Source organism: Allofournierella sp., assembly GCF_048388525.1.
Classification (GTDB): domain Bacteria; phylum Bacillota; class Clostridia; order Oscillospirales; family Ruminococcaceae; genus BQOK01.
Genome location: NZ_DBGCTQ010000095.1, coordinates 1 through 42,957 on the forward strand (window position 1 = coordinate 1; position 42,957 = coordinate 42,957).

At 66.8% G+C, this 42,957-nt stretch carries 19 protein-coding genes and 1 pseudogene; 14 read left to right on the top strand and 6 right to left on the bottom strand.

Features of this window, described 5'->3' with window-relative positions; genetic code table 11:
- Both ACMLHZ_RS11385 and ACMLHZ_RS11390 read right to left on the bottom strand, forming a co-directional pair.
- Positions 1-964, bottom strand: a 964-nt coding sequence (locus ACMLHZ_RS11385; protein ID WP_418667815.1) for an isochorismatase family protein, incomplete at its 3' end; no start/stop codon positions are given.
- A 97-nt stretch (positions 965-1,061) separates the two neighbouring features.
- Entirely contained in the window at positions 1,062-1,805 is a 744-nt protein-coding gene (locus tag ACMLHZ_RS11390) for a ZIP family metal transporter (protein WP_418667832.1), read from the bottom strand.
- Between the two features lie 199 nt (positions 1,806-2,004).
- Here ACMLHZ_RS11390 and ACMLHZ_RS11395 point away from each other — a divergent pair, with 199 nt between their 5' ends.
- The 4 genes from ACMLHZ_RS11395 to ACMLHZ_RS11410 are packed head-to-tail and all read left to right on the top strand — an operon-like array spanning position 2,005 to position 3,134.
- Positions 2,005-2,208, top strand: a complete 204-nt coding sequence (locus ACMLHZ_RS11395) for a helix-turn-helix transcriptional regulator (RefSeq protein ID WP_177562853.1) — start codon at positions 2,005-2,007, stop codon at positions 2,206-2,208.
- A 3-nt stretch (positions 2,209-2,211) separates the two neighbouring features.
- Positions 2,212-2,703: a hypothetical protein gene (locus ACMLHZ_RS11400; protein WP_418667816.1), complete on the top strand. Its 492-nt coding sequence runs from the start codon at positions 2,212-2,214 to the stop codon at positions 2,701-2,703.
- A 46-nt stretch (positions 2,704-2,749) separates the two neighbouring features.
- Positions 2,750-2,956 carry a hypothetical protein gene (locus ACMLHZ_RS11405; RefSeq protein WP_418667817.1) on the top strand — a complete coding sequence of 69 codons (207 nt, stop codon included), beginning with the start codon at positions 2,750-2,752 and terminating at the stop codon, positions 2,954-2,956.
- A complete protein-coding gene (locus ACMLHZ_RS11410; RefSeq protein WP_418667818.1) occupies positions 2,940-3,134 on the top strand; it encodes a hypothetical protein in 195 nt (64 codons plus the stop codon). The genes ACMLHZ_RS11405 and ACMLHZ_RS11410 overlap by 17 nt, the downstream gene beginning before the upstream one ends.
- 167 nt (positions 3,135-3,301) lie before the next feature.
- Here ACMLHZ_RS11410 and ACMLHZ_RS11415 read toward each other — a convergent pair whose 3' ends face one another.
- Positions 3,302-3,793: a hypothetical protein gene (locus tag ACMLHZ_RS11415; RefSeq protein ID WP_418667819.1), complete on the bottom strand. Its 492-nt coding sequence runs from the start codon at positions 3,791-3,793 to the stop codon at positions 3,302-3,304.
- A 136-nt stretch (positions 3,794-3,929) separates the two neighbouring features.
- Between ACMLHZ_RS11415 and ACMLHZ_RS11420 the strand changes: the two genes are divergently transcribed.
- From ACMLHZ_RS11420 to ACMLHZ_RS11435, 4 genes are all read left to right on the top strand, one after another.
- The gene (locus ACMLHZ_RS11420) at positions 3,930-5,159 is read left to right on the top strand and encodes a class I SAM-dependent rRNA methyltransferase (protein WP_418667820.1); all 1,230 of its coding nucleotides are present in this window, start codon (positions 3,930-3,932) and stop codon (positions 5,157-5,159) included.
- A 193-nt stretch (positions 5,160-5,352) separates the two neighbouring features.
- On the top strand, positions 5,353-7,449 hold the full coding sequence (locus ACMLHZ_RS11425; RefSeq protein WP_418667821.1) for a glutamine synthetase III: 2,097 nt from the start codon (positions 5,353-5,355) through the stop codon (positions 7,447-7,449).
- A gap of 168 nt (positions 7,450-7,617) precedes the next feature.
- Positions 7,618-10,053 carry an HAD-IC family P-type ATPase gene (locus tag ACMLHZ_RS11430; RefSeq protein ID WP_418667822.1) on the top strand — a complete coding sequence of 812 codons (2,436 nt, stop codon included), beginning with the start codon at positions 7,618-7,620 and terminating at the stop codon, positions 10,051-10,053.
- Positions 10,054-10,247: 194 nt separating this feature from the next.
- Positions 10,248-11,321, top strand: coding sequence for a helix-turn-helix transcriptional regulator (locus ACMLHZ_RS11435; RefSeq protein WP_418667823.1), 1,074 nt, complete (start codon positions 10,248-10,250; stop codon positions 11,319-11,321).
- A gap of 137 nt (positions 11,322-11,458) precedes the next feature.
- On the opposite strand, the gene ACMLHZ_RS11440 is transcribed toward ACMLHZ_RS11435, so the two are convergent.
- A complete protein-coding gene (locus ACMLHZ_RS11440; protein WP_418667824.1) occupies positions 11,459-34,603 on the bottom strand; it encodes a tandem-95 repeat protein in 23,145 nt (7,714 codons plus the stop codon).
- A gap of 208 nt (positions 34,604-34,811) precedes the next feature.
- Here ACMLHZ_RS11440 and ACMLHZ_RS11445 point away from each other — a divergent pair, with 208 nt between their 5' ends.
- Both ACMLHZ_RS11445 and ACMLHZ_RS11450 read left to right on the top strand, forming a co-directional pair.
- Positions 34,812-35,522 carry a LytR/AlgR family response regulator transcription factor gene (locus ACMLHZ_RS11445; RefSeq protein ID WP_418667825.1) on the top strand — a complete coding sequence of 237 codons (711 nt, stop codon included), beginning with the start codon at positions 34,812-34,814 and terminating at the stop codon, positions 35,520-35,522.
- Between the two features lie 22 nt (positions 35,523-35,544).
- Complete coding sequence (locus ACMLHZ_RS11450) at positions 35,545-36,861, top strand: sensor histidine kinase (RefSeq protein WP_418667826.1); 1,317 nt, start codon at positions 35,545-35,547, stop codon at positions 36,859-36,861.
- Positions 36,862-36,920: 59 nt separating this feature from the next.
- Here ACMLHZ_RS11450 and ACMLHZ_RS11455 read toward each other — a convergent pair whose 3' ends face one another.
- Positions 36,921-38,108 carry a diguanylate cyclase domain-containing protein gene (locus tag ACMLHZ_RS11455; protein ID WP_418667827.1) on the bottom strand — a complete coding sequence of 396 codons (1,188 nt, stop codon included), beginning with the start codon at positions 38,106-38,108 and terminating at the stop codon, positions 36,921-36,923.
- Positions 38,109-38,693: 585 nt separating this feature from the next.
- A complete protein-coding gene (locus ACMLHZ_RS11460; protein ID WP_418667828.1) occupies positions 38,694-39,590 on the bottom strand; it encodes a LysR family transcriptional regulator in 897 nt (298 codons plus the stop codon).
- 208 nt (positions 39,591-39,798) lie between these two features.
- On the opposite strand from ACMLHZ_RS11460, the gene ACMLHZ_RS11465 reads away from it, so the two are divergent.
- The 4 genes and pseudogenes from ACMLHZ_RS11465 to ACMLHZ_RS11480 all read left to right on the top strand — a co-directional run.
- Positions 39,799-41,253, top strand: a complete 1,455-nt coding sequence (locus tag ACMLHZ_RS11465; protein ID WP_418667829.1) for an amidohydrolase — start codon at positions 39,799-39,801, stop codon at positions 41,251-41,253.
- A gap of 13 nt (positions 41,254-41,266) precedes the next feature.
- Positions 41,267-41,980 (top strand): DUF5058 family protein, encoded by a 714-nt coding sequence (locus ACMLHZ_RS11470; protein WP_418667830.1) that lies wholly within the window; start codon positions 41,267-41,269, stop codon positions 41,978-41,980.
- 22 nt (positions 41,981-42,002) lie between these two features.
- Positions 42,003-42,734: a hypothetical protein gene (locus ACMLHZ_RS11475; RefSeq protein ID WP_418667831.1), complete on the top strand. Its 732-nt coding sequence runs from the start codon at positions 42,003-42,005 to the stop codon at positions 42,732-42,734.
- 65 nt (positions 42,735-42,799) lie between these two features.
- Positions 42,800-42,957 (top strand): annotated as a pseudogene (locus ACMLHZ_RS11480) (L-serine ammonia-lyase, iron-sulfur-dependent, subunit beta); the annotation flags it as partial.

Consider the following 42,957-nt stretch of genomic DNA (forward strand, 5'->3'; position numbering starts at 1 on the left):
TGTGCACCGGGATGTTGAACTCGTATACCTTCTCCCGCAGCCCGGGCTGGATGGGGTGCCCCGCGGTCACGATGGTCACGTTGGGGCCGATCATGGTGCAGTCGCCCACGTAAATGTCCGCGTCGTCCACCAGTGTCAGGTTGTAATTTGCGTACACGCCCTTGCCAAAGTGCACATGCCGGCCGCCCCAGTTCGCCTGGAAGGGCGCCAGCACAAAGCAGTTTTCGCCCACCTCGGCAAACATCTCTTTCAGCATCGCCGCCCGCTTTTCCACCTCGGAAGGGCGGGTGGCGTTGTAATCGTACAGCTTTTCCAGGCAGGAAAGCTGAAACTCCACCAGCGCGGGGTTGTTGCAGTCGTACAGCTCGCCGCTGAGCATCTTGTTATAATCTTCCAGGCAGGCGGCCGGCACCTGCGCCCGTTCCAGGCCCGCCCCGCCGATCTGCTCCAGCACCTGGGCCAGCGGCAGCACCCGGGCATAGCGCCCGTTCCAGATATCCCGCTCAAAGTAGGCCGCCGTCTCGGCCGCGGCAAAGCGGCCGCCCTCCAGCGTGGTGGTGCAGCCCTCGGGCACCAGCACCGAGTAGCCCCGCTCAAAGGCCGCCTTGCAGGTGGCGTCGATGCAGAATTCGCTCTGCATTCCCGCCAGGATCAGGGTTTTCACCCCCTCCTTTTTCAGGTATTTGTCCAGCCCGGTCTCGTAAAACGCGCTGTTGCGGCGCTTTTCAAACACAGGCTCGCCCTCCCGCGGCGCAATCGCCGCGGCGATCTGCCAGCCTGTGCCGCCGTGTTCCAGCGCGTCGCCGGGGCCGCCGTCGTGCTGCACATAGACCACCGGCAGCCCGGCCCGGCGCGCGCAGGCCAAAAGGCGCCGCAGCCCGGCGCACATCTCTTCCCAGCGGTATGGGCCCTGCTGCACCAGCCCCTCCTGCACGTCCACGATCAAAAGCGCGGTGTGTTCCATTTCGTTTCCCGTCCTTTTCTGCGGCCTTTAGGGGCCGCGTTTTCTTCCATTCCTGCGGCTATTTTACCATGGAGCGCCCCCCTGCACAAGCGCCCTTTTACCCCAGCGCCACGTCCAGCGCCATCATGATGGCAAACCCCAGCACCACACAAAAAATACCCGCCTTGCCGTCCTCCGCCGCCTGGGGGATCAGCTCCTGCGCGCTCACGCACACCATGGTGCCCGCTGCCAGGCTCAGCAGCCAGGGCATCGCCCCCAAAAGGCTGCCCGCCAGCGCGCCGCCCAGCGCCGCCCCCACCGGCTCCACAAGCCCGCTGGCCGTGCCCACCGCAAACGCCTTCAGCCGGCTGGCCCCATTCTGCCGCACGGGAAAGGCCACAGCCACCCCTTCCGGGATGTTCTGCAGCCCAATGCCCACGCTCAGCGCCACAGCGCCCGCCACCGTGTTGGCGTCGCCCGTCAGGGCAAGCGCCCCGGTCAGGCCCACCGCCATGCCCTGGGGCAGGTTGTGCAGCGCAATGGCAAAGATCACCCTTCCGCTGTGGCCTTTCCCCCCCGCCAGCAGCCTGCCCGCCCACTGCTCCATCAGCAGAAGCCCCGCAGCGCCCAGCACCAGCCCGGCGCTGGCCGCCAGCCACGCACTCTCCCCCTGTGCGCTGGCCTGCTCGATGGCCGGCTGCAGCAGGCTGAACATGCTGGCGGCCAGCATCACCCCCGCCGCCAGCCCCAGCATGCTTCGCCGCGCCTCCGGTGTGTCCTTGTTGCCCACAAAAAAAACGAAACCTGCCCCCAGCGCCGTGCAGATGGTGGGGAACAGGTCCATCAAAATTGCCGCGATCACCTGGTTCAATTCCCTCTACCCCCTTTTCATCACTTTATCCACGCGGGGCAAAAAGGGTGCGCTTTTGAACTGGCAAAATCTTGTTTTAATTTTTTTGCAAAGTAAGCTTGACATTCTGTGCAAAGCAAGCTATACTAATTTTGCAAAGGACGCTTTGCATCATCTGCGCAGAATAACAAGACAGGAGTTGTGGTGCGGTTTGGATACAAGAATCCCGGAGCTGCGCAAGGCCCGCAGGCTCAGCCAGCAGGAGCTGGCCGACGCGGTGGGCGTAACGCGGCAGACCATCACCAGCCTCGAGGTTGGAAAATACACCGCCAGCCTGGTGCTGGCCTACAAGCTCGCCCGGTATTTCGGGCTTCCCATCGAACAAGTGTTCGATTTCAGCGAAGTGGAGGAATAACTTATGTTGATCAAATTGTTCAGCTGCCCTGCAAAGAACGCCACTTTGGAGGAATACAAAGTGGCCCTGCGCCGCCGTGTCCTGCTGTTTTGCGGCCTCTCGGTTCTGGGCGTGCTCACCCTGGCCGTCACCCTGCTGCTGATGGGCGGCCAGATCGCCGAGGCTCACGACACCGCCCACCTGGAGGGGATCTGGTGCGGCATCGGCGTCGGGCTCACGCTGGCGGGGGCGGTGTTGGCCGCACGCACCCGCGCCCTTCTGAAAAATGAGGAAAAGCTGCGCCGCACCCGCCTGGAAGAGCAGGACGAGCGCAATCAGGCCGTGTTCGCCCGGGCGCTGAATCTCACGGCCTTCACCCTGCTGTTCGGGCTGTATGTCGCCATGCTGGTGTCCAGCTTTTTCAATATGACCGTGTTCTACACCCTGTTCTACTGCGCGGTGAGCGGGTTCGCGCTGCTGTTCATATTCCGGGCTCTGTGCTCCCGCAGCATGTAAGCGCCCCGCAGCGCAAGCCCTGCAACAACTTAAGAGGTGGATTAAAATGAAATTGACAAGACGCATCAGTGCCGTGATCGGGGCCTTCGGGGTCGTCGTGCTGCTCTCCCGCTGGCTGGCTGTCCCCATGGCCGATTGGGCAGTCCGCACCGCAGGGGTGCTTACCCTGGCAGCCCTGTTTGTTCTGGCCTTCACCACCGCCAGAATGCGCAGCCAGCAAAAACCGGAGGAAAAGGATGAGAACAGAACTTAAGCTCGGCCTTTTGGTATACGCGGCGGCCTTCGGCCTCAACTGCTTTATGCCGCTGCCCGAGCCGGTCCTGGGCGCGACCTCGGCGCTCGCCCTCTGCCTGGATGTGATCGGCATCCTGCCCCAGCCGCTCTACCAAAGCCTCAAGCGCGCAAAAAAGGCCCTGCGGCGGGCCGGATAAAAGCGGCTGCCGCAACATAGCCCGGCAAAAAACAGCACATAAAGAAAACGCCCTAAAACAGCTGAGAAAGCTTGTTAAGGCGTTTTCTTTGCGTTTTGGAACTGGCTCTTTGCGCAATTTGCCATCGCAAATTCATTTTGCAGCAGCCCGTTATCTCTCCGCGCTCATTATTCCCCGCCACGGGTGCGGGCCCAGTAGGCCGCCATGCTCTGGCCCGGCTTCGCGGTCACCTCGTCAAACAGATAGGCCGCCAGCTCGCCCGGCTTCCAGGCGCGGGCCGCCGCCTCGGTGGCAAATTCCACCTCCGCATACCAAAATTCTTCCGCTCCCCCCGGGTCCACATGGTTCACTTCCAGCTCCAGCCCGTCCGGCAGGGCGTACCGCCGCTGCTCCTTTTCGATCAGGGGTTTTCCGATCAGCGCCTCCAGCCGCCCGAACAGCCGGGGGGCGATTTCGGTCTCAATTTCCTCCCGGGAAAGCCCGTCTTTTTCCGCTGGGCCCTTGAAACACAACACCCACGCGGTGCCGCTCTCCTGCTTTTCCTCCCGGATGCGCACGGTCGGCCGCAGGCTGATGTACCCCTGCCGCATGTGCAGCACCCGCGCCGCGCCCAGCCGCTCGGGCCAGCCGTGCACCAGCCATTTGCGCTCGATCTCCATACAAAACACACCTTTCTGTAAAATCCATTATAGCATGCCCCGCCGCCCCGTGCTATAATAACCACATTGTGTTCGTCATCGTTCTTTTTACAGCGCGCTGTAACAGACCTTAAAAAACGAAAAGGGAGCTTTGCCCATGAAGACCGTCCGCCCCTACCCTGCCTGTACCGTCACCAAAAAGGCCGAGGCCGCCATTCTAGGCGGCCACCCCTGGGTCTATGCCGACGAGATCACCGCTCCCCCGCTCCCCGCGCCCGCCAACGGCGCCCTGGTGGATGTACTCAGCGCCAAAGGCCGCTATCTCGGCACCGGCTTTTTAAGCGAGGCCAGCAAGATCCGGGTGCGGCTTTTATCCCGCAGCCCCAACGACCGGTTCGACGCGGCCTTCTGGCGCCGCCGGGCAGAGTACGCCTGGGCCTACCGCAAAACCGTGTTGGCCCCCGGGGACCTCTGTGCCTGCCGGGTGATCTTCGGCGAGGCCGACCAGTTCCCCGGCCTCACGGTGGACCGCTTCGGCGATATCCTGGTCACCCAGACTCTCTCCTACGGCATGGAGCAGCGCAAGGGGCTCATTTTTCCCCTGCTGGCTGAGGTGCTTCGGGCCGACGGGCAGGCCATCCGCGGCATTTACGAGCGCAACGACGCGCCCCTGCGCGAGCGCGAGGGCCTTGCCCAGGGCAAGGGCTGGTTCGCCCTCGCCGGCGAGGCCGCGCCCGCCTGCACCCGCACCCTCATCACCGAGAACGGCGTGCAGTACGAGGTGGATTTTGAGAACGGCCAGAAGACCGGCTTTTTCCTGGACCAAAAATACAACCGCCTCCGGGTGGCGGCCCTCGCCCGGGGCAAGCACGTGCTGGACTGCTTCACCCACACCGGCAGCTTTGCGCTGAACGCCGCCAAGGGCGGCGCCGCCCACGTGACCGCGGTGGACGTAAGCGAAGCGGCGGTGGAGCTGGCCCGGGCCAACGCGGTGCGCAACGGCCTTGCGGGGGTCATGGACTTTGTCTGCGCCGACGTGTTCGACCTTTTGCCCTCGCTCGAGGGCAAAAGCGGCTACGATTTCATCATCCTCGACCCTCCCGCTTTCACCAAGGCCCGCCGCACCGCCGAAAACGCCATGCGCGGCTATAAAGAGATCAATTACCGGGCCATGAAGCTACTGCCCCGGGGCGGGTATCTGGCCACCGGCAGCTGCAGCCACTTTGCCACCGAGGCCATGTTTGTGAAGATGCTCCAAAGCGCCGCGGCGGACGCGCACCGCCAGCTGCGCCAGATCGAGGTGCGCCAGCAGGCGCCGGACCACCCCATCCTGTGGGGCGTGGACGAAACAAATTACCTCAAATTTTTCCTGTTTCAGGTCATCTGACCGCCGCAAAACGCCTCGTTTGCCCTGCCCCGGGCCCCTGGAACCCGGGCGCGCGCAAAAAACGGCGTTTTTTACAAACAGGCACTCCAAATTTTGTTGACACCGCCCACTGTGCAACCGTATAATCTGCTTATGGACAAACGCCGGCTCCACGGCCCCCTAAGGCCGCGCATCTAAGGGAGGAAGAGAACCAATGGCACCTGCCAACACAAAAGAGATCTACGGCTCGCTGGTGTTCAACGAGCACGTGATGAAAGAGCGCCTGCCCGCTGCCACCTACCGCAGCCTCAAGGCCACGGTGCAGAAGGGCCGCCCGCTGGACATCGAGCTGGCCAACGTGGTGGCCAGCGTCATGCGGGACTGGGCCATGGAAAAGGGCGCCACCCACTACACCCACTGGTTCCAGCCCCTCACCGGCATCACCAGCGAAAAGCACGACAGCTTTGTGAGCCCCATGAAGGACGGCACCGCCATCATGGAGTTTTCCGGCAAAGAGCTGGTGCGGGGCGAGCCGGACGCCTCCAGCTTCCCCTCCGGCGGCCTGCGCGCCGTGGCCGAGGCCCGGGGCTACACCACCTGGGACCCCAGCAGCTACGCCTTTGTAAAGGACGGCACGCTCTGTGTGCCCACCGCCTTCTGCAGCTGGAACGGCGAGGCGCTGGACAAAAAGACCCCCCTCCTGCGCAGCATGAAGGCGGTCAGCGACCAGGCCTGCCGCATCCTGCGTCTGTTCGGAAAGGACGTCGCCCACGTGGACGTGACCGTGGGCCCCGAGCAGGAATACTTTCTCATCAAAAAACAGGATTACGAGCGCCGCGAGGATCTGATCCTCACCGGGCGCACCCTGTTCGGCGCCATGCCCGCCAAGGGCCAGGAGCTGGAAGAACACTACTTCGGCGCCCTGCGGCCCGAGGTGTCGGCCTTCATGAAGCACCTGGACGAGGAGCTGTGGAAGCTGGGCGTGGCCGCCAAGACAAAACACAACGAGGTAGCCCCCTGCCAGCACGAGCTGGCCCCCATCTTCGACCGCTGCAACGTGGCGGTGGATCACAACCTGCTCACCATGGAGCTCATGAAAAAGCTCGCCCCCCAGCACGGCCTCGTGTGTCTTTTGCACGAAAAGCCCTTCGAGGGGGTCAACGGCAGCGGCAAGCACGACAACTGGTCCCTCTCCGCCCCGGGGCTCAATCTCCTGGACCCCGGCGACACCCCGCGCGATAACCTGCAGTTCCTCATCTTTTTCGCCGCGGTGATCAAGGCGGTGGACGAATACCAGGACCTGCTGCGCATGAGCATCGCCTCGGCGGGCAACGAGCACCGCCTGGGCGGCAACGAGGCGCCCCCCGCCATCGTGAGCGTGTTTGTGGGCGACGAACTGGACGCCATCCTCAGCGCCATCGCGTCCGACAGCGAATACATCGCCCCCCAGGCCGTCAAGATCGACCTCGGCGTAGACGTGCTTCCCAAATTCGCCAAGGACAACACCGACCGCAACCGCACCAGCCCCTTCGCCTTTACCGGCAACAAATTCGAGTTCCGTATGCCCGGCTCCTCCTCCAATATCTCAGATGCCAACACCGTGCTGAACACCGCCGTGGCCAAGGAGCTCATGGGCTATGCCGACGAGCTGGAGCGCGCGCAGGATTTCGACAGCGCGGTCATTGCGCTGGTAAAACGCACCATCCGGGACCACAAGCGGGTCATCTTCAACGGCAACGGCTACACAAAACAGTGGGAGGCCGAGGCCGCCCGCCGGGGCCTTGCCTGCGAGCCCGCCGCCTCCGACGCGCTGGCCGCCATGATCGCCCCCAAAAACCTGGAGCTGTTTTCCAAAATGGGCGTGCTCAGCCAGACCGAGGCCCGCAGCCGTTACGAGGTCAAGCTCGAGCACTACGCAAAGCTGCGCCACATCGAGGCGGTCACCATGATGGAGATCACCCGCCGCCAGCTGGTGCCCGCCGCCCTGGGCTACATGACCGCCCTGGCAAACGGCATCGCGGCAAAGCAGGCGGCCTGCCCGGGTATCTCCTGCAAGGCCGAGGAAAAGGCCCTGCGCCAGCTCACCAACTACACCGACGCCATGAGCGACGCCGCCGACCGGCTGGAGGCCCAGGTCGAGGCCGCCGAGGCGGTGCCGGAGGGGCAGGCCCAAAGCCGGGCCCGCGCCTACCACGACCAGGTGCTGCCCGCCATGAATGCGCTGCGCGCCGCAGCCGACGCGGCAGAGGCCATCTGCGGGCAGGAATATTGGCCCTTGCCCAGCTACAGCTCCATGCTCTATTATGTATAACGCCGGGGGCGGGCCCAAAGCGGGCCCGCCCTTTTTCTGCGAATTTCGCGTCTTGAAGAAATAATCCGGCCTTTCTCGTTCACTCTATAGATAGCAGCGCAAAGACGCTCTGAACGAAAGGAATGCGCCCGGCGGCTCCGCCCGCCTTTGGCGCTCAAGGGATACGCCATGAAACACGCACAGCAGCCGCAGCCCACCGCCCCCCTGCGGTGGGACCCCGCCCCCGAACAGGGCCTCACCCACGCCCAGGCCGCCCAGCGCACGGCCGAGGGCCTTGCCAACACCGCGGCAAAGCCCCTCTCCAAAACCACCGGCCAAATTTTGTGGGACAACCTGTTCACCTTTTTCAATTTCCTGTTTCTGGCTCTGGCCGCCTGCCTCATCGCGGTGGGCGACTGGGCCGACGTCACCTTCCTCGCCGTGGTGGCCTGCAACCTGCTGGTGGGCGTCGTGCAGGAGCTCCGGGTCAAAAAAGTGCTGGACCGGGTCAGCCTTCTGGCCCAGCGGCCGGTCACGGCGCTGCGCGGGGGCGAGGTCCTTCTGCTTCCTCCGGACCAGCTCGTGCTGGACGACATCGTCGAATTCGGCCCCGGCAGCCAGATCTGCGCCGACGCGGTCCTGGCCTCCGGCCGGCTGGAGGTGAACGAGGCCCTGCTCACCGGCGAGAGCCGGATCATCGAAAAACTCCCCGGCGCAAAGCTGCTCTCCGGCAGCTTTGTGGTGGCGGGAACGGGCCGCGCCCGTCTGGACCAGGTGGGCGAAAGCTGCTGGGCGGCCCGCATCACCCAGGCCGCCCGCAAACACAAGCGCCACCGCTCCGAAATGATGCGCGCGCTGGACCGCTGGCTGCGCCTTTTAAGCTTTGTCATCGTGCCGCTGGGCATGTTTCTGCTCACCCGCCAGCTCGCCCTGCCCGGCGTGGCCCTGCCCGCCGCGGTCAGCACCACCATCGGCGCGGTGGTGGGCATGATCCCCGAGGGGCTGTATCTTCTGGTAAGCGTGGCCCTTGCGGTCAGCGTTATGGGGCTCGCCCGCCGCCGGGTGCTGGTGCACGAGCTCGCCTGCATTGAAAACCTCGCCCGCATCGACACCCTGTGCCTCGATAAGACCGGCACCATCACCGCGGGCCGCCTGGCGGTCACCGGCCTCGTCGCCGCGCCGGGGGTCGGCGGTGACGCGCTGGAGGCGGCGCTGGGGCTCTTCGCCCACACCGCTTCCAGCCAAAACCCAACCTCTCTGGCCCTGCAGGCCCGCTTTGCAGCGCCCGCCGCCCCCGTGGGCGAGGTGCGCGAGATCCCTTTTTCCTCCGAGCGCAAGTGGGCCGCGCTGCAAAGCGGCGCGGGGCAGAGCCTTGTGCTGGGCGCGCCGGAAATGATCCTGCCGGGGGCGCTGTTTTGCCAGGCCCGGCTCGACGCCGAGCTCGCCCAGGGCCGCCGCGCCCTCCTGCTTGCCGCGGGCGGCCCGCTGCCCGCGGCGTCCGCCCTGCCGGGCAGCCTGCGGCCGCTGGGCGTGGTGTTTTTGCAGGATGAGCTGCGCCCCGGCGCCGCCGAGACCCTGCGCTATTTCCGCGGGCAGGGTGTGGCCATCAAGGTCATCAGCGGCGACAACCCTGTGGCTGTGGCCCGCATCGCCCAGCAGGCCGGGGTGGAAGGGGCCGAGCTCTGGGCCGACGCCCGCACCTTCCCCGAAAACGCTGATTGGGGCCAGATCGCCCAGGATCACACCTGCTTTGGCCGGGTGAGCCCCCAGCAAAAGCGGCAGCTCATCCAGGGCCTCAAGGCCAAGGGGCACACGGTGGCCATGATCGGCGACGGTGTAAACGATGTGCTGGCCCTCAAGGACGCCGACTGCAGCGTGGCCATGGCCGCGGGCAGCGAGACCGCCCAGCAGGTGGCCCAGATCGTTCTGCTGGACTCCGATTTTTCCTCCATGCCCCACATTGTGGCCGAGGGCAGGCGGGTCATGGGCAATATCCAGCGCGCCGCCTCGCTGTTTCTGGTCAAGAACATCTTCTCCTTTTTGGCGGTGCTGTTTTTGCTGTGGCTGCCCTTCGCCTACCCCCTCACCCCCATCCAGATCAGCCTGTTCGGCGGCCTTATGATCGGCGCGCCCTCCTTCCTGCTCACCTTCGAGCCCTCCTTTAAAAAGGCGGGCGGTCATTTCATGCGCACCGCCCTCTTAAACGCCCTACCCGGCGGCATCACCGGCGCCGTATGTCTGGTGGGGGTCAGCTGGGCGGGCGGCGCCCTGGGCCTTGCCGCGGGGCAGGTGTCCACCCTGTGCTGCCTGCTGCTGGGCGTGGTGGGCCTTTTGCAGCTGCTGGTGGTCTGCTGGCCTCTCACCGGCTGGCGCGCCACCCTGGTGGCCCTGATGGGCTTTGGCTACTACGGCGCCGCCTTTTTGCTGGGGCCCCTGTTCCGCCTCGAGGCCCTCACCCCGGCCGCCGGGCGGCTGCTGCTCCTCTTCGCCGCGGCCCTTCCCGCGGTGATGGCCCTGTGCCAGGGCGCGGCGTTCCTCCTCAAGCGGCGCCTTGCCGCCCGGGAGCGCAAGGCCCGCCCTCCGGTGGCCGCGCCCGCGCGCGGCGCTGAAAAGGACGCGGCCTGAAAAAAGGATCAAACCGGCGGCCCCTGAAATGCCAGGGCGTCGCCGGTTTTTGGTTTTACCGCACAAAACATGAGCCCCGCTCATGTTTTGTGCCTTTTATGAAAAAACTGTTCAATTGTGCCCGCCGCGCTCCTTTGGTACAATAAACTCAAGGGAAAGGCTTTCTCAAAAAAACCGAATTTGGAGCTGATACCATGCCCATGAACACCGTCATCCGGGAAAAGCGCAAGGCGCTGGGCCTCACCCAGGAAGAGGTTGCAGACGCCCTGGGGGTCACCGCCCCCGCCGTGAACAAGTGGGAAAAGGGCGCCACCGCGCCGGATATCTCCCTGCTGCCGCCCCTGGCCCGGCTGCTTGGGGTGGACCTGAACGACCTGTTCTGCTTTTTCGAGGGGCCCTCCCAGCCCGAGATCGACCGCTTTAACGCGCGCCTGGGCCAGGTCCTGCGCAGCGAGGGCGTGGACGCCGCCTTCGCCCTGGCCCTGGCCGAGACCCGCAAATATCCAAACTGTGCCCCCCTGCTGCACGCCGTGGCCACGGCGCTGGACGGCGCGCTGCTTCTCTCGGCCACCGCCGCCCAAAAGCAGCAATACGAGGGCCGGGTCATCGCCCTGTACGAGCAGGCCGTGCGCTGTGGTGCAGGGGCGCTGCAGGGCCGCTCGCGCTTTCTGCTGGCCGGCAAATACCTGGCGCAGGGCCGGCTCGACGAAGCGCAGGAGCTGCTGGACCTGCTGCCCGAGCCCGAGCAGCCCGACAAACGCCAGCTCCAGGCGCAGCTTCTGCTGGCGCAGGGGCGCACCGCTGACGCGGCGAAGCTTTACGAGCGCAAGCTCATCGCCGCCACCGGCGAGGTGCAGGCGGCGCTGCTGAACCTTTTGGACATCGCGCTGGACGAGGGCCGCTCTGGGGACGCCTCTGCCCTGGCCGATGTCTCGCACCGGCTCGCCGGGCTGATGGGCCAGGCGGAATTTTCCGCCCTGCTGCCCCAGCTCGAATTTGCGGTGAAGCGCCAAAACGAAGCCGCCAGCCTGGATCTCTTAAAAAGGCTGTTTGCCTCGCTCCCCTCGCTCTCCCGGCCGCCGGCAGGCCCTCTTTACCATCACCTCGCCCCTGAATACCAGGCCCGGGCCCAGACCCTTGCCCCCGAGCAGGTCCTTTCCACCCTGCTGCCCGGCCTGCTGGCCGAGCTGGAGACCGCTCCCCGCTACGCCTTTTTGCAAAAGAACGAAGAGTTCCGGCAGCTGCTGGCGCGCTGGCGGCGGGCGTGAGCCGCGGCTTCGATCTCAAAATTTGGCCGCAGTACGGCGAAAGGCCGGCCCGGGCGCCCTGCTCCGGCCGGCCTTTTCCTGATCCGTTTTGCTTCTCTGCGCGCCCCGGGGCACAAAAGGCACCGGGGCGCCGCTTTTTATGGATCTCTTTTCTGTTTTTTGGCAAAGAATGCCAGGCAGGCGGCGGCGAAGAGCAGCGCCTGGGCAGGCGTCCACCGATCGGCTGTCACCACGCCGCCCAGCCCCTGCGTGAAGCACAGCAGGGCGAGCGCCGCAACAGTGCAGCCGCACGTCGCGGCCCGCCTGCGGCGCTTTGCCAGCGCCAGCAGGGCCAGGGCCACAGCCGCCAGGGCCAGCGCCAGATCCGCCAGCGCCAGCGGTTTTTGCGGCTCGGGCTGCCGCGCCGCGGGCGGCGGTGTGGGCGTCGGGGCAGGCTGCGGGCCGGGCGCCTCCGTGGGCGCCGGGGTGGGCTGCGCAGCGGCCAGCAGGGCCTCGGCCAGGGCCGGGTCCTTGCCCAGCAGCTTTAGGTACCCCTTCAGATAGGCCAGCAGCCCAGCCCGCTGCTCTTCGGTCAGGGCGGCCTTTTGTTCGTCCGAAAGCTGCTCGCACAGCTCCCACAGCTCCTCCAGCCGCTCCCGGTTGGCCTCCAGGTCCGGCGCCCACTCGGGGCTCACCTCGCCCTTTTGCAGCCGGTCCAGCAGGTCCAGCGCCTCGTCCAGCGCTTTTTGTGCGTCCGTCGGGCCGGGCGCCCCGCTGGCGGCCGGGCTGGCCGTGGGTGGTCCGCCGGGGGTGGGCGCCGGGCTGGCCGGCGGCTCGCCGGGGCCGCCGGGGCCGGCCGGCTGCTCGTCCCGCCTTTTCTGCTCTTCTATCTCCTTTTGCACCTCGTCCACCAGGCCCGCAAGCTGGTCAAGCTGCTCCTGCGGCAGGTCGATGCCCGGCCGCGTGCGGTCCAGCTCCTCCTGCACTTCCTTGAGGATCTCCTCGATCTCGGCCCGGTTTTCGCTCGTAACGCTGCCCGGCGCGGGGATGTGCTTCATGGTGATGCTGCGCAGGGTGCGGTTGCCGGCGGCGTCCACCGCGGCCAGGGGGTACACGGTGCGGTTCTCGCCTCCGCTCACATAGGGCGCGGTCACGGCGGGCAGCAGCACCTCGCCCCTGGCTTTGGGCAGGGGTGGGTTCACGGTGCCGCCGCCGGTGATCTGTACCACTTCGCCCGGCAGGGTGCCCGCCGCGTCCTTGTAGTCCGCAAAATCCACCGTCACGGGCAGGTAGTACACATCCCCCGGTTTTGCCCCGCGCACCGCCAGCTCGGGCGGCGTCAGGTCGTCAAAGCGGTATTCGGTCTCGTTGCCCGCGCCGTCCTTGACCGCGATCACCACGTCGCCCGGGTCGGCGCCCGGCGGCAGGGCCACCTCGTAGCTGCCATCCGGCTTCTGGGTGATCTGCGCGCCACTGGGCTCCTTCACCTCCACCGTCACGTCTCCGGAGCCGCCGTCGGCGATCTGGATCCCGGTGATCTTTCCGTCTTCCTGCCCGGCGCCTCCCAGATCCACCCGGGGCGGCTCGCTGTCGATTTTTTCCACCTCGGCCCCGGCTTCGGTCTCGTTGCCGGCCAGGTCCCGCGCGGCAATGGTGTAGCGGCCGCTCGCGCTCACCGGCACCTCCAGCTCCAGCTTGCCGCCGCCCGGCCCCGCCTGGGCGATAAGGTTGCCCGCCGGGTCGGTCACCGCCACCAGGCCCACGCCGCCCGCGTCGGTCACGGTCACCTGCAGCAGGCCCTGGCTGGCCCAATCCGCCTGCGGGGCCTGGCTCGCCTGGATCACCGGGGGCGTGGCGTCGTTCAGCAGCACGGTGGCGGTCAACAGGTCGCCTTCCACGTTGCCCTCAAGCTGCACGGTGTAGGTAAAGCTGTCCTCCCGGCCCGCGCCCGGCTGCGCCTCGGTGTAGCGGAACGCGCCGGGCTCGCCCAGCGCCTCCACCCGGCCGTGGGCGGGCTGGGTGGTCACGGCCACCCCCAGCACCCGCCGCGCGGGGCAGGCCGGCCGGTCGTTCGCTAGCACCTCCACCTCGGCTGTGCCGGTGGCCGGGTCGGCGGCGGCCGAATCCGGCCGCGCCGCATAGGGCTTCTCCGCCGCCATAACGGTCAGCGCAAAGCTTTTGGGTTCGCCCGCGGCCTGGCCGTCCCGGGCGGTCAGGGTCACTGTCTCCTGGCTGTTTCCCGCTGCCGGGGTCACGCTCAGCCGCCAGCCCCCGCCGGCGCGCCGCACCACCGCACAGCCGGCCGCGCCGCTGCTGGCGGCCTCCACCACCAGGGCGGCCTCCGGGCTGTCCGGGTCGGTCACCTCAAAGTCCAGCGTATAGGTTTGCAGGTCGGTGATCGTTGCGTCTGCAAAACTGCCCTTCAGCACCGGCGGGTCATTCACCGGCTCCACATGCAGCAATACCCGGGTCGGATCCGAAAGGTCTTCCGTCTCGTTGCCCGCGCCGTCGCAGGCGGTAAAGGCCATGGCCGTGTCGGTGCCGTTCCAGTCCGGGTTCGGGGCATAGGTCAGCTTGCCCGCCTGGATGTCGCCAAAGCCGATGGTCTTGGGCAGCTCGGCCGCGGTGATCCGCACACCGCCCAGCGCAAGGCTCCCCTGGGCGGGCAGGGCCCGCAGGGTGATGTGCCGCAAAGGCAGGCTGGTCTCAAACAGGGCGTTCGGCCCCTCCTGCGGGGTAAAGTCGGCCCCGGCAAAGGTGTAGGGGGTATCCTCGCGGGTGGCCGCCGTGATGTAATTGCCGTAGGCGTCGCCCCCCGCGGTCTTGCTGTCGTCGCCGTACTGGGGCGGCAGGGTGTCCGCCACCAGGCAGTCCACGGTGTACTCGGCGGTGTTGCCCGCCGCGTCGGCGATCACAAACCGCACCGCGTTCCTGTAAAGCCCCTCGGTGGTAAAGCCGCCAAGGGCGGCCGGGTCGTAGTGCAGGGTATAGGCCCCGCCGCCCTCTTCCGGGGCGGGCGCCGAGTCCGCCGGGTAGTAGGCGAATGCGTTGGTCAGGTTATCTGCAATCGAAAAGCCGGTAAAATTCTCCTGCCCGGCCTCGCCCGGGGGTACCACCGCGCTGCGGATGGCCCCGTCCGCGGCGTCGATCTCCAGGGTGGGGGGCGTATCGTCCAGCCGGTAGGGCCCAAACGAGCGCACGGTCAGGTTGCCCGCCTTGTCCTGGGCGGCAAAGTGCAGCATCAGGCTGCCGTTGCCCGCATAGCACAGGCTGCCGCTGCCGCCGCCCACCTGCACGGTCAGCGCGCCGCCCTGCAGGTCGGCCGCGTCCACTGTGTGGAAGTACCGCTCGTCGATCTCAGTGGCCTCCGCGTCCAGCAGGGCCGCCAGGTCGGGCAGGGTCTTCAAGGCCTCGGCGTGGGTGGCGTCCGGCATGCCATCGCCCTCGGCGGGCGTGTCGTAATACTGCGGGTCCACGTACCCCACCCTTGCCAGGTTGCCCTCCGGGTCGGCAAAGCGCACGGTCACGGCAAAGGGCTCGGTGTTCCACACCCCGGCCGGCCCCTCGGCCTCAATGGTGGGCGCGCCCGCGTCCAGCCCGGCCGTCGTGTACTCCCGCACCGCCTCGTTGCCCGCCTCGTCCCGGGCATAGAAGGTGTACACCCCGTTTTCGGTCAGCTCCACCAGCTCGCCCGGCGGCTCGCCCGGCGAGCCGGCAAACTCCGCCGGGGCATGGCTGCCCGCCTTGTAAGCCCGCACGGTCACCGGGCTGTGGGCGTCCCGCGCGGCAAAGCGCACCGTGCGCCGCCGCGCGTTGCCGGGGTCGGCGTCCTCCAGAAGGATCTCGGGCGGGGTGTTGTCCAGGGTCAGCGGGTCGCTGCGCCCGACACTGCGGTTGCCCGCCCGGTCGGTGACCCGGGCGTAGAGGTACCACACCCCGCTCTCGCCCCCAAGGCTCGTTTCAAAGGGTTCCTCGCCCGGCTCAAAGCCCTGCCAGCCGGCCAGCCGCTCGCTGTACGCCGGCTCAGCGCTCCACAGATACTCGGCCTTCGCAAGGCCCGAGGCGTCACCCCTGGCGCTCACTGTCACCCGGGCAGTGTGGCTGCGGGCCGCGGCCGTGCCGTCGGCGGCAACGCTCACCGGAATGGGGGCAAGGTCCACCTGGTACGGCCCAAAGCAGTGGTAGGCCTCGTTGCCCGCCCCGTCCACGGCCAGCAGGTGCACCCAGTGGGCGCCCTCGCCCAGCTCGGCCTGCACCGTGCGGCCCTGGGCCGGGGCAAGCTGTGCCGGGCGCGCGTCGCTCCCGGTCACCGCCCAGCTTACCGCTCCGTCGCCAAAGGCAAAGTCCGCCCGCAGGCGCGCGCTGAACCAGGCCCCAGCGCCGGGAGCCGTTTCGGTTTTGTTCCAACCCTCCGCCAAGGTATCGTCGAAGGTATAAAGCGCCTGGCTGTCCAGGGTGGGCGGCGTGCCGTCCAGCGCAAAGGCAAGGCGCATCTCATCGCCCCGGTTGCCCAACGCGTCGATGTAGCAGGCGGTCAGGGTGTGCGCCCCCTCGCCGGTCACGGTGATGACCGGCAGGGTGTCGCCCTGGCCCGTTTGCTCGGCGCCGCCGTCCAGCGTATAGGCCCACCCGGCCACGCCCGCGGCGCCCCGGTCGGCCCCTGCCGCAAAGCGCAGGGTATAGCCGCCGTTTTCCGGCCGCACCTGGGCGGGCACGGCCTCCAGTGTCGCCGGGGCCTCGGGCCCCGCGTTGTCGATGCTCCAGGTGCGCGGGTCGGTGGCCTGGGCCCGGTTGTCGTCCGGGTCCATGGCCGTGACCGTCACCTTGCCGAACTCGCCAAAGCCGCCCGCGCACAGCTTATCCTCGCTCACGCTCCAGCTCAGTGTCCAGGGCGCGCCAGCGGCGGTACCGGCATCCAGCCGCACCGTTTTTTCCACGTTGTCCAGCGTGGCGGCCACATACAGCGCGTCGCCGTCCGGGTCGGCGGCGGTGCCGGTGATGGTAATGGTATCGCCCGCGCCCAGCACGCCGGTCACGGCCCGTGCCTCGGGCAGATCCAGAGTGAGGGTGGGCGCGCGCCCGCCGGCAAGCGCCCCTTCCCCGCCAAAGCCCCCGTCCGGGTAAGCGTCGGCGGTGAGCTGCTTCTCCGGGTTCTCGGCCCCGGCCTGGTTGCGGGTGGTAAGGAATGCGTACACCGCCGTCTCGTTTTCGGGCAGGGCCAGCCTAACGGTGGTGGCAACGCCCCAGCCGCTCTCGGCCAGCACCGCGCCCTGCGCGTTTTTAAGCGCGATCTTATATTCCGGCAGCACCGCGTTCGCCTCGTCCCCCGTGATCCGGAAGGTCAGCGCGCCGCCGCCCCGGGCGGCCAGCTCCACATTTTTGGGGTCGGCGGCCAGGGTACATGCCTCGGCGGCCGGGCCCTGGGCCCGGTTGCCCGCGCCGTCCGCCCCGGCGAGCCACAGCCGGTAGCGGGCGTTCGCCGCAAGTTTTTGCAGGTTGCCGTCTTCGCTTTCGCCCGTGCCCTCGCCCTCCAGGCTCTGCCAGTGGTATTTCACCGTACCCTCGTCCAGGCCCGCGCCGCCCGCGTCCGCGGCGTTTTCCGCGCCGGCCAGGGTCAGGCTGGTTTGCCCGGCCTGCTTCACCGTTACGGCGGGCAGCTTTGGGGCCGTGCCGTCCAGCTGGTAGGGGCCGAAGGTCCTTGCCGCGGTGCCCGCGCCGTCCCGCGCCAGGGTGTGGATGTACCACGCGCCGTCCTCCGTCAGGCGCACCGTTGCCTCGGCCTGCTTGCCGCCGGCGTCCGCCGGCGCCCGGGTCATGGCCGTCCGCAGCTCCGCTTCGCCGGGGGCCTGTGGGCTTTCGTTTACCAGCCAGCCCGCGGCGGCCAGGCTCGTCTCGTCGGCAAAGGCCAGCGCTATCTCCAGCGGGCCGCTGGCCCAATTCTCCTGTGCGGTGGGGTCGGCGGCGATTATCGGCGCCGCGCCGTCCAGCAGCAGGGCCGCCTCGGCGGCCGGGCTCAGGTTGCCCGCCTTGTCCGCCGCGCGGGCCTGCAGGGCCACCTCGCCGGTAAGGCCCTTTACCGGCACTTCCCCGCCCGGGTAAGTATTCCAGGTTTGGCCGCCGTCCAGGCTGTATTCCATCTTTTCCAGGTCCGTGTCGCCCGCGGCGGCGGCCAGGGCAAAGCCGTTTTCCCGCTGCCAGCCTGCGCCGCCCATCAGGGTGATGGCCGGGGCCCGCGGCGGGGTCTTATCCACCGTCAGCGCAAAGTTCTCACCGGGCCGGGCCTCGGCCCGCTCGCCCTGCGGGTCCATCGCGATGGCCAGAACGTCCTGTGGCTGGTACGTGCCCTCCCGCAGGTCGGCGGCCTGTACCGTGACCGACCAGGTCTCCCCCTCAACCTTGGCGGGGAATTCCCTGCCGCCCAGGGCAAGGGTCACGGTCACCGCATCGCCGTTCGCATCGTCCCAATTGCCCCGAAACTCCACGCTGCCGCCCGCCCCCAGCAGAACATTGGCTGCGGGCGCTTCAAAGGCCACCGTGGGCGGCGCGTTCAGCGGCGCGGCCCCCGTTCCCCCTCCGCCGATGGCAAAGCTCACCGGCGCGGACTGTGTTCCGTCCTCGTTCACGGCGGTCACCGTGAGGGTGAGCGCGGCGTCTGCGGGCAGGGCCTCGCGGTAGCTCACCTCCAGCACCGCCGAGCGGGTGAGCTCTGCGCTTTCGTACAGCACCTCGTCCGGCCCGGTCTCCTTTTTCAGGGTGAGTGTGTACAGATACCGGGGGGCCACGGCGTTTTTGCCGGGCGCAAGCTCGGCCCGCAGCCCGGTGGTGGTGGCCCGCAGGCTCGCAAAGCCGGTGGGCGGGGCCGCCAGGGTATAGGTCTCGGCGGCCTGGGCCGTGGCCCTGTTCCCCGCCGCGTCCTGGGCGGTGAGGGTGGGGGCGTAGGCCCGGTTGGCCGCAAGGCCCGCAAAGGCCACGCTCCCGCTCTGCCCTTCAACGCTTCCATCGCCCAGCGAGCCGGTGATTCTGCCCAGGCCCGAGCCGCCCTCGTCCTGCGCCTTCGCGTTCACCGTCAGGCTGTCCGCCGTCACCTGGGCGATCTCCGGGGCCAGGGTGGGGGCGTCCAGGTCCAGCCGGTAGGTGGCGGCGGCCGTGGTAACGGCATTGTCCGCGCCGTCGGTCACCGTGGCCGTTACGGTGTATTCCCCGCTCGCGGCCAGGGTCACGCCGTTTTCGCCCACCGTCACGCCGCTTCCGGCCTGGGTGGTGTCGACGGCGGCCCCGTCCTTCGTGACCGCGTACTCCACCTTTGCCACGCCGCTCTCGCCGTCGCCGGCAACGGCGGCCACGGTCAGGGCGCCGGCGCGCCATGCTTCGCTGCCGGCCGGGGCCAGGGCGGCGGTGGGGTCGGTGGTATCGATGGTCCTCACCCGTACCTCCGCCTCGGCGGTGTTGCCCGCCCCGTCGGCGGCGGTGACGGTGTACGCCCCGTTTTCGGTGATTGCAAATTCCAGAGCGGTATCCCCCGCGCCGGTACCTGTTTTAAAGTTTCCGCCGTCCTTTTTCACGGTCACGGCCGCGCCCGCCTCGGCGGTCACCCGCAGCACATCTCTCTGTGCCCAAACGCCGCCTTGCAGCGCCGCCGCAAGGTCGGGCGGGGTGTTGTCGAACGAGAAATTTTCTTGCGCCTCGCTCGGCACGCCGGTGGCGCTGGCGGCGGTCACAAACAGGGTGTACTCCCCGTCCCCCTCGGCCCGGGTCACGGCAAATGCGCCGTCTTTAAGCTCCGCGTCGGTCCAGAATTCGGGTCCCGTGCTGCCTTTTTCCGCCCAGCCGTACCGGGCCGAGGCCGCCGGGCCGGAAGCCGTACGCGCCAGCCTCACCGTTACGGTGTGCGCCCGCTGTGTGTCCGCGCTTTCACCGATGGCGATGGGGTTTGCCGCCCGGTCGATTTTGTAAACGCCGGTGGCCGTGGCGGTGTTGCCCGCGTGGTCGGTCACGGTGACGGCGAGGATGTGCTGGCCCGGATCGGTCAGCGTGAGGCTGCCCTTGCCGCTTGTGAGGGCGAGCGTTTGGGGCTGGCCCCCGTTCAGGGTGTAGGAAACCGAGGCCACCCCCGCGCCGCCCAAATCGGCCGCGGTGACCGTGATGGTAACATTTTCTTTCGTCCAGTCCTGCCCGGCGGGGCTGAGCGCCAGGGTGGGGGCGGTGAAGTCGAGCTGCGTTTCGGTATACACCTGCACCGCCTCGTTGCCCGCCGCATCCCGCGCGTACACGGTGTAGCTGCCGAGCTTGCCGGCCTCAAAGGCTTTGGCCCCGGTGATGTCCTGCACGCCCTCCACCGCCGCGCCGCCCGCAAAGTGGCCCGCGTCGTGGCTGCCCCGCGCCCAGTACAGCGCGGCAAGGCCCGCGCCCTCTTCGGTCACCGCCACGTTTACTGTGGCGGCGGCGTTGCGCCACCCTTGCTCCTGCCGGGCAAGGGCCAGCGCCGGGGCCGTGTTGTCCAGCCTGCGGGCCGTGCTGCCTGCGGCCGCGTTGCCCGCGTTGTCGGCGGCCTTTACATGCAGCGTCCACTCCCCGTCGCCCGCTTCAAGGCGCAGGATGTTGTGGTTCGTAAAGGGCTTCCAGTCGCCGTCCTGAGGGGCCGCGCTCCCCAGCGCCCAGGCGTAGGCCAGGGTCTGCCCGTTCACGCCCGCGGCGGTCTTGCCCGGCTCCGGCGCATCCTCCACGTCCACCTGCACCGCGTGGGCCTTCAGGGTCCCGTTTTCGTCGCTGATGGGGGTGAACGTGATGGTGGGGGCCGCGCCGTCGTCGAACAGGGTGCCGCTGTCCACATACAGATAGTCGGCGCTGGCGTTGCCCAGCCAGTCCACCGCCTCCACGGCCAGGTAATACTTTTTGGGGGAAGCCGTGTTCCCCACATCCGGCAGCTCACAGGCAGCCGACGCGCCGGCGGCAAGGCTGCCCGCGCCCAGCCCCTCGAACTTTTCCCACTTTGTGTCTGCCTGTGCGAACAGGGCCGTGGGGTCGGCCGCCGGGCCGGCCACGGTCCGGAACGCCCAGCGGGTCTTATCGCCGTCCAGCAGCCAGTTGTCGGCCGCCGTAATGGTGGCGTAGGCGCTGGTGGCGGTTTCGCCCTGCTTTGCCCTGCGGGCCGCCAGGCTCGCCTCCGGGCGGGTGGTGTCGTAGTCGAAGGGGCCGTAGCGGCGCTGCACCTCGTTGCCCAGCTTGTCGCGCACCCACACGTGCAGGTACACCTGGCCCTGCACCGCGCTGTTGCTCACCCGGATCGCGGTGTCGCCCTGGGCGGCCAGCTGGTCGGCCACCCAGGCAAGGCCTTGCCCTTTGTCCACGGCCTCCGCCGTGGCCTGCTTGCCCGGGCGGAAGGGCTCGGTGACCCAGTTCACCTGGCCGTGAATGCTCGCGTCGTTCCCCGCGCCCGACACGTCGATCAGCCGCGCGCCGTCGGCGCTGCGGGTGCCGTCGTACCGGCAGACCACCGCGCCGTTCTGCACCGCCTCGAACTCGTACAGCACCATGTGGGCGTTCTGGGGCTGGTAGTTGCGGTAGGCGATCTGCAGCTGGCCGTTGGTACCGGCTTTTCCATCGGGGTTTGCCCATTCCAGCGCGCCTGTTTTGCTGGCGCCGTTCACCGCGGCCTCATAGGTGTTGTTTTGGTAGTTCAGGGTCAGCTCCAGGTCGTAGGTCCCGGCATCGCTGATCGGGCCCAGGCTGTGATACTTGTGGGTACCTTCGCCCGCCGAAGAGGTGAGCAGATAAAGTGGTTTATTATCGCTGTTCGTCAGCAGGAAAAAGGGCACGGCGCTGGTATCGTTTGCCACCGAAAAATAATTTTGCGTTCCGTCTCTATAAGCATCGCTCTTATCTGCCTCCAGCGGCTTGAATTTCATGCGCACCGTGAGGGGGCTGTCAAAATCCACAAGCCCCGTTTTGGTGGCCGCGTAGGAGCCGCCGGTGCCCAAAAACTCGGGGAACGCGCCGGTCACATTGCCCGCTTCGGGCACCCAGCTCACGCCGGAGCCCATTGTAACATCCAGATTATTTCCGCTCGCGTCCGTCCACACCTTCCCGGTTTTGCTCCCGCCGTAGCTGGCGCGCAGGGCGTCGTTCTCCCACAGCGAAAAGCTGTAGATCGTTCCCGCGCAGGCATTCTCCGTGGCGCTGCTGTAGCGGCTACCCATCTGCAGCGTTCCGGCCGCGGCGTAGCCGGCCGCACTCAGCGCCAGCACGGAAATGGTGAAGGGCGCGCCGTTCAGGGTGCCCGTTATCATTTTACCGGTATAGTCGATGGTCAGGTCCAGTGTATTCCGGGCAAAATTATCGCTCCCGGGCAGGGCTACGGCCACTCGGTTATCCGTTTGACCCTGGGTGGGCACCCAAAGGGTAAGCCCGCTGGCGCCCACCGCCTCCAGGCGCAGCTCGCTCAGCCCTGGCACGGGGATCGAGAAGAGGTTCGGGTTGCCCTTGGTGCTCTCCAGCTGATACGACAGTTTCACCTGGAGCTTCTGCGTCGCTGTACCCCGCGCCAGCACCTGCCCCGTGGCCGTGCCGCCGGTTTCCGCCGTTCCGTCGAACCGGGGGTACAGGCCGGCCGTGACGGCCTGGCCCGCCGTGTTGCTGACCAGCACCGCGTCGTGCCCGCGGCCGCTCTTGTCGGCCAGGGGGTCGGGGCCCGAGAAATCGTAGTGTACCAGCAGCTCGTCGGTGGTATAGGGCTCCAGGCCCGCCACCTGCCTGGCGCCCATGGCCGTGGCCCACACCTTCACATCATATAAAGTGCCCTCAAAGCAGTAATCCTGAAGGAAATTCCACAGCGCCCCCAGCCGGAATTTGGAATTCTGAGTCTTTCCATCCCTGTTATTAAGGGGGCCGCTGGCGATCAGCACCCCGTCCCGGTACACATATCCCATACCGCTCACATCCACGGCGGTAAGCCGGGTCTTCACCCCCGCGGGCGCGCTGGGCGCGTACACACCATTTGCACCATAGCCAAAATAACCGTTAGCCGTGCCATCATGATAGAGCGTGAGGTAACGGAACGTCGTCGTGCCTCCGTTCAAATTGCCCTGCTGGTCGATCAGCGCCGCTCTCTTGGCCGTGGGCTGGCTGTACACCACCTCAAAGGTCGCCACGTCCTGGAATTTGTCGTCTTCCCCCACATCGAATTCCAGGTGGTTTGTGCCGTCCAGCGTAAGGCCCGCGTCGCCCAGGCCCCGCACCAGCGCGCTGCCGCCCGTGCTGCCCCGGTTTGCCACCCGGCCGTTCACGGCTTCGTCCAGGTTATAGGCGGCCACGGGCGCGCCCAGGGTCACCCGCTGCCGGGCTTCCTGGATGTGCTCGGTCAGGCCGGTGGGCGCCCGCTTCACGCTCACGTTGTAAAGCGTGCCGTAGAACTGGCCCGCCCCCGCGGGGAAATTCACCCCGTCCGGCGGCTCCATAATGCCCGCGTAGGCGTGGCTTTCGGCGTACACCGTGCCGGTCACGCCCGTCACGCCGGTGGTCTGGCCCACCTGCGCGCCGTCCAGGTAAAAGGTGATGGTGTCGGCCGCCGGGTCGAACGACAGGGTGGCATAGTGCTCGCCCTGGTACAGGCTCTCCCCCACCGGGGCAAAGCCCCGGTCCACCGCCGCGCCGTTCCAATAGTAGAACAGGCTGCCGCTGCCGTCGCCCGCCAGGCCGAAGCCCATGTTGGGTGCGTCCTGATCGGAGGCGTCGTCCGCCAGCGACATCGAGAACAGCCGCTGGCCCACCAGCGCGTCCTGGCCATACCAGTAGCCGCTGCCCCGGTTCTCGCCGCCGGTCCAGCGGGCCCGGTCGGCCTCAAACCGCACGCTCACCGAAAAGCCGGTGCTGTTGATGCCCGCCGCGTTCTGGTCGCCCAGCAGGTCGGCCACCTTGCCCAGGTCCAGGCAGTCGCCGCCGTCGTCCAGGCGCATGCCCGCGCCGCCCTGGGGCAGGGCGTCCAGGCTGCCCTGTGCCTGCCCCTGCTGGGTGTAGTTCAGCAGGGCGATGGGCCGGTCCACATAGTTGATGTTGCCGCTCTCCACCTCGGCCTGGGTCAGGGCCCGGCCAAAGATGTAGGTGTTGTACAGGGTGCCCTGGAAATAATTCCGGTCCGCCCCGCTGGTTTTGTCGCTCATATCGTGGTGATAGCCCGCGCACAGGTAGCCCGTGTCCGGCTTGTATTGGGTAAGCCAGCCGCCGATCTCCACCGTGGTAACAAGCCTGCCGTCCACATACACCCTGCCCGTGGTCCCCTTTGCGGTCGCCGTCACCGTGTGGGTCTTGCCGTCCGCCAGGTCCAGCCCGGTGTCGCCCCTCGTGGGCTGGAATGACTCGCCGTCACCGTAAAAAGGCACGCACAGCCTGCCGTTGCACAGGTAAATATAAAAACGGTTGGCGCTCCCCTGGCTGCTGGAAAAGAGGAATTGGTAGCCAGCCGAAACGCTTGTTTTAAAGCTGGTGGAAACCGTGATCTCCTTCGCCTTGGTATAAGCGTCCAGATAGGGATTCAGGTCCACCTTTGTGTTCACGCTGCCCGTGCTCAAAAACTGTTCCGACGCGTACTCCCTGTCCCAGGCCGCATTGCCCTGCACCTCAGCGGCGTTCTGCTGCCCGCTGCGGTCGGTCACAACCTTGTTGTCTGTCACATTGCCGGCAAGGCCGTTACAGAACACATAGTCGCCCACGATGTCGTCGGTGCAAAAGGAAAAGCTCTTGCCCTCGGCGTCGTCGGCCACCCGGCCAAACAAGCTCGCGGCAAACAGCGCGCCCCGCAGGTTTTCGCCCAGGGCCACGCTTTCAATGCTGTTTTTATTGATATCAGGGAACCAGAACCGCCCCAGGTACTGCCCGTCGGCAAACACCTTCACCGAATTGGTAAAGCTGGCCGCCACCACGATCTGGTGGGCCCGGCCGTCGTTGTAGCCGCCGCCCAGGTGCTTGTCGGCCCCCGCCGAATCGGTCAGCACAATGGCCCCGGTCACGTCCGACACGCTCACCCGCAGCAGGGTGCTGCCCGCGCCATCCTTCAGGTGCAGCAGGGTGTGGAAGCCGCCGTCGCCGGGCAGGCAGACCGCCTGGGCCGCCAGGGTCACCCCGGTGGACTGGCGCAGGTCCGCCGCCGCGCTGTTTACCGCCAGCGAGGTACTGCTCGCAAAATTCAAAAAGCCGCTGTAGCTCTCGAACTTGAACACCGGCAGGCTGCCCGCCGCGGGGGCCTCGGCGCTGGTGGTAAAGGCATACTGGTACTCGGCCAGCCCGCTGTTGGAGCCGTCGTAATTCTCGTCGTCCACCGGCAGCTCCAGGTCCAGGGTGCCGTAGGTCTTGTGGTTCACGGCCACCGAACCGTCATCGCTCTGCGGCAGGTTGGGGGCCTCGTTGTCAAACAGGAAGTCCGGGTAGGCGGTTTGCCCGGCCCGGCTGCCGGTGTAGCCCTGGTTGTAGCAGGCGGTGTTGCCCGCCGCGTCGGTCAGGCGCACCCACAGCTTCCAGCTTCCGTCGATCCGCCCGCCCTGCACCAGGCTTGCGCCCGGCGTGAATTCCTGCCATTCGTATGCCGCGATTCCCGAGCCCGCCGCGTCCCCGCCGTCGTCGGCGGGCAGGCCGCCGCCGGGGGTATGGGCGGTTACGGAAAAGCTGCCGGCGGCATCCACCGTAACCCGCGCAGGCAGCCAAACGTATTCGGCCTTTGCCAGGCCCGCCGTCTGTTCGGCCTGGGCGTTGCCGTTCGCATTGCCCGCGTCGTACACCTGCACCGCCGCGCTGTGGCCTCGCAGCACCACCGACGCATTGCCGGAGGTCAGCTCTTTTTGCGGCACCTCAAATACCGGCGCGGGGGCGGCGGTATCCACCCTGTAGGGGCCCGCCGTGAGGGTGCGGGTGTTGCCCGCCGTGTCCACCAGCAGCAGGTGCAGGTAGTTTTGCTGCTGCCGGTTTAGGGTATAGTTCACGCTCACCTCTTGTTCCAGCGTTTTCTCGCTGAAATATCGGGTGCGGTCGCTGTCATACGCACCCGTGTCCGTGCCCAAAGCGTCCGGGTTGTCTGTGATTTTTGCATACACCGCCCCTACCCCAACGGCGTCCTGGGCCGTAAGGGTCACGGTGACGGGCTGGTTCACCCAGCTGCCGTCGTATTCTTTGTTATCGACCGTTGCGGTGAGGGCGGGCTGCCCGGGCCGGGTGCGGTCGATGTAGATCTCCCGGGTAACACGGCTCACATTGCCCGCGTTGTCCTCCGCCTCCAGGGTCAGGGTGGTGCGGCCCTCGGCGGTCACCCGCACCAGGCCGCTTTCCGGCACGGCCGCAAAGCGCCCGCCGGTGCTCTGCCCGCCGCCCGCGACCGCAGTATCGCCCACAAGCTGGTAGCGCAGTGCCTTGACGCCGCTGGGGTTTTCGTTGCCGGCGGTGCCGGTGGGCGCGTCGCCCTGGGCGGTCAGCTTCACCTGCACGGCGGCGCTGCTGCTGAACACCAGCGGGTCGGCCGCAGGGCTGTCGTTTTGTATCTCGGCGGTGGGCGCGTTCGGGGCCTTGCGGTCCAGCCAGACCCCCCGCATATACTGGGCGCCGGCGGTGTCGGCCCGGTTGTCGGCGGCGGTCACGGCGGGTCCGTAGCGGCCGTCCGGCACCGCGGCAAGCTCGGCGTCCACCGTGAATTCCACGGTCCAGTTCCATTTGGTATCGCTCTGCCCAAGCCCCAAAAACACCGGGGCGGCGGTCAAGGCCGCCTCTTTTTCCACGCCGCTGAACGCCACCTGCACCCTGGGGAGATTGGCCCCACCGTGGTAGGCCAGGTCCGGGTCCTCCACCGTGCCGCTGAAGGTCACGGTCTCGCCCGCCCTGTAATACCGGGGCGCGCCCGCGCCGTTCAGGGTAAGGATCGGCGTTTGGTTTGTCTTGAAGCGCGCGCCGGTCTGGTCCTTCTCAAAGCGCACCGGGTCGTTTTCCACCCCGTCGCCGTTGCGCGCCTGCACATACAGCACATACTCGGTGTTTTCGGCAAGGCCGGTGAAGGTGTGGGCCGTCGCGGCGGCCCAATCCGTCTCGCCCAGCCGCTCACCGCCGTAGCGGGTGGTCAGCCACAATTTATATTCGGTATCCTTCGGGTTCTCGGGCGCGGCAAATTCCACGGTCAGGCTGCCGCTGTTCCAACCCGTCAGTTCGGCCGTTTGGGCGCTCTGGGCGCGGGTGTGGCAGGTGACCGTTTGCTCCCGCAGGTTGCCCGCCCCGTCGGCGGCCCGCATGGTGAAGGTGTGCTGGGTGTTGGGGGCAAGCCCGGCAAAGGTGTGCTCGCCCGCCCCGGTCGCCGCGGTGAAATCGCCCTCGTCCAGCTTGTAAGAATAGGGCGCTTCGGCCAGCCCCGCCACCGCCAGCCGGGCCGAGGTGTCGTCGGCCGTGGCGCCGCGCAGGGTAACGCTGGTCTTGCCTTCCCCGTTCACCGCCCCCAGCGAATGCGCGGGGCTAAAGGCCGCGGGCGGGGTGCGGTCCAGCCGGTAGGGGCCGGCCTCGCTTATCTCGCTCCGGTTGCCCGCCGCGTCGGTGGCGCGCACCCGCACCCGGGCAAGCCCCTCGGCGCTCACCGCAAAGCTCCGCTCCTGGCCCAGGGGCTTCCAGCCGCCGGAGGAATAGCTCTGCCCGTCGGCGCTCACCGCCAGCTCGTATTCCAGCCCGGGCTCGGCGGCGCCGGCCGGCTGGCCGTGCGCCTCGTCGGTCACGGTAACAGTCAGCGGGATCTCTGTTTTATTTTCCCAGGCCCCGCCCGCGGCGGGCCCCGGCAGAATGCTTTCGATCACCGGCGGCGTGCTGTCCGCCGCAAAGGGGGCGCTCTCCAGCGCGGTCGAAGCGGCGCCGTGCCCGTCCAGCGCGGTCAGGCGCAGGGTGTAACCCCCGTCCAGCCCCGCGGGCAGGGTGAGCGTATACTGCCCGCCCTCCAGCTTTTCGGCCAGCAGGGTACACCTTTGTTCCTCATCCAAAAGCTCCAGGGTATAGAACACCGGGTCGTTGTCCGGGTCCACCGCCTCGGCCCAGCGCACAGTCAGCGGCTGGCCGCCCCGGTACAGGCCGTCGTCCGCGCCCTCCTCCCGCACGGTCAGCCCGCCCGAAAGCAGGGGCGCGTCGTTCACGTTTTCAATGGCCACGGTCACGGAGGCCTGGGCCTTCGCGCCCTCGCTGTCGGTCACGGTATAGGGGATGGTCACCGTGCCGTTAAAGTCTTTTGCGGGGGTATAGCGGATGGTCTGACCCTGTACAGTGGCCGTGCCCCTGCCCGCCTCGGCGCTCACCCGTGTGGTGGCCGCTGGCCGGGCGGTAAGCCCGCCCAGCGCCACGGCAAGCGCCGTGCCGTCCTCCACGTCCCCGATCACGCCGGTCAGGTCGATGGCAAGGGGCTCATCCTCGGTGGCCGCCGCCCGCAGCGGGCCGGCGGTGGGCGCGTCGTTTACCGCCTCCACCGTCAGCGTTACCCGCGCGGGCGCGGATTCGTTGCCCTTCCGCTCGCCCACCCCGGTGTCCAGGGCGGCGTAGGCAAAGCCGTCGCCGCCATAGTAGTTTTCGGCGGGCAGGTAGCGCAGTTCGTCCAGCCGGTCGGCGGCCACAAACGCCTCCGCCTCCAGGGGTGCTGCGCCCAGCAGCAGCTGGCCGTGGGTCGGCAGGCCTTTGATGCGGATGCCGCTCAGCGAGCAGAACTGTGTATACCCCCCCTGCCCGTCCTCCACCGGCTGGTTTGCGTCGTCCTGATAGGCCGCCTCAAAGCCGGCCCGGGTAAAGGCCAGGGCCGTGTCCTCGGGGGTGGTGCGGGCAAACCCCAGCGCCCGGGGGGGCCTTGCGTCGTACACATACACCACCCGCTGGGCCGTGGCGGTGTTGCCCGCCCGGTCGGTGGCGGTGTAGCGCACCAGGTGCTCGCCCGGCAGGGTGGTGTCGATGTAACGGGTGTCCTCGGTCACGTCGCCCTCGGTCACCTTCGTGGTCACCGCCACCCGCGCGTCCTGGCTGTCGGTGGCCACGGCGCCCCGGTCGGTGTAATCCTCGCCCCGGGGGATGTAGGCCGGGTCATCGCCCACAAGCGTGATCACCGGCAGGTCGTTGTCGAACAAAAAGCCCCGGTAGGCGGTGCTGCCCTTGGTGCGCAGGTGCAGATACCAGCGCCCGCTCACCCCTTCACTGCCCCACCCCTCGATCGAAAACCGGGCGGTGTTGCCCTCCATGGCGGCGGCGGGGGCCTCTTTCCAGCCGAACAGCGAGGGCGAAACACTCTGCGACCACTGGTATTCCCGCTTGGCGTCGGCCGCCTGCTGTTCGGTCATGGCGGCGGGGTACTCCACCGTCACCTCGGCCGAGTGCATGCGGGCGTATTTGTCGTCCCGGTAAACAAACTCCACCCTTCCGTCCCGCTCCGCATACTCGTCCGAGGTGCGGCTCTGGATCACGATCGAGGGCTTGCCGCTGTCGATGATATAGGGCCCAAAGCAGCCCTGGGCCGTGTGCCCCACCGCGTCCTCGGCGTAATAGTGCACGTACCAGGTGCCCGGTTTATCCAGGCTCACCACCCCGCCGTCGTAGTCCGCCCACACCGCGCTGTCCGGCGCGGGGAAAGCGGTGGTGCCCAGCACCGCGAAACGGCGCACCTGAACAAGGCCCATCTCCCGGTCGGTGAATTTCAGCTGCATGGTGATGGGTGCCTTGCCCGCCCCGTAGGCGGTGTTGGTGGTCTCCACCTGCGGGGGGGTCGAGTCGATGTTGGTCACCGGGATGCGCTGGCTGTAGCTGTTGCCCAGCGCGTCCCGCACCTTAACCAAAAAGCTGCCGTTTTCCTTGGCTGTAAAGTCCACCGGGCCGCTGTTGTAGGGCTGGTATTCCCTGCCCGCCTCGCTCTCGCCGCCGGCCAGCACCAGATATTCCACCCCGCCAACGCCCGTGTAGCCCGTCAGCGCGTCGCCCTCGCCGTAAAGCGGCGAGACCTCATCCGTGAACGAAAGGCGCAGGGTCACGCCGCTCTGCCCGGTGACCCACTGCTGGGGCAGCAGGGCGGCCCCGCCGGCGTCCAGCTTTTTGTAGGTCAGCTCGGGGGCGTCCCGGTCGATGGCCGTGATCGTCACCGTGCCATCTGCCCGCTCGGTGGCGTTTCCGTTCCGGTCGGTGCCTACAAAGCGGTAAATGGCGTTTTTGCCCGCGGGGTAGTCAAACTCAATCACGCCCTCGGCGGGGTTTTGATCCCGCACGGGCACACCTTCGGCATACACCTCGGCGGCGGGCTTTTCGGTCTCACCCGAGCGGTCGGTGCCATTGTCCCACAGGCTCTGGTTGCCGGGCAGCATCACCGGGCCCAGGTCCGCCCCCGGCTCTTCGCGCTCGCTGCGTGTCACGGTGACGTGAAGCGTCACCGTGCGGGCGGTGAACCGCCCGGGCGCCGGGGCCGTGAGCTCAGCGGGGGTAAACGCCCCCTCCGGCTGGCCCGCGCCGTTCAGCCCCTCGGCCAGCCCGCGCACCTCCACCTGGATGGTGGGCGGGGTCTTGGGCGGCACCGTGAAGGGGTGCGGGTGGCTTATCACAACAAGATTGCCCGCCTTGTCGGCCGCCTTCAGGTGCAGGTAATAGCTGCCCGCCCCGGGCTGCGCCCCGCCCAGGTACCCGCTCAGGCTCAGCCGGTCGCCGCTCTCAAAGCCCGTCCAGGCCGCGTCCGCCTGTGGCGGCTCGCTTTCCTTCACAAAGGCGTACTGCGCCGCCGAAAGGCCCGAAAGCCCGTCCGCCGCCCAGGCGTACACCGCCGGGTCGGCGGCGGTGTAGTTGTAGCCCGCCAGCTCGTCCGTCGTCACCCGCGCCGAGACCTGGTCCTTCGCCAGCTCGGCGGTGGGGGCGGCGGTGTCGATGCAGGCCACCGAAATGGTGGAAAAATAGGTCTCGCCGCTCTTTTTGTCCTGCGCCAGCAGCGCCCAGGCCCCATTTGCGCCGGTCTCAAACCAGAACCCGCCCTCCTGCGTTTGGGCGAGGTCCAGCACCTCGGCGCCCGCGGTGTCAAAATTGCCGGCATTCAGCGCGCCGTCGGCATTGTCCTTTTTATAAATCACCAGCTCGCCCTTTTTCTCGCTCAGGTAGGCGGGATCGGCCATGGCAATGCCCACCCGCACCGGGCCCTGGGTCCAGCCGCCGGGCGCCGAAAGGCTGAACTCCGGCACCCCGTTGCTGATCTCGTAGGGGCCGCGCTGGGTGCGGTAAAGGCCCAGGCTGTCCTGCACCACCACGTGCAGCCAAAAGCTGCCCGTGCCGCCCGCCAGGGTCACGCTGGCGCCGGGGGCAAAGGGCTTGAGCTGGCTCATGGCCGCGCCGTCCAGCACCTGGCTGGTGCTGAACACATACTGGTACTTCGCCCCGGTGCCGGCGTAGCCCGCCGGCTTTTCCACCTCGATGCGCACCTGGTGGCTGCGGGCGTTTTGGCCGGTCCCGGGGGTCACGGTCACGGTGTAGGGCATCGAGCTGATGTTCACCCCGGGCAGGCTGGTGCCGGCCTTGCTCGCAGGCGCCTTGCCCGCCAGGTCCCGCACGTAGCTGGCCGCCCCCTGCAGCGTGGCGGTCACGCCCGCGCTCTCGGCGCCCTCGGGCACCGCCAGCCGGAACACCAGCACGTCGGTGCCCGAGCCGGCGGCATAATCTGCACGCAGCTTTTTGCCGTCTGTCAGGGCCACCTCCATATACAGCCCCGCCTGGTCGGTCACGTTCACGATCTCGCTGAACCGGGCCGTGAAGTAGATCCCGTCGTTTGCCTTGTAATCGCCCGAAAGGGCCGTGATCTGCTTTAACACCGGGGTGTCGGTGTCCGAAAAGCTGATGGTGAGCCGGGGGTTCTTGAACTCCACCTTCGACCAGGCCACCCGCACCTGCGACAGGCCCTTGGCCATCACCCAGTCCTGGCCGGTCAGGTCCAGCGCGCCGGTCTGCACCGCCTTTTCCCCGTTGCCCTTGTCGTACCACTTGCCGGCCCGCTCCACCCAGCCGCCCGAGCCCTTGCGCACATACACGTACAGCCCGCTGTCGGCCGATTTCATGTTGATCACCAGCTGCTGGCGGCCCTGCACCCGGCCGTGCTCGGCCCAATACCGGTAGGCGTCCAGGCTGTAGCCGGTCTCGCTGGGGAAATACATGTAGTCCCGCCGGCCAAACGCCGCGCCGCCGTACTTTTTATAGTCGGTGGGCTCGTTTTCGCTGGCCACCACCCACCGGTCCATGTTGGTGATCTGGATCCTGCCCGCGTCGTTGTCCCGCACGGTCACGGTGCAGCCGGAGGAGGAGGCGTCCAGGGCCGCGCCCCCCGCCACCGAGGTGAGCTCCACAAAGAACACCCGGTTTTCCAGCTCCCAATGAGGCCCCGTTTCAGGCGAGGGCAGCAGCCGCACGGTCACGGTCTTGCTGGTCTCGCCCTGGGCAAAATTCAGGGTGCCGCCCGCGGCGGCGTAGTGCACCCCCGCAATGGCCGAGCCGTCCGCCGTGCGCCAGCGCACGGTCTGGGCGCCGTCCGCGCCGCCGGTGCGGCGCACCGTCAGGCTTACCTCGCCCCCGGGCGCGCCCTGCGCGGCGGCGGCCGAAAATCCCACCGCGCCGTAGCTCTTGCTGTTGGCCTCAAACCGCTGGGCCGGGCCGTACACCACCCTGCCGCTCCCGGTCTGGGCAAAGGCGCGGCAGTAATAGGTGGCGTTGGGGATCAGCGACGCAAGCGCCGCTGTGGCGGTGAACGTGTCTTTGTTGTTCACGTTGAAGGCCGCCCGGCTGCTGCCCAGGTTCTCTTCCAGCGTGGGGGCGCTGCTCACGTCCCACACAAGGCCCCGCCGCACCACCGTCTCCTCGCCCAAATAGCGGATGCACCCGCCCATGGTCACCGCCGTGCCGGTTTTGGCCACCGGCTCGGTCACCAGCTCCAGCGGCCGGTTTTTCACATGCAGGGTCCGCTCCGCCCGCGTCTCGTTGCCGGCCTGGTCCCGGGCGATGCAGGTCACGGTGTGCTCGCCGCCCGCAAGGTTCATCGTCAGGTCCGCGCCAAAGTCAACCGCCTCGCCGTCCAGCAGGGTGGCGAGGGTGAGCTTTGCCTCGGCGGTGCGGTTGTCGGCGCCGCCAAAGCCCAGGTCGTGGTAGGGGGTGTCCTCCAGCAGGGTCAGCTCGCTGGCGCCGATCAGCTCGATCGTGGGGGCCTGGCTGTCGATGTTGGTGATCTCCAGCGTAAAATATTCGGTCACCGCCGGGCCCGCCACCGCAAAGGTGTAAACGCCGTTGGTCTCAATGTCGAACGCGGCCTCGGTGGCGTACACCCGGCGGTTCATGTCCGCCTCCACCGTGCAGGGGCCGTACTTTGCCGGTTCCAACAGGGTCTCCGGCTTGAGCAGCACCAGCTTTTTCAGCTGGCCGGAATAATCGATCCCCTCGTCCTTGTCCCTTTCGTGGCTGTACTCGGCGATCGCGCCGCTTTTGGGCAGGCAGATATAGCCCACCGGCTCGCCGAACACGCTCTGGGCGGTAAGCTTTACCGTAAGGGGCGCGCCGGCGGCCGCCGGGCTGTAATAATTCTTATCGTAAGTAAAGTCCAGCCGGTACTCGTTGGGGCCGTCGTTGTCCTCGTACCGGATCGTGTCCGCCCGCACCGACACGATCACCCCGTCCGGCTCCTGGGCGGCCCAGGCGCTGCCTGTGGGGGGGCGGGCCACCAGCGCCGCCGCCAGGGTCAGCGTGCCCTCGTTGTAGGTCAAAATGCCGTCGGTGCACTTGTTCACGGTCGCCAGCTCCTGCCGGCCCTGGCCCAGCGTCACATACTTCTGCGAGGCGTACATCTTGTTGCCGTCCACATTCACGCTGGTCACCAGCCGGCGGTCCGTCCCGGTGTCGTTTTCCGCCCGCACCAGGCCGTCCACCGCCAGGCGGTAGCCGCCCGTTTTTCGGGTAAAGTTGTAGCCCTGAAAGGCCACCTGCTCCACCGCCGCGGCGCGGCCGTCCAATTCGCCGGGGCCGCCCCCGAACACCAGCTGGATGTTGTCGATGTAAAACCAGCCCGGAATGAGCGGCGGCAGCACGATGTTCACAAAGTTCTTGCCCTCGTTCAGGTCCCGCCCCTCCATGGGGATGATGTAGTATTCCTCGTTCACGGTGGACTGCAGCTCCCCGATGTGCTTGCCGTTCACATCCAGGATCGGCACCCCCGCGATCGAGCCCTTGATTGCCAAATATACCGTCTCGTTGGGGTCGACGGCCCGGTCCACCTGCAAATAGAATCCCGTGCCCATAGGCCAGGGCACCGGCAGCTGGATGATGGGCAGGTCAAAGGGCGCACCCTGGCCGTACACCAGGGTCTCGCCCGCCGGGCCGCGGTAGCTCATGGCCCGCAGCAGCCCGTCCTCCGCCAGGTTGTCGGCGGTCAGGGGCCCGGTGTACAGCACGTACCCCTCAAAAATCAGGTAGGCGCGCACCAGCGCGTCTTCCCGGCCCTCCAGCCGGTGCTCAAAGTCCGCGCCGGCCTGGCCGCCCTCAAACGCCGCCTGGCCGTCGTTCGAAAGCAAGGTGGGCACGCTCTCGCCAAAGCTCCACACAAAGCCGTGCTCCCGTGCCTGGCGCCCTTCACCGCCACCGATCAGGGCAGTCAGCAGCAGGCCGCCGCCCTGGCGCTGCACGTCGAACGAATCAAACACCGGGGCGGCCAGCCCTTCCAGATCCTCCTCGTCCAGGGTCTCTCTGTTTGCCAAAAAATACTCGCTCAGGTCGGTCAGCTGGGCGTAATCCGCCGGCGGTTCGCTGGGCTGCCCCGCCGCGGGCGTGGCCGAAGGGCCGGGCAAGGGGCTCGCCGTGGGGTCGGGCGAGGGGCTTGCCGGGGGGCTCGGCGCCGCGCCGGCCGTGGGGTCGGGCGAAAGGCCCGGGGTCTCACTGGGGGCCTGGCTTGGCTGCGGGGTTTCGCCCGGCTGGGCGCCGCACTCGGGGCCGCACACATGGTTGCAGGGGCTGCCCTCGTCCGCCGGCCGCCAGGCACAGCCCTCAGCGTGATCGGTCACACCGTCGCCGTCCGTGTCGGCGCAGCCCTGGTCACAGGATGTCTCGGGCTGGGGCGCCCTGTAGCCGCAGCCCGCGTCGTGCACATGGGTGCAGCCGGGCTGCGCCTGGCCCTCGGCCAAAACCGAAAAAGCGGGGGGCGGCAGGGCGGCCCAGGCCATACACACCGCCAGCACCAGCGCCAGCGCCCGGCGCCGCACATGCATCTCACCCGCAGCCAGGCGCAGGGGCGGCTCTTTCCCAGGTATTCCCGCCTTACTTTTGTCGCTCATGCTCAAGACCTCCCGCCGCTAACTCTCGGTTGGGGCGCCCGCGCCGTACCCGGCGCAGACCACCCCATCTTTTCCTTGATTTTACCGAAACAGCGGGGCCCGTGACCGCAAACAGCAAAAAAGGGCCTCCAAACAACAAAAACAGATTGTGCAGCAAAAAAAATTTTATGGTACAATAAACCACAGAGAAAAAAGGAGCCGATGCCCTGTGATCCGGATCGCGATCTGTGACGACCAGCCCGAAGACGCCCGCGGCCTCGAGCGGCTGCTGCTTGAGCGGCAGCCGGGCCTGCCGGTGCGCCTGTATGCCTCCGCGCAGCCCCTGCTGTGGGATCTGGAGACCGGCAATGCCTGCTTCGAGCTGTTTTTTTTGGATATCTGTCTTCCCGGCACCGGCGGCCTCGAGGCCGCCCGGCGCATCCGGGCCCGCCAGCCGGACGCCCTGATCGTGTTTGTGTCCACAAGCCGGGAATTCTACCGCGAGGCCTACGACCTGTTCGCCTTCAATTACCTGGAAAAGCCGGTGGATCCCGCCCGCCTGGGCAAGGTGCTGGACCGGGCGCTGGACCAGCTGGCCGTCCAGGCGGATCAAAAGGTGAGCTTTTCCTTCCGCTCGCGGGAATACAGCGTGCGCTGCGCCGATATCCTGTACGTCTCCAGCGCCGGCCACCAGCTCACTCTGCACCTGCGGGGCGGCGGGGCGCTGCCCTGCTATGGCAAGCTGGCCGAGTTTGCCGAGCGCCTGCCCGGGCGCTCTTTTGTGCGGTGCCACCAAAGCTATCTGGTAAATCTGGGCGAGATCACGGCGCTGGAACCGGGCGGCTTCCGGGTGGGCGGCGCGCTGGTGCCCATCTCCAAAAGCTATTCCCAGGCGGCCCGTGCCGCCTATCGGGCCCATTTGTTCCAAAACTTCGACTGACGGTGAAAAGAGGCGGTTTTGAATGCAGGATGTCTGGATCCTCGTGCGGGCGGCGGTCAACAGTCTGTGCCCCATGGCTCTGCTGTTCTCCATGGTGGAATTCAAGTGCAAGCCCCGCACCGCCTGGGGCGCCTTTGGGGGGCTCTCTCTTTTTGCTGTGGCGGCCAATGTAGGGCTGTATTATCTTCTGGGCCGCGAGGCCATGATGCAGCTGTTCGCGGTGGTGGTGGCCGTGCCCAGCCTCGCGGCCCTGCTGCTGCTCACGCGGGACAGGCTGTCCCAGCTGCTGTTCAGCTTTTTCACCGCCGTCAACGCGCTGTACCTGGCGTCGATCCTGGGGCGGCTGGTCACCGGCATGAGCGAGGCCCCCTGGCTCGAGGCGCTCACCCGCGCGCTGTTTTATGGCGCGCTGATCTGCGTGTTCCGCCGCTGGCTCAACAAACCCTACCACTTCGTGGCCCAAAACCTGCGCGCGGGCTGGCGCATCATCGCGCCCATCCCCTTTTTGTTTTTCTGTATGGTGATGTTTTTGGGGCTCTACCCCACCGTGCGCACCGACAATTTTCCCGCCGTGATCCTGCTGTACGGCGTGCTGGTGCTGGTGTACCTGGTCATCTACCGGGTGTTCCGCAGCACCTACGAGCTGCTGATGCAGCGCCAGGAGCAGCAGCGGCTGGAGCTGCAGCTCGCGGCGCAAAAACAGTATTACGAGGCGCAGCTGGAAAGCCAGCAGGCCATGCGCCGCCTGCGGCACGATTTCCGCACCCATGTGCGGGTGCTCTCCGGCCTGCTGGCCCAGCAAAAAAACAGGGAGGCCGCCGAGTATCTGCAGCAGGTCAGCCATTACACCGACGAGCTGGACGCCGCGCCCTGGTGCAGCGACCCCTATCTGAACGCGGTGCTCAGCAGCTACGCAGCCCGCTTCCGGCAGGCCCAGGCGGCGTTTGAGTGCCGGCTGCAGATCGGCTCGGTGCAGCTGCCCCATGTGGAGCTGTGCCTCATCCTGAACAACGCGCTGGAAAACGCGCTGGAAGCCTCGCTGGCGCTGCCTGCGGCCCAGCGCCAGGTGAGCGTGCAGATGCAGGTGCGCCAAAGCCAGCTGCTGCTGCGGGTGCGCAACCGCTGCGGCAAGGTGGCCCTCGAGGGAGAGTGGCCGGCCAGCACCAAGCCCGGGCCCGGCCATGGCTGCGGCCTGCCCACCATCGGCGCGGCGGCCCGGCGCCTGCAGGGCGCCGCAGTCTGCGAGGTGAAGGACGGCTGGTTCACCCTGGACGTGACCGCCGGCCTGCCCCTCTCCGGGCCTGCCTCCCCGCCCGCGCGGTCCAGCCCCACGTTTTGATCCCGCTCCCGTCATTTTATAGCAAAGCCCCCCGCGGCGTGCCGCGGGGGGCTTTGTCTCTATTTTCCGTTCTTTGCCGGTTCCCGGCCGTGACCCTCGCGCTTTTGCTCATACATCCCGGCATCCGCCCGCCGGTAGGTGCCGTGCAGATCATCGTCCTGCGCCGGGTCGAACATCGCCCCGCCAATCGAGAGCGAGGTCTCCACCGGCCAGTCCTCCCGCAGTTCCTCAAAATACCACTTGATGGCTTCTTCGTCCCGCTCCAGCTGCTCCGCAGAGGCCTGCGCATACAGGGCGGCAAATTCGTCGCCCCCCACCCGGTACAGGGCCGCCCGGCTCCCCAGCGCCTGGCGCAGCGCCTCGGCAGCCCGCTGGATGTACCGGTCCCCCACGGCGTGGCCCAGGGTGTCGTTCACCTGCTTCAGGTGATCCAGGTCCGCCACCAGCAGCCCGCTGCCCCGGCCCGCGCCGCCTGCGATCGCATTTTTCAGATCCACCTCAAACGCATTGCGGCTTTTCAGGCCGGTCAGCTGATCGGTATTGGCCATATCCTGGTAGGTGGGGTTGGACACCCGGCGGAAAAACAGCACGGCAAACGCCACTGAAACCAGGCACAGCAGCACGATGCAGCCTGGCGCCGCCCGGCGCAAAACCAGATAGGTGTTGTACTGGTGCTCGGCGTCAAACTCAATGCCCACCACCCCCAGAACGCTGTCTGCCTCGCCGTGGATGGGCAGGTAGGTGATAAAAATCTTGCCCCAGTCGGTCTTTTGAATGTGGTCGGGCAGAACGTTTTCGCCCGCCAGCGCGCGCCGCATGGCCGGCTCGATCTCCGGCTCCAGCCGGTCGCCGGGGTAGCGGAAGTCCTCTTCCTCGCTCAGCCCGTCCACCACATACACCAGTTCGCCCCGCTCGTTCTGCTTGGCCGTGTACAGGTACAGCACCCCCGTGGATTCCCGCACAAAGCGCAGCAGCTGCTGGGTCTGGCGGTAGGTGGTGCTGGCCATGTCCTCCGGCGCGTCGATGCCCCGAAAGGTGCTTTCGTCCAGCCTGCCGTCCAGCAACGTGTAGATCGCCTGCACCCGCTCCCGCAGCGAGGTGATCATGTCCGCATAGGTAATTTCATAGCTCAGACCAAAGGTAAAAAGGGTAGTCACAAGCACCATCACGGCCATAAAAAGCGACACCTGGATGTCCACCCGCCGGATTCTCCGCCGGATGGGCCGGTGCCTGTTCTGTTGCTTCATTCCGCACTCCTCATTCCGGGGAAAAGTCTTTGTTTTCGCCGCCTTCGCGCCTGCGCGGCTTTTTCACCGCGGCGGGGCGTGCAAAACGCATGGCCCCGAAAACAGCCTGGAGCCAATTGTAATTATTATAACACAGTAGCGTGCGAAAGGCATCCAGTCGCTTTTCACGATTAATCCACAATTTTCTGCCACTTTTGCACAAAATGCACAGCGGCGGGCAGGCTTGCCCGCCGCTGTGCATTTTTGCCCTGCAAAATGGCCTTGCAGGAAGATATAAAAATCTGTTTTTTATGCGCGCGGCGTTCTTCCCCGCACGGTCAGCCCGCCAGTTCCTCCATGGCCTCGCGGGTGGTGTCGGCAGAAAACAGAAAGCTGCCGCTTTGGGTGTATACCTCCACATGGGAGCCGACGTATTTGATCACGTAATCCATTTCCATCTTCCAAAACCGCCTTTCCTTGTTTGCATTTCGGCGGGACCCTGCGCCCCTGCCCTATGCCTTTATTATAGGCGGTTTCAAGTACCATAAATCGGACTTTTAAGTTTTTTTCAAAAATTTTCCAGAATTTGTTCCGCGCGGGGCCGTTTTATTCCGCCGCCTGGGCGAGCCGCCGCCGAAAAAAGTCCGTATATTCCTGCGCAATGGGCGAAAGGGGCCGCTCTGCCGGGCACAGGTAGCCGATGTTCAGCTGGGTGCCCGGAATGGGGATATTCACCAGGCCGTACCGGTCGTTGTATTCCCGCGAATGGGGCAGCACCGCGCTGAAGGCAAGGGTGTGGGCCACAATGTCCCGCCGGCTGGTGATCGACTGCACCCGGATCAGCCGGTCCGGATCCAAAAATTTCAAAAAAGGCATGCTGTAAGTGCCCTCGCCCTCCGCCATGGTAAAGTCCACATAGGGGTAATCGTGCAGCGCCTCAAACGAAAACGCCCCCGGCTTTGCCAGAGGGTGGTCCTTTGCAAGCTGCACGAACATGGGCGCTTCCAGCAGCACCTCGCACCGCAGCCGGGCCGCACCGCAGCGCTCGGCTAAATCATACGCCACCGGCAGCACAAACACAAACACGTCGTACTGGCCCTCCGCCGCCGCGCGCACGGGATCGCTCGCCTGGTCCGAAAAGCAGGAAAAATGCAGCTGCGGCTGGTGCTGGTACCTTTGGCACAGGTCGGCAAAGGCCTCAAAGGCCGGGATATAGCGCGAGCTGTTCAGCCTGAAACAGCAGTCCGGCTGGCCCTTCACGTCCTCCAGCAGCGCGTTCAGCTGCTGAATGATCCCCCCCGCCCGGCGCACCAGGCGCCTGCCCTCGGGGGTAAGCGCCATGCCGGTGGCGGTGCGCTGGAACACAGCCACGCCCAGCTCGGCCTCCAGGTTTTTCACCGCGTTGCTGATGTTCGGCTGCGATAAAAACAGGTTGCGGGCGGTCTGCGACACCGACCCCGTGCGGGCGATCTCCAAAACGTATTGCAGCTGCTGAATGGTCACGGCGTTCTCCCCCTCAAGGCGCTTTTTTTCAGTATACCTTTCTTTGGCTGAATTTGCAAAATTTCCGGCCAAATTTTGTGGATATACTCACAAAAAATACCCCCTATCGGGAATCCATATTTCCCAAAAAATTTCCCCGGTGCTATTCTTTGTTTGTCGGCCAGCGCATCCCGGGAAATGCGGCGTTACACAAAGCAAGGAGGAAACAATGGATACTTTACAGTTCATCCGGCAAACAGCCGCCGAAAAGGCGGCCCTCATCTCGCAGGTCAACCGCGGGGTGTGGCAGAGCGCCGAATTCGGCTACAGCGAAACCGAGAGCAGCGCCCTGATCGCCCAGGTGCTGCGCGGCGAGGGCTTTGCGGTCCAGACCGGCACAGGCGGCCTGCCCACCGCGCTCGAGGCAACCTGGGGCCAGGGCGCCCCGGTCATCGGCATTCTGGGCGAGTACGACGCCCTGCCAAACCTCAGCCAGGAGGCCGGCGTGGCCGAGCCCCGGCCCATCCCCGGCCAAAAATGCGGGCACGGCTGCGGCCACAGCGCCCTGGGCGCCGGGGCTGTGGGCGCGGCACTGATCCTGAAAGAATGGCTCCAGGCCACCGGCACGGCCGGCACGGTAAAATTTTTCGGCTGCCCAGCTGAGGAAACCGGCTTTGGCAAGGCTTTCATGGCCAAAGCCGGCTGCTTTGCGGGGCTCGGCGCCGCCCTTACCTGGCACCCCATGGACATGAACGCCGCCATGGCGGTGCGTACGGTGGCCTACTATAAGGTCAGGTTCGACTTCAAGGGCCGCACCGCCCACGCGGGGGCCTGCCCAGAGCAGGGCCGCAGCGCGCTGGACGCCTGCGAGCTCATGAACGTGGGGGTCAACTACCTGCGCGAACACATCATCAGCCAGGCGCGGGTGCACTATGCGTATCTGGATTGCGGCGGCGACGCCCCCAACGTGGTGCAGGAGCGCGCCTCGCTGCTGTACTTCGTCCGCGCCCCCAAACTCACCGACAGCGCGGCCATTCTCGAGCGCATCAAAAAGATCGCCCAGGGCGCGGCCCTGATGACCGAAACCGAGGTCACGGTCACGGTGTTGGGAGGGCTGAGCGACACCGTGCCGAACCCCACCCTCTCCAAGCTCCTGTCCGATTCCTTCACCGCCCTGGGCGGGCCGGACTTCGGCGAGGAGGAATACGCCATTGCCCGGCGCTACCTGGCCGCACTGACCCCCGAGGCGCGCGCCGCCGTGCTGGCCCAGGGCGCAAAGCTCAACGGCGTCACGGAAGACGAGTTCGCCCTCCGCCCCCTGAACACCGCCGTGATCCCCTTCCAGCCCCAGATGATGGCCGTGGTCACCACCGGCTCCAGCGACGTGGGCGACGTGAGCTATCTTGTTCCCACCGCACAGCTCACCGCCGCCACTGCCATTCCCGGCACCGGGCCCCACACCTGGCAGTTTACCGGCCAGGTGGGCACCTCCATCGGCGACAAGGGCAGCCAGGCCGCCGCGCGGGCCATCGCCCTGGCGGCCGCCCGCCTGTTCGAGCAGCCGGCCCTGCTGGAAACTGCAAAGCAGGAGCTTTTGGCCGAGACCGGCGGCCGCTACCAAAGCCCCATCCCCAGCGGCATTTCCTATACCGACGTAAACCCCAAAACGCCAGGCCAGGCATAAAAGGAGGAGCATTATGACCTTCAGCAGTATCATGAACAGCCCGCTTTTGTACATCCTTGTGGCGGCGGGCATCGGCTACGTTCTCATTTTTTCGGTCCTCACCCTTCGCCGCTCTTACAAGCATGCCCTGAAGCTGGGCATGGAAAAGGGCAAGGTGCGGGGCGTCATCACCTCCGCCATGGTCTACTCGGTGGTGCCCTCGCTCTCCATTGTGGTGGGGCTGTTCAGCCTGGCCGCCGTGCTGGGGGTACCCTGGTCCTGGTTCCGCCTTTCGGTGGTGGGCTCGCTTATGTACGAGCTCATGGCGGCCGACATGGTGGCCACCGGCGCAGGCTATGAATCCGTGGCGGCCCTCGGGGCCGCGGGCGACCCCAACATCGTGGGCACCGTCATGTTCGTTATGAGCATCAGTATCCTGGGCGGCATCGTGGGGGTGCTGCTGTTCGGAAAAGGCATTCAGAAAAACATGGCCAAGGTGCGCGGCAAGGGCCCCTTCGGGGTGTTGGCCATCAGCGTTCTGCAGCTGGCCCTCATGGCCGTGTTCCTTCCCTCCATGGTCACCAGCGGCGCGGTGTACATCGCGGTGCTGCTCACCTCGGCGGCGGTGGCCATTCTGCACCAGCTCATCATCAAAAAGACCGGCTGGAAATGGCTGGGCAACTTTGTCATGGCCGATTCGCTGGTGCTGGGCATGCTGTCGTCCCTGGCCTGGACCAAAGTTTTTTAAGGGAGAAGGAGGAAACGACACAATGGATACAAAATATTTCGACCGCACACACCGGTTCGGCCGCGTGGGCGTGGTCATCGGCCTGGCGTTCATGTTGGGCATCCCCGCTGTCATCTCGGCGGTCTACCACGTGTGGCCGCAAAGCCTGGGCACCGTGTTCGCGGTGGGCGGCGGCCTGCTGGCGGTGTTCCTGCCCGCCAATATTTCCGAGGTCCTCAGCTACACCCCCATCCTGGGCTCCTCGGCCTACATCACCTTCCTCACCGGCAACGTGATGAATCTTAAGCTGCCCTGCGCCATCAACGCCATGGCCCTGACCGAAACCTCGCAGGGCACCGAGGAGGGCGACACCGTGGCCAGCCTGGCGGTGGCCGCCTCCTCGGTCATCACCACGGTGATCATTGCGGTGGGCGTGCTGCTGCTGGTGCCTCTGCAGCCCATCCTCACCCTGCCCGCGGTGCAGACCGCCACCACCTACATGCTGCCCGCGCTGTTCGGCTCGCTGTTCCTGGGCATGTTCGACAATAAGTGCGGCAGCGAGTACGTGGCAAAGGGCAAGCTGAAATGTGTGATCCTGCCCATGGCGCTGGTCCTGGCGGCGAACTGCTTCATGTCCACCGCCGGCATGGAGGGCATCCTCATGCTCATCGCCATGCCGCTGATCGTGCTGTCCGCCTGGGTGCTGTACAAAACCGGCCAGATCAAGATGATCCCGCTCAAAGAAACACAGGCGGCCTCCCCGGCCGAAAAATGACCTCAAAGCAGCGGCGGCCCGGGCATTGGCCCGGGCCGCCCATTTTACCGAAGGGCAGGTATCCCATGAACGCATTTGATATCATCGGTCCGGTCATGATCGGGCCGTCGTCGAGCCACACGGCTGGGGCGGTGCGGATGGGGCTGGCGGCGCGGGCGCTGCTGGGCGCAGAGCCGGTGCGGGCCGAGATCGGGCTGCACGGCAGCTTTGCCCGCACCTACAG

Excerpts from the sequence above, each read along its gene's own strand:
- ACMLHZ_RS11450 (WP_418667826.1), top strand. The coding sequence starts at position 35,545 with ATGCAGGATGTCTGGATCCTCGTGCGGGCGGCGGTCAACAGTCTGTGC.
- ACMLHZ_RS11420 (WP_418667820.1), top strand. The coding sequence starts at position 3,930 with ATGAAGACCGTCCGCCCCTACCCTGCCTGTACCGTCACCAAAAAGGCC.
- ACMLHZ_RS11415 (WP_418667819.1), bottom strand. The coding sequence starts at position 3,793 with ATGGAGATCGAGCGCAAATGGCTGGTGCACGGCTGGCCCGAGCGGCTG.
- ACMLHZ_RS11465 (WP_418667829.1), top strand. The coding sequence starts at position 39,799 with ATGGATACTTTACAGTTCATCCGGCAAACAGCCGCCGAAAAGGCGGCC.
- ACMLHZ_RS11435 (WP_418667823.1), top strand. The coding sequence starts at position 10,248 with ATGCCCATGAACACCGTCATCCGGGAAAAGCGCAAGGCGCTGGGCCTC.
- ACMLHZ_RS11425 (WP_418667821.1), top strand. The coding sequence starts at position 5,353 with ATGGCACCTGCCAACACAAAAGAGATCTACGGCTCGCTGGTGTTCAAC.
- ACMLHZ_RS11400 (WP_418667816.1), top strand. The coding sequence starts at position 2,212 with ATGTTGATCAAATTGTTCAGCTGCCCTGCAAAGAACGCCACTTTGGAG.
- ACMLHZ_RS11430 (WP_418667822.1), top strand. The coding sequence starts at position 7,618 with ATGAAACACGCACAGCAGCCGCAGCCCACCGCCCCCCTGCGGTGGGAC.
- ACMLHZ_RS11410 (WP_418667818.1), top strand. The coding sequence starts at position 2,940 with ATGAGAACAGAACTTAAGCTCGGCCTTTTGGTATACGCGGCGGCCTTC.
- ACMLHZ_RS11455 (WP_418667827.1), bottom strand. The coding sequence starts at position 38,108 with ATGAAGCAACAGAACAGGCACCGGCCCATCCGGCGGAGAATCCGGCGG.
- ACMLHZ_RS11470 (WP_418667830.1), top strand. The coding sequence starts at position 41,267 with ATGACCTTCAGCAGTATCATGAACAGCCCGCTTTTGTACATCCTTGTG.
- ACMLHZ_RS11475 (WP_418667831.1), top strand. The coding sequence starts at position 42,003 with ATGGATACAAAATATTTCGACCGCACACACCGGTTCGGCCGCGTGGGC.
- ACMLHZ_RS11405 (WP_418667817.1), top strand. The coding sequence starts at position 2,750 with ATGAAATTGACAAGACGCATCAGTGCCGTGATCGGGGCCTTCGGGGTC.
- ACMLHZ_RS11440 (WP_418667824.1), bottom strand. The coding sequence starts at position 34,603 with ATGAGCGACAAAAGTAAGGCGGGAATACCTGGGAAAGAGCCGCCCCTG.